Origin of the sequence: Pseudarthrobacter sp. B4EP4b (assembly GCF_006680095.1) — a bacterium.
Classification (GTDB): Bacteria; Actinomycetota; Actinomycetes; order Actinomycetales; family Micrococcaceae; genus Arthrobacter.
Window position 1 is genome coordinate 16,673 of record NZ_VHIJ01000001.1, and the last position, 53,732, is coordinate 70,404.

The following is a 53,732-nucleotide window of genomic DNA, read 5'->3' on the forward strand; positions in this document are numbered from 1 at the left end:
GAGCACTGACCCTCCCCGCAAGTACGACGGCGGCCCGCTTCCGGAAGGAGCGGGCCGCCGTCGTTGTCAGCACAGGAGGTGCGTCAGGTGCGGTTGAGTTCCAGCGAGATGGCCTCGGCGGCCTCGCGGAGGACGGGCACGGCTTTGTCAGCGAAGTGCTCGTCCACGCGGGAGACGGGACCGGAGACCGAGATGGCCGTGGGGGTGGGGGCATTGGGCACCGCCATGGCGAAGCAGCGCACGCCGAGTTCCTGCTCCTCCTCGTCAATGGAGTAGCCCCGCTCACGGGTGAGCTTCAGGTCGGCCAGGAGTTCCTCGACGTCGCCAATGCTCTTGGCAGTTGGCGTCGGCATCCCGGCGCGGGTCACGATGCCGCGGACCGTCTCGTCATCCAGCTGCGCGAGGATCGCCTTCCCGACGCCGGTGGCGTGGGTATGGGCGCGCCGGCCCACCTCCGTGAACATGCGCATCGAGTGCAGCGAGGGCACCTGTGCAACGTAGATCACCATGTCCGAGTCCAGCACGGCCATGTTCGAGGTCTCCCCCAGCCGGTCCACCAGCGTCTTGAGCTGCGGACGCGCCACGGCACCCAGCTGCTTGTTTGCTCCTTCACCCAAGCGGATGAGCCGCGGGCCCAGTGCATAGCGCCGGTTGGGCAGCTGGCGGATATAGCCCAGGGACACCAGCGTCCGCAGCAGGCGGTGGATGGTGGGCAGCGGAAGGTCGGTGGACGAGGACAGTTCACTGAGCGTCACGTCGCCGCCGGCATCCGTGATGAGCTCCAGCAGTTCGAAGACGCGCTCTACCGACTGCACACCGCCCGAGGCTTTTTCTGCCATTCCGTTGTCTCCTACGGCTCGGAATCTGACAACTCTTATCCGCATCGTGAAAAGAATTGCTTAGAACACCCAACATACAGCACCCCGGTTCACGGCGCGATGCACTCGCACCAGTCATACAAGGAGGGCTTGTATTTCCATCTTGTAGATAATAATATCCATAATACGAAAACATTGATTTCGCGAACATACACCGGACACGGCCGATCAGAAGGCCCAACAGGAGGACATTCAATGGCGAACCCCAGCCCCGGAAATTCGATCACCCTGCGCGTGGAAGCACCGTCGAGCTTCAGCGCCACCAGCGAGCTTGCCGCAGCCGTGGGAGCGGCGGGCGCAGCCATCACCGCACTGGACGTCAGCGAATCCCACCACGAGACCCTCGTTGTGGACGTCACCTGCAACACCACCGACGACGAACACGCCGCCCGCGTCAAGGACGCCCTCAACGCGCTCGACGGCGTCACGGTCCAGTACGTCTCGGACCGCACCTTCCTCATGCACCTGGGCGGCAAGCTGGAAGTCGTCCCCAAGGTAGCCCTGCGCAACCGCGACGATCTTTCCCGCGCCTACACTCCCGGCGTCGCCCGCGTCTGCCTGGCCATCGCCGAGGATCCCGCGGCAGCCCGCAACCTCACCGTCAAGCGCAACACCATCGCCGTCCTCACCGACGGTTCGGCCGTCCTGGGCCTGGGCAACATCGGCCCCGCCGCCGCCCTTCCGGTGATGGAAGGCAAGGCGGCGCTGTTCAAGCAGTTCGCCAACGTTGACGCCTGGCCCGTCTGCCTGGATACCCAGGACACCGAGGAGATCATCATGATCGCCAAGGCCATGGCCCCCGTGTACGGCGGCATCAACCTCGAGGACATCGCCGCCCCGCGCTGCTTCGAGATCGAGAACCGGCTCCGCGAGGAACTGGATATCCCGGTGTTCCACGACGACCAGCACGGTACGGCCATCGTCACCCTGGCAGCCCTGGTCAACGCACTGCGCGTGGTGGGCAAGAAGCTGGACGAGGTGAAGATTGTGGTGTCCGGCGTCGGAGCAGCCGGCTCTGCCATCATCCAGCTCCTGAAGGCCCAGGGGGCGCAGCACATCATCGCCGCCGGCCGCTCCGGTGCCATCCACTCCGGCGAGACCTACGGTGACGAGCACCGCAGCTGGATCGCGGCGAACACCAATGAGGAAGGCTTCGCCGGCACCCTGCACGAGGCCCTCGCCGGCGCGGATGTGTTCATCGGCGTCAGCGCCCCGCACGTGATCGGCGAGGAGCAGGTGGCCTCGATGGCAGAGAACGCCATTGTGTTCGCCATGGCCAACCCGACGCCGGAAATCGATCCGGTCATCGCCTCCCGGCACGCGGCCGTGGTGGCCACCGGCCGCAGCGACTTCCCCAACCAGATCAACAACGTGCTGGCTTTCCCGGGCTTCTTCCGCGGCCTGCTCGACGCCGGAGCCTCGGACATCACCCCGGAGATGCTGGTGGCCGCCGCGGAAGCGATCGCCAACCGGGTAGCTGACGATGAGCTCAATGCCAGCTACATTATCCCCAGCGTCTTCGATCCCCACGTGGCCGCCGATGTTGCCTCTGCCGTTGCCGCCGCCGCCCACGCTGCCAACGTGGCAACCGCGGCTGCAGCCAAGGAACTCGAAGAAGCCCTGGCCAGCGCCTGATTCACCGCCTGACTTCAGTACAAGGAAAGGACCAGAAATGGCCATCACTGTCACAGACCCCCGGCCCATCGAGCGCGCGGAGGAGATCCTCACCCCGAAGGCCCTGGCCTTCATCGAGGAGCTCCACACCCGCTTCGCCGGCACCCGCAACGAGCTCCTGGCAGCCCGCGCCGTGAAGCGGCAGCACGTGGCCGAGACCGGCAAGCTGGACTTCCTGCCGGAGACGCAGGACGTGCGCGACGGCGACTGGAAAGTTGCGCCGGCACCGGCGGCTTTGCAGGACCGCCGGGTGGAGATGACCGGACCCGCCTCACCGGCAAAGATGGCCATTAACGCACTGAACTCAGGCGCCAAGGTGTGGCTCGCGGACCTCGAGGATGCCAGCACCCCCACCTGGGGCAACGTCATCGACGCCATCCTGAACCTCCGCGACGCCGCCCAGGGCACCCTCAGCTACACCTCGGAGGAGGGCAAGGAATACCGGCTCCGCACGGACGCGCCGCTCGCCGTGGTGGTGGCCCGCCCCCGCGGCTGGCACATGCAGGAAAAGCACCTGCTGCTTAACGGCGAGCCTGCCGTTGGTGCGCTGGTGGACTTCGGCCTGCACTTCTTCCACGTCGCCAAGCAACTGGTGCTCAACGGGCAGGGACCGTACTACTACCTGCCCAAGATGGAGAGCCACCTCGAGGCGCGGCTGTGGAACGACGTCTTTGTCTTCGCCCAGGACTACCTGGGACTGGGCCAGGGCACCATCCGCGCCACCGTGCTGATCGAGACCATCCCGGCCGCATTAGAGATGGACGAGATCCTGTACGAACTGCGGGACCACGCCTCCGGCCTGAACGCCGGCCGCTGGGACTACCTGTTCAGCATCATCAAGTACTTCCGGGACGCCGGCGAGGAGTTCGTCCTCCCGGACCGCGCCTCGGTGGCCATGACCGCCCCCTTCATGCGCGCCTACACCGAACTGCTGGTCAAGACCTGCCACAAGCGCGGCGCCTTCGCCATGGGCGGCATGGCGGCCGTGATCCCCAACCGCCGGCACCCCGAGGTCACCGAGGCCGCCTTCGCCAAGGTCCGTGCCGACAAGACCCGTGAGGCAAATGACGGCTTCGACGGCTCCTGGGTGGCACACCCGGACCTCGTGCCCACCTGCCGCGAAGTGTTTGATGCAGTGCTCGGCGACAAGCCGAACCAGCTGGACAAGCAGCGCCCCGAGGTCAACGTGACCGCGGAACAGCTGCTGGACGTCACCTCCGCCGAGGGCCAGGTCACCGAAGCCGGGCTGCGCCTGAACCTGTACGTGGCCATCGCCTACACGGCCGTGTGGTTGTCCGGGAACGGTGCCGTGGCCATCCACAACCTGATGGAGGACGCCGCCACCGCGGAAATCTCCCGCTCCCAGGTGTGGCAGCAGATCCGCAACAAGTCGGTCCTCGCGGACACCGGCAACACGGCCACCCGCGAACTGGTGGAACGGATCCTGGGCGAGGAAACCGAGCGGCTCCGGACCGAGTTCGGCGACGAAGCCTTCCGCCGCTACTACCAGCCGGCCAGCGAACTGATCGCGGACATCTGCCTGTCCGAGGACTACACCGACTTCCTTACCACCCCGGCCTACGAACTGGTGGGCTGAGGCATGGCAGCATCACCCAAACCCTCACTGTCCGCCGGGGACCTGGCTGCCATCGACGGGCAGCTGGCCGCCACAGACCGCCTGCTGGAGCAGAACTACCCGGGCGACGACGGGTCGCGCCAGCCCGTCCATACGGTGTACGTCCCCGCGGACCGGTTCACGCCGTCGTTCGCTGCCGACTGGGGCGCCGAGGCCCTGGCTGCGGCCAACGCCCACGGCGGGCTGGAAAAGCTCGGTGCCCTGCTGGGCCAGGACGCCGCGCTGGCGGAGGCTGTTGCCCCGCGGGTGGAAGCGAAGCTGGCCAGCGAACCGATCGAGGACCTGCGGCTCGATTTTGAGGATGGGTTCGGGGACAGGGGCGACGACGCCGAGGACGCCGCCGCGGTTGCCGCGGCATCCGCTGTGGCCGCCGCAGCCGCAGCCGGGACCGCTCCCCCGTTCATCGGCATCCGCTTCAAGTGCTTCGAGGCGGCCACCCGCTCACGCGGGCTGCGGACGCTGGACCTGTTCGTTTCGGGCCTGGCCGCGACGGGCGAACTGCCGGAGGGCCTGGTCCTGACGCTGCCCAAGGTGACCACGGTGGCCCAGGTCAAGGCCATGGACTACGCCGTCTCCCGGCTGGAGGAAGTGCACTCGCTCCCGGCCGGACGGCTCCGCTTCGAGGTGCAGGTGGAAACCCCGCAGCTGATCCTGGGGCCGGAGGGAACATCGCCGGTGGCCCAGCTGCCGCACGCCGTCCCGGGCCGGATCAGCGGCCTGCACTACGGCACGTACGACTACTCCGCGTCGCTGCAGATCTCGGCTGAATACCAGTCCATGGAGCACCCGGTGGCGGACTTCGCCAAGGAAGTCATGCAGCTGGCCGTGGCCGGAACGGGCATCCGGCTCTCCGACGGCTCCACCAACATCATCCCCGTGGGCGACAACGTGGAGAACGCCTGGCAGCTGCACGGCCGCCTGGTCCGGCGGTCCCTGGAACGCGGCTACTACCAGGGCTGGGACCTGCACCCGGCCCAGCTGCCCAGCCGTTTCGCCGCCACCTACGCCTTTTACCGTCAGGGGCTTCCGGCAGCCGCCGCCCGCCTGCGGAACTACGTGGAGCAGACCGAAGGCGGCGTCATGGACGAACCCGCCACGGCCCGGGCCCTGGCCGCGTTTGTACTGCGCGGCGTCCAGTGCGGCGCCGTCGGTGCGGAGGAAGTCCAGGCGCTTGCCGGCGTCGGAATTCCGCAACTGACCGGACTGGCCCACCCACGGCTCGCTACCACTTCCAACTCCTAGGTAAGGATCCCTTATGGGCAAGTACTACTCCCCCACTGGCGGGCTGCCGCCGCAGACCCACCTGACCACCGAGCGGGCCATCGTCACCGAGGCGTACACGGTGATCCCGAAGGGCGTGATGACGGACATCGTCACGTCCAACCTGCCGGGCTTTTCGAACACCCGATCCTGGATCATCGCCCGCCCCATCTCAGGCTTCGCCACCACTTTCTCGCAGCTCATCGTTGAGATCGGACCGGGCGGCGGCGCCCCCAAAGCTGAGTTCGAGGCCGGGGTTGAAGGCGTCATCTTTGTGACCCGCGGAAAGGTCAACCTCACCCTCGACGGCGAACTCCACCAGCTGGAGGAAGGCGGCTACGCCTACCTGGCCGCAGGTTCGGAGTGGGGCCTGGAAAACGTCTCGGACGACGTCGTGTCCTTCCACTGGATCCGCAAGGCTTACGAACGCCTCGAGGGTTTCGAAGCCAAGTCCTTCGTCACCAACGAAAAGGACGTGGAACCCACGGCGATGCCGGACACCGACGGCGCCTGGAAAACCACCCGCTTCACGGACTCCAGCGACCTGGCCCACGACATGCAGGTGAACATCGTGACGTTCCAGCCCGGCGGCGTCATCCCGTTCCCGGAAACCCACGTGATGGAGCACGGCCTGTATGTCCTGGAGGGCAAGGCCATGTACCTGCTGAACAACGACTGGGTGGAAGTGGAGGCCGGCGACTTCATGTGGCTGCGCGCCTTCTGCCCGCAGGCCTGCTACGCCGGCGGCCCGGGCGAGTTCCGCTACCTGCTGTACAAGGACATGAACCGCCAGGTCCGCCTCACCTGAACCCCCTACCCCCAACTAAGTAGCGCCAAGTGTCGTTTTGGAGCCTCAAAACGGCACTTGGCGCTACTTAGTTGGGGGAAAATGGGCAGCATGGGCACAACCCCGGGCCGCGCGTGGAAGCGGGTCGCCGCTGTCCTGTGCACGGTACTGCTGGCGGCACCGTCAGCCGGCTGCACCGGGGAACCGCCTCCGCCAAAACCGGACAAGCCGGCAGCCTTCGCCCTTTTGGAATCCTTCAGCGCCCGGATGCTGGAGGAAGGCGCGCCCGCGGTTTTGATCGCCGTCCGGTCCAAGGACACCAGCTGGACGCACGCCTCGGGCGTACGGGACCTGGCAACACGTGAGCCTGCAGCAGTCTCCGATCCAGTCCGCATCGGCGGCATTACCGAATCCATGGTTGCTGTATCGGTCCTCAAGCTGGCTGAGGAGGGCAAACTCGACCTGGACAACCAGGTCAGCGACTACCTCCCGGAGTTCGGCCGCGTCCTCCATCCGCCCGGCCGGGTCACGGTCCGGCAGCTCTTGACCCATGAGTCCGGACTGCCCGACTTCTCAGTCCCCCTCCTGGCCTCCGGCGGGTGGGCGGAAACGATGAACCGGCCGCTCAGCCTTGAACAGCAGCTGGCCCTGGCCTCCACCATTCCCTGGGAACCGAGGCTGGCACGAATATTCAACTACTCGCGGTCCAATTACGCCGCCCTCGGGCTGCTGATCCAACGCCTGCGGGGGCAAAGCTTGAGCCGCGTCCTGGCCGCAGATGTTGCGCACCCGCTGGGCCTGACGGCAACCAGCCTTGGCGGCGTGCCCTCGCCCACCATGATCCACGGTTACATCACCGTGGAGGGCAAGCAGGTGGACGTGGCACATCCCGCCTGGCAGGCCGAGCTGCCCTCCGGCGGCGCCGTCTCCACGGTGGAGGACGTCAACCGGTTCTACGCCTCGCTGCTGCAGGGCACCCTGCTCCCGCCGGACAGGGTGACGGCCATGAAGGGCGGCTCCTCGACGTATTACGGCTTTGCCCTGCGGCGGTGGAACAACACCTGCAACAACCGTTTCTACTATGGCCTTCCCGGGGATACCGACGGCTACGGCATGATCGCCATGACCAGCGAGGACGGAAGCGCGCAACTGGCGATGTCAGTCGCCTACCCGCCCGCGCCTCCAACCCTCGACCTGAATCCGCTGATCTACGAGATGCAGGACGTGGCGCAGGAAGCCCTGAACAGCCTGTGCAGCGAAAACTAGGGGTTCAGGACCACCTTGATGCAGCCGTCCTCCTTCTTCTGGAACTTCTCGTACAGCGCCGGCGCCCCCTCCAGGCCGGAGCGGTGGGTGACCAGGTCCATCACACCCAGCGGATCGGCGTCGTCCTCCACCAAGGGAAGGATGTCATCGGTCCAGCGGCGCACGTTGCACTGCCCCATCCGGAGCTGGATCTGCTTGTCGAACATGGTCAGCATCGGCATGGGACTGGCCTGCCCGCCGTAGACCCCGCTCAGCGACACTGTTCCGCCCCTGCGCACAGCCTGGATGGACGTGTGCAGCGCGGCGAGCCTGTCCACGCCGGCTGTCTCCATCGCCTTTTGCGCCAGTTTGTCCGGCAGCAGGCCCAGCGCCTGGTGTGCGAACCCTGCCACCGGGGAGCCGTGCGCTTCCATGCCGACGGCGTCAACCACCGCGTCCGGGCCACGCCCCGCGGTCATCTCCCGCAGCTGGTCCGCCACATCCTTGGTGTAGTCGAGCGTTTCGACGCCGTGCCGCGCCGCCATCTCACGCCGCTCAGGGACGGGGTCGATGCCGATGACCCGCAGCCCGCGCTGGACCCCAATGCGTCCCGAGAACTGGCCCACCGGACCCAGCCCGAACACGGCCAACGTGCCGCCGGCCGGAGTGTCTGCGTACTCCACGGCCTGCCAGGCGGTGGGAAGGATGTCCGAGAGGAACAGGTACCGTTCGTCCGGCAATTCCGTGCCCACCTTGATGGGGCCGTAGTCTGCGTGCGGCACGCGGAGGTACTCGGCCTGCCCGCCGGGGACGGAACCGTACAGCTCCGAATAGCCAAAGAGGGCCGCCCCTGACCCCTTGTCCTTGACCTGGGTGGTCTCGCACTGGGACTGCAGGCCCTGGGCACACATGTAGCAGCGGCCGCAGGAAATGTTGAAGGGGACCACCACACGGTCGCCTTTGCGAAGGTTGGTGACGCCGCTGCCCACCTCCTCGACGATGCCCATGGGTTCGTGACCGATGACATCACCCTTGTGCATGTAGGGGCCGAGGACCTCGTACAGGTGGAGGTCGGAGCCGCAGATCGCCGTCGAGGTGATCCGGATGATGGCATCGGTAGGGTCCTGGATGACCGGATCAGGCACTTCTTCCACACTTACCGAACGTTTTCCTTGCCACGTCAGTGCTTTCACAGTCTCCCCTTCTCTCGGATCCGGGCGGGACGCCCTTTCCTCGACGCTATCGGCTCGCGGGCAAAAAAGTAAGCAGGCTGATGAAAGTCTTGTCGTCCCAGCCTGTGGCTCCTAGCGTAGGAAGGACCAGCCCACGCCAGATGCACAGTGAAAGAGGAACATGATGTCGCTCTACCAGCCGGAACCGGTCGAAATTTCCACGCGCATGCGCCCTGGCGAATGGACGGAGGAAACCCTGGAAGCGCTGGTAGCCAGCTACCAGCAGCGGATCGTGGAGATGGGCGCCGGCATCACCGACGTGGTCACCGATATAGATCGGAGCGACGACGGCTCAGTGCGGGTAGCGGTTTCCTGGGTCAAACCGGCGAATGCGGGTGACGAGGACTCGGTCGCCGGCGGGCAGACGCTTTAGCGCCACATCAGGTTAACAGGCGGCCTGCAGCGCTTGTTTTCAGGTTCTCCAGCAGGTCGCGCGGCCCTTCAAAGACTTCCACCGCGCCCGCGTCCCGGAGCTCAGCTGCACTGACCCCGCCGCAGGTGACTCCGATGGCAGGAATCCCCAGCGCGGCGGCGGCCTCCATGTCCCAGACCGCATCCCCGACAAACACGGCGTCGGCCGCATCCACGCCGATTGCTTCCAGCGCGGCGACGAGGATGTCCGGGGCTGGCTTGCTTTCCTCGGCGTCGTTGGCGCTGGTGGCGCCATCGATGTACGCGTCCGCGTCCAGGATCGACTTCATGACCTGGAGGTCCTGGTTGCGCGCAGAGGATGCGAGCGCGACGGCGAGTCCGGCCGCATGGCATTGGGCCAGCAGTTCCCTGGCGCCGTCGAACCTGCGCAATGCCGGCCAGTGGGAGGCGTAAAGTGCGGCATGGCTGGCCATGACCTCAGAGTCAAGGGACTTGTCCCGGTCATCCGGCAGCAGGCTGTCCACCAACCGGTCACCGCCCATGCCCACAAAATGGTGGATCGACGCCATCGGGATGTCGTAGCCGTGCTGGCGAAAGGCACCCCACCAGGAAATGGTGTGGATGTAGGAGGAATCGATCAGCGTGCCGTCAACGTCAAAGAGAATCCCCCGGCGGCGTCCGCCGTCAGGGGATTCGGGTTCCAGCGCCACCATCAGCTGACCGCAGCCCGCTTGGCCCCCGCGGTTTTCCTGGCCAGGGCAGCCTCCTCCTTGGGGCTGATCACCGGACGCACGCGCTCCCTGATGACCGTGCCGGCGCCGTCGTGGCTCTTATCCCTGATCAGTCCCGTGCCGGCGATTTCACGCGCCATCGCCACCCCGGCAACCGCTGCCCGTTTGGTAGGAAAGGTGACCGAGATGGCCATCAGATTCCCGGTGCCATCCATCATCCGGACCCTATAGCCGCCGTCGGGCGCGTCCACGAGCTCAAAATACCCGGCCATTGCAATCACTCCTCCATCAGTCATGGTGCTGTGCTCTTTGGGAGCACTCCATGAAGTGTTAGTAAGTATACTTATCTAATTAGCGAAGGAGAAGCCGGACGTCCCGAACGCGCCGCCTCAGCGCGTTTCCGCCGTTTCCGGGGGTATGGGAGTGTCACTTCGCCGAACGGTATCCTGATGCAGCTCCAAAGCGCTAGTCACAAGCGCGAAGTGGCTGAACGCCTGTGGCGTATTCCCGAGCTGCCGGCCGAGCCTGACTCCCCATTCCTCGCTCAACAGCCCCACGTCGTTGCGCAATTCCAGCAGCCGTTCGAACAATTTCCGGGATTCCTCTTGGCGGCCCGCACCCAACAGCGCTTCCACCAGCCAGAACGAACATGCCAGGAAGACGCCCTCATCGCCCGGCAGGCCGTCGTCGCTCTCGGCGGGCCGGTAACGCAGCACGAACCCGTCCTCGGTCAGTTCCCGCTGGATGGCCTCGATGGTTCCGATCACGCGCGGATCATCGGGCGGCAGGAAACCCACCCGGGGAATCAGGAGCAGGCTGGCGTCCAGTTCCGGCCGCCCGTAGGACTGCACAAAGGTGTTGCGTTTGGCGTCGAAGCCGTTGGCCATAATGTCCCGGCGGATGGTGTCCCGCAGTTTTTCCCAGCGTTCCGCCGGCCCGGGAAGCCCTGAGTCGCGGACTCCCTTGACCATCCGGTCCGCCGCCACCCAGGCCATCACCTTGGAGTGCGTGAAGTGCCGGCGGGGGCCGCGCATTTCCCAGAGCCCGTTATCCGGCTGGTCCCAGATGGTCTCCAGGTGCTCCATCAGCGCTACCTGCACGTCCCAGGCCTCATCGGTATGGGTCAACAGCGAGTTGCGGGTGAGCGCCAGGCAGTCCAGCACTTCGCCCCACACGTCCAGCTGCAGCTGCTCGGCGGCGCCGTTGCCGATCCGGACCGGGGAGGAGTTTTCGTAACCCTTCAGCCAGGGCAGCTCCATCTCCGGCAGCCGGCGTTCACCGTGGATTCCGTACATGATCTGGAGATCTGACGGGTCGCCGGCGACTGCCCGGAGCAGCCAGTCCCGCCAGGCGGCCGCCTCGGCGGTATAGCCGGCTGCCAGCAGCGCCTGGAGCGTCATGGTGGCGTCGCGGAGCCAGCAGTAGCGGTAGTCCCAGTTGCGGGGGCCGCCGGGTTGTTCGGGCAGCGAGGTGGTCACCGCTGCCACGATCCCGCCGGTGGGAGCATAGGTCAGGGCCTTCAGCGTCACCAGCGAGCGGATCACGGCTTCCTTGTACTTGCCCTCCACCGTGCATTGGGAGGCCCAGCCCCGCCAGAAGGCGTAGGTGGTGCCCAGTACTTCTTCGGCATCCACAGTGTGCGGCCGTCCCACGTGGCTCGGGGCCCAGGTGAGGACAAACGGAACCCGTTCGCCGGCATTGACCGTGAAGTCGCTGACGCTGTGCATGTTTTCCCCGCGCAACGGAGCAGGCGTTACAAAATAAACGGCGTCCGGCCCGGCAATGGCGTGCAGGCCATAGTCGTCCTTGCGCACCCAGGGGATGATGTGGCCGTAATCGAAGCGGAGGGTCAACTCCCCATGCATCTTCACGCTTCCGGTGACGCCTTCGACGATCCGGACGATGTCAGCCACCGAGTCACGCGGCGGCATAAAGTCGATGACCCGCACCGTCCCGTCAGCGGTGTCCCACTCTGTCTCCAGGATCAGGCTGCCGTCCCGGTAGCCGCGGCGCGTGCAGGGCCCGCCACTTTCCGGCGCCAAAAGCCACCGCCCCGCCTCGGGTGTGTCCAGCAGCGCGTTGAAGCAGGCAGGGGAATCGAACCGGGGAAGGCAGAGCCAGTCGATGGAGCCTTCAGTGTTCACCAGTGCCCCGGTATGGAGGTCACCGACAACCGCATAATCTTCAATTCGCGCCATGACCATACCCTGCCACAGCCAGCGCCGGAGTGGACCGTGTAGCCTCGAAAGACGGCAGCAGCGGTGACCGGAGGCAAACATGGCAATCCACATCGGAACCTCCGGATGGAGCTACGACCACTGGGAAAACGTCCTCTACCCGCCCAAGCTGCCCGCGAAGGACCGGTTGCAGCATTATGTGGCCCGGTTCCACACCGTTGAACTCAACGCCAGCTTCTACCGCTGGCCCCGCGACACCACCTTTGCCGGCTGGAACCAGCGGCTGCCCGCCGGGTTCAGCATGTCAGTCAAGGCTCCCCGTGGCCTGACCCATGCGAGGAAGCTGTACGAACCGGAGGTGTGGCTGGAGCGCATCACCCGGTGCTGGCACGAGTTGGGGGATAAGCGGGCAGTCCTTTTGGTCCAGTTGCCGCCGGGCATGGAACGGGACGATGCACGGCTGGACTACTTCCTCGCCGCGGTGCCGGACTGGATCCGCGTCACGGTGGAGTTCCGGCACCCGAGCTGGGAATGCTCCGAGGTGTTCGCCCTGCTGGAGCGGCACCAGGCCGCCTACTGCATCATGAGCGGTGCCAACCTTCCCTGCATCCTTCGAACCACTGCCCCTTTCGCCTATGTGCGGCTCCATGGACCGGACCACCAGCACCTTTACGCAGGCTCCTACTCGGATGCGGACCTGCAGTGGTGGGCGGACCGCATCCGGGAATGGGCAGGCAACGGCCTGGACGTCTACGCCTATTTCAATAACGACGGCGGCGGGAACGCGGTGCGGAACGCGGACACCCTGCGCGGGATCCTCGGCGAAGGGTAACGTCACGAAGCGTCAGCGGAGGCCTGGCTTCTCTGTGGCCCGCACCGCCCTGTGGCAGAGTGGAGCCATGGACTCGGCTCCGAAGAATTCTGCACACAGCACAACACCTGCCGCGGCTTTGGACGCGCTCTCCGGGAACCAGGTGTTCCGGCTGGCGCACCGGCTATCGGACGCCTTCAATGACGTCCGGATCCAGCTGGCCAAGCGCTGGAAGTTCGTTCCGCAGATCATCGCCTACCAGGGCTACGGCTCAACCACCCAAGTCAGGGTACTGGGGCGGGTGCTGATGACCCAGAAGCCGCTGCCCGGCAGCAAGGCCGAGCAGGAAGCCCAGAACGGCAACCAGAATGTGCGGGGCTGGCGCGCCTTCACCGGTGTACCGCTGCAGTTCACCGACGTCGAAATCACCATCGGCGACGTCGTCACCCATATCCGGGCGGACCGCGGCGGCCTGATCGACACGGAGGTGGACGTCCAGCTGTCTCCGGGCTGGCACACCGCTGTCCTGCGGGCGGAAGGAACGGACCCTGTTGAGGCAAAGGTCCGGGTAATCGCGCCCGACGTGAAATTCGGCATCGTCTCGGACATTGATGACACCGTGATGGTCACCGCCCTTCCCCGGCCGTTCCTGGCGTTATGGAACACCTTTGTGCTCAGCGAGCGCGCACGCATGGCCACGCCGGGCATGGCGGTGCTGCTGGACAGGCTCACCATCGAACACCCCGATGCCCCGGTCATCTACCTGTCCACGGGCCCCTGGAACGCCGCACCCACCCTGGCCCGGTTCCTGAACCGCAACATGTACCCGTCCGGAGCGCTGCTGCTGACGGACTGGGGCCTGACCCAGGACCGCTGGTTCCGCAGCGGCCAGGACCACAAGCACCGTAACCTGGAGCGGCTTAGCAAGGAGTTCCCGGACATGCAGTGGCTCCTGATCGGTGACAACGGCCAGCACGATGAAGCCATCTACTCCGGCTTCGCGGCGGAGAACCCGGACAAGGTTGCCGCTATCGCCATCCGCCAGCTGTCTGTGAGCGAGTCAGTCTTCGCCGGCGGCCACTCGGAGGACGGCGACCACACCACGTCCAAGGTGCCCTGGATCTACTCCCCTGACGGTGCGGGCATCGCCAAGCAGCTGGGCATGCTGGGCGTCCTCTAGCCCCGTGTCCTTGGCCGCAGCCCGAACACGGCAGCGGCTACCCTGCACCCCGGCCGCGGCTGCCCCGCGCCCCGGCGGCCTAAGCGCTGGCACCCAACGGGGTCACGCCGTCGTCGGGCGATTCCGCATCCAGGACCTCCGCCTCCAACCCCTCGGGTGCCGCGGCCGCTGCGATGGCCATGTCCGCAGCAGCAGCCACGTCCCGCTCCTCAATGAGCTCCTGGTACCAGAAGTAGGAGGCCTTGGGCGTCCGCTCCAGGGTCTCGTAGTCCACATGGAGCAGCCCGAACGGCTGGTTGTAGCCGGCGGACCATTCGAAGTTGTCCAGCAGGGACCAGACGTAGTAGCCGCGCAGGTCGATGGACTCGGCCTCACCGCCGGGAGCCGTGGCCCGCAGCGCAGCCTCGAGGTGGTCCGAGAGGTACTTGAGGCGGCGCTCGTCGGGGATGAACCGGGTGTTGGTGGACTTGTCCCGGACGATGATGTCCTCGAAGCTGGCCCCGCCCTCGGTGAGGATGACAGGCGGCAGGTTGGGGTACCGGTCGGCCATCTCCTTCAGGGCGACCCGCATGTATTCCGGTTTTACCGGCCAGCCGTAGGACGTGATGTCCGCTTCCGGCCAGGTTTCCACGTGGAAGGGGGTGCCGCCGCTGCCCGTTGCGCTGAGGTCGCTGCCCATGGCCTCCGCCATGCTCGCCGGCACCGCCCCGCCCCCGGGTCCCACAGCAACCTTGGTGGGCATGTAGTAGTTGAGCCCGTAGAAATCCAGCGGCTGCGAGATGAGCTCCATGTCCTCCTCCGGATGCTCGAACGAGCTAAAGAACTTGGCGGCCCGGATCAGGTCGGGATACTTCCCCGTCAGTACTGGGTCAGCGTAGAGCCGGTTCTGCGCCAGGTCCATCAGGCCCGCGCTGACGTAGTCCAGCGGGTTGATCGAATTCGGGACCATGGGCGAGTAGACGTTGGTCATGCCGATTTCGCCCGGCACCTTCGCGGCGCGCAGGGCCTGCACGGCCAGGCCGTGCCCCAGCAGCTGGTGGTGGACCGTGGGAAAGGCGCCCAGGAGGAGCTCCTTGCCCGGCGAATGGAGGCCAAGGGTGTAGCCGTTGGTGCTCACCGTGGCGGGTTCGTTGATGGTGACCCAGCGGGCCACCCGGTCACCGAAAGCCTCAGCCAGGATGCCGGCGTACTCCCCCAGCCGGTAGGCGGTGTCCCGGTTCATCCACCCGCCGTCCTCGTCCAGCGCCAGCGGGGTGTCCCAGTGGTAGATGGTGGCCATGGGCGAGATGCCGTTGGCCAGGAGTTCATCCAGGAGCCGGTCGTAAAAGGCCAGGCCAGCCTTGTTCGCGGGTCCGCGGCCGGTGGGCTGGATGCGCGGCCACGCGAACGAGAACCTGTACGAGTCCACGCCCAGCTGCTTCATGAGCGCCACGTCCTGCGGCATGCGGTGGTAGTGGTCGCAGGCCACCTTCGGGCTGTGGTCCTCCACGATGGAGCCTGGCTTTGCCGCAAATACATCCCAGCCGGCGGGTCCGCGGCCATCCTCGTCCAGCGCACCTTCGATCTGGAAGGCTGCGGTGGCCACTCCAAGCGTGAACCCCGCGGGGATGAGTGCGGCGAGGTCCTTGGCGGATATGTGCATCGAATCAAACCCTTTACTACGGACAGGACGGTACCCGCGCCAATCGTTGGACCCGCGCGAGGTCAGGACCATATCCTCGCACGATTCCCGGGCTCCTGGTGGGCGTCCTGCTAGGGTCTGGGAATGGATGAAAAACTGGGGAAGTTCATCGACGATTTTGCGCTTCTGGTGCAGTTGGCCCAGGCGGGCAGCCACCGCCGCCAGCCCGGAACGCAGCTGCTGGAAGCCTTGACCGGGCACCTGGGCGTGGCGGCCGAAAACCTTGCCGTGGTGGAGGAAGAAATTCCGCCTCATCGGTTCGTTGATGCGGACATCGTGATGGCGGACCTCGCTGCCCTCGACCCGGGAAGCCGCCTGGTGGGGATCGGTGGGGGCGGTCAGCGGCACCACCAGTCGCTGAGCGACATGGTCCAGCAGTCGCAGGTGTTCCCGCAGTTTCCCCTCGCCCAGCCGGACTACGTGAACCTCGCGGTGGGCCCGGAGGCGCAGCGGCAGGCGGTGGGCTTCGGGCTGAGGCTGTTGACGTACGACGGCGGCCGGCTGGGTGTGCTGCAGCGTGCGGCGGATCCGCGCTCGGGACGGCAGTCGGCTTCGCTTGAGGTGGTGGCCGAAAACATTGGCACCGGGACGGCGTTCCTGGCCGAGTACCGGCGGCGGATGGACAGCCAGAGCGTGTTGAAGGGCCAGGTGGTTTCCCTGACCATGGGTGAGTTCGGGCCGAGCAGCGGCGGAGTGACCTTCCATTCCCGGCCACGGCTTGAGGGGCATGAGGTGATCCTCCCGCCGGGGTTGCTGCAGAAGGTGTCGGACCACGCTGTGGGCATTGCCGCGCACCGCGAGTCGCTGAAGCGCCATGGCCAGCATCTCAAGCGGGGTGTCCTGCTGTACGGGCCGCCGGGAACCGGCAAAACACACACCGTCCGCTACCTGCTGGGACAGAGCACGGACGCTACGGCCATTCTCCTCAGCGGGGGTTCGCTGGCCAGGATTTCGGAAGCGGCCCGGATGGCCAGGGCTTTGCAGCCCTCGATCGTGGTGTTGGAGGATTGCGACCTCATAGCAGAAGACCGGAGTTTCGGCCACGGACCGCAGCCGCTGCTCTTTGAGGTCCTTGATGCCATGGACGGCCTGGACAACGATGCCGACGTCGCGTTTGTGCTCACCACGAACCGGCCGGACACGCTCGAGCGTGCGCTGGCACAGCGCCCCGGCCGGGTGGACCTGGCTGTGGAGATCCCGCTGCCCGCGCTTAATGAGCGGATTGCGCTCCTTCGGCTCTATGGCCGGCAGGCGAATTTCAGTGATGAGGCGGTGGCAGCCGCCGCCGCCCGTACTGCCGGAACTACCGCGTCCTTCGCCCGCGAACTGGTGCGCCGTGCCGTGGTGGCTGCAGCCCTGGAAGTTGCACCGGTGTCGGATGCGCACCTGGCAGCGGCCGCGGAGGAGCTGATGGACGACGCCGAGACCCTCACCCGGAGCCTGCTGGGCAGTGGTGCGGCGGGGAGCGCCTGACTACTGATCGCCGAACAGGAAATCCTTCGCATGCGCCACGGCCTTGCGGAAGGCATCGTTGCGGAGCGTCACGAGGTGCTCTGTTTCGCCGTCGGCCGGTTCAAGGTACCCCGTGTAGCCCGGCCGCAGGACCCAGATGTCCCCGGCCGGCGGCAGATAAAAGACGCCGAAGGAACGCTGCTGCTTTTCGTCGTTTGTCCAGACCGGCACCACGGCCAGGGCAGCGCCGGTTGCCGGGTTGATCCACTGTGCACGGGGCAAGGGCTCCTCATGTGCTTCGGGGTCCAGGAACGGGGCGGTGCCTTCGCCCCAGCGCTGTTCGAAGCGCTCGTGGAACGCCGGCATGAGGTGTGAGTCGTAACGGCGCCAATCGCTCATACAGTTTGCCTCCCTAAGGTAGAGCCGCCCCGGTGGGTCCGTCGGCGGCTGAAGGTAGCCGATGCGCCGCGTGGTCTCTGCAGCTAGGCCCAGGGGCCGCTCTCCCAGCGCACCGGGCTGATCCTGATGGTGTTCCCCGAAGGACGGCTCCGGGGCTGGACTTTGCGGACCGGAATGTCCCGCGCGGTTCCCGACGCCGGTGTTGCCCGGGCTGCAGGTGCCGCCTTCACCCCGCGGTCGTAGTCCGCCCGCCGGGCCGGATCGCGCAGGACGGCGAAGGCCTGCATAATCCGCAGCAGTTCGCCCTCCGACTGCGGCGGAGCCGTCACCGGGACGTTCTGTTGGCTGCCCATGGTGGCCCTGCCCGCATCGAGGTCCGGATGGTGGCTGCGCATGAGGGCCCGGTAGGCGCGCGAAATCTGCTGCTGGGTGGCGTCACGCGGGACGCGCAGCGTTGCGTAGTAGTCCGGGATGTCGCTCATATGGGGCCTTCCGGTTCCAGATGCGTCCGGATGCGGGGGCGGCGCAGGGCAACCGCCACGGCTGCCCTGCGCCGAGGGTCCGTCCTAGCTTCTGATCTGGTGCATCTCGCCCTGCTGGGTCTGGATTTCGATCTTGCGGGGCTTGGCCTGTTCCGCCACGGGGATCCGCAGCGTCAGGACACCTTGGTCGTAGCTGGCCTTGATGTTGTCCGTGTTCAAGGTGTCGCCCAGGATCAGCTGGCGGCTGAAAACGCCGCGGGGGCGCTCGGAAGCAACCAGCTCCACGTTGGGCTGGGTAGGATCCTTGCGTTCGGCGCGCACCGTGAGGACGTTGCGCTCAACGTTCAGGTCCAGCGAATCGAGCTTGACGCCCGGAAGATCAAAGGCCACAACAAACTCGCCATCCTCCTGCCAGGCATCCATGGGCATGGCAGCCGGGCGGGCGGCGGTTCCAAAGACCTGCTGCGTGAGCCGGTCCAGCTCACGGAACGGGTCCGTGCGCATCAACATCATTTCCCACTCCTTCAGCTTGTTAGATGTTGGTTCCTGCCATATCCACCGCTTCATGATCTATGGTGGTGGATATAGATTTTTTATAGCACCCGTGGGAAACTGAAGCAAGATCACCGCCAAAAATTCTGGAGAGGGCCGATGGCAGAGCAGGAATCAGGCCGGGCGGCCGCGCCCGCGAAGGGGCGCGCACTCTATGCCATTTCGGTGGCGGCGAAACTGGCGGGCACCGGCCAGCAGAACATCCGCCTTTACGAGACCCGGGGCCTGCTGACGCCGTCCCGCACCTCGGGCGGCACACGGCAGTACAGCGATGCGGACATAGCCGTGCTGCTCAGGATCGGCGAGCTCCTTGACCAGGGCCTGAACCTCGCCGGAGTCGCCAAGGTGCTGGAACTGGAGGAAGCCAACCTCAAGCTCCACCGTGCCTTAAAGCACGCCCGGTCGCGGCCGCCGGCGTGACGGTTTAGTCCCGCTGGGTTTCAGCCTTGGACAGTTCGCCAGTGATCCGCTCGCCGGGAATCCTTGCCGTCCGCCAGGTATCCAGGGCGATGACTCCCCCGAGGATCAGCAGTGACAGCGAGACTGAGGCCAGTGCATCACTGAGCCAGTGGTATCCCAGGTACAGCCGGCTGACCGAGGCCAGCACAATTCCGACTCCCGCTCCGATGAACCCCCAAACCGCGGCCTTCCTGTTCTTCCGCCGCGAATAGATCAAGAACGTGCCCACCAGCAGGAAGTCGCACGCCCCCAGGACGTGTCCGGAGGGAAACGAGAAAGTGTGGTCTATCCCGAAGAGCATCTGCTCCACCGGCGGACGCGACCGGCGCACAATCTGGAGGATGATCTGCGAAATGATGACCCCGCTGAGCATCGCGGATGCCAGCACCACGGGGCGCCAGGCGTGCTTCGCGGCGAAGCCCCACACGACCACCACCACCAGCACGATGATGGGGAGGGCAATGGGACCGAAGATCACGGCGAGGACAATCATCACCACCGTCAGGGCCTGGGACCTCAGCCCCAGCAGCCAGTCCCGGACGGGCACGTCGGCTGCCGAAAGTCCATCTGCCTGGACCACGCTGACCAGGGTGGCCAGGAAGAGTGTCAGCCCAACCGCCGCCAGGATGACGGCTGCCCGGTACAGGCTGCGCCGGTCCGCCGGATCTATATAGCGCTCCTCCACCACGAACTTGTCATGGAAGGCCCGCCATTTGCCGGTACTCTTCCGGGTGGTTCCTGAGCCTGCTGATTCCTGCTGTCCCACCGGCACATCCGTCCCTCGGTAGTGAAGTTTGCCTAGGGTGAAGATTATCCCTGTTGCGCGGCTGTGGTGCGGCGGGCAATGGCAGCGCGGTTTCCCACTGACGTTCGGGCCGGCCGTCGTAGCCGTGTCCCGGCGGTAGCCTGACTGCATGGGCGTGATGAACGAACTGATTGACCCGCCGGCCATAGCCACCCTCGTCGGCGTCCTTAAGGAGACCTCACCAGGAGTTCCATGGGAGCGGACCGCAGCCACGGGCGCTGAGCTGGGTGACCTCAATTTACGTGCCCGCACCGACCTGGTGGCCCGGGCACTGGAGGCTGACATCAGCGAGGCCGGCCGCGGCGAGGGATATACGACGGCGGCCCGCAGCTTCCGCGCCGCCCTTCAGTTTCCCGAATTTACCGGCTGGGTCCTGTGGCCGGTGTCCGAAGCGGCAGTCAGCCTCGCCCTGGATTCGGCTGCGTTGGAGGACTTTGACGACTGCCTGGCGCTGCTGGCCGAACTCACGCCGCGGCTCACCGGTGAATTCGCCATCCGGCGGCTCCTTGCCCGGAACCCGGACCGCGCCCTCGCAGCAATCCAGGAGTGGACAGCAAACCCGGACGAGCATGTGCGCCGACTGGCAAGCGAGGGCACCCGGCCATACCTGCCCTGGGCCGTGCGTGTACCCGCACTCGTCCAGCGCCCGGAAGCCACCCTGCCCATCCTGGATGCCCTGTACCGGGACTCCTCTGAGTACGTGCGGCGCTCGGTGGCAAACCACCTCAACGACCTTGCCCGGCACGCCCCGGACGCTGTTGTTGCCACTGCCGGGCGCTGGCTCGGAGCTGCGGACAAAAACACGGCGTGGGTGGTCCGCCATGGGCTCCGCACGCTGATCAAGAAAGGGCATCCCGGGGCCCTGGCACTGCTGGGCTTCACCCCTGCGTCCGTGGCCGTGAACGGCCCGCGCCTGGACCAGGAAACCCTCACCGTACCGGGTGAGCTGACGTTCGCTTTTGAGATTTCCAATTCCGGCACCGAAGAGGTGAAGCTCGCCGTGGATTACCTGGTGCACTACCAAAAGGCCAATGGCAGCCAGTCCGCCAAGGTTTTCAAGATCTCAACCCTGGCCCTCGCACCGGGTGAGCGCCGGAGCCTGTCCAAGCGCCACGCCTTCCGGCAGATGACAACCAGGGTGCACCATCCGGGATTGCATGCGCTGGAGCTGCAGATCAACGGGGCCGTGCACGGGCGCGCTGAGTTCCTGCTGGAGACGGTCCAGGCCGAAACCTAGAAGGAACCGGTGGTGAACTGCCAGCTCCGGCCGGCGAAGGGGTTGCCGGCCAGGTCCCTCACCGCAGCGCTGCCGCCGGTCACGGTCACGGTGTATTTGGTCTTGGCGGCCAGCGGCTGCTGGGGGTCCAGGATCCACTGGTTGGTGGTCCCGTTCCGGTACACGGAGGCCGGCGCCACGGCTCCGGTGGCGGCGTTCTTCACTGTGAAGGTGGTTCCGTTGACGGCCTGGACAGCCTCGTTGAAGGTGACGCTGATGTTGTTGGTCCGCCGCACCAGTAGTGCGTTGCTGCCGGGCGTGGTGCTGGTGACCACGGGTGCCGGCCCGGTCAGGAAGCCCCAGCTGGCGGAGGCGAGCGGCGTGCCTGTAGTGCCGCGGATGGCCGAGGTTCCGCCCACCAGTGTTGCGGTGTAGCGTGTGTCCGCAGCCAGGTTGGCAGCCGGGTCAAGGGTGGCTGTGCGCGTGGCGCCGTTGTAGGTGACGGTGGCGGGGATGGTGCTGCCGGCGGAGTTCTTGAGGACAAAAGTCCCGCTGGTCACGCCCTGGACCGCGGCGCTGAAGGTGGCCGTGACGTTGGAACCGGCCGCTACTGCGGTGGCATCAACCCCCGGCGTCATCGCCGTGACGGTCGGAGCAGGCGCGGGCGCCGGAGCAGGAGCCGGCGTGGGAGCAGGTGCAGGGGCAGGCGCGGGCGCCGGGGCAGGGGCAGGAGCCGGCGCAGCAGCATCGGCGCCCGTGAACAGCAGGCGGTTGGGCGTGCCGCTGGTGGTGCCGGTAACCACCCCGGCGGTGGCGTTGGACGTGAGCGCAGCAGCCACCTGGGCCGGAGTGAGGGCCGGGTTCTGGGACAACAACAGTGCCGCCGCCCCAGCCACGTGTGGCGAGGCCATTGAGGTTCCGGACATGGACGCTGTGGCAGTGGCAGAGGTGTAGTAGGTGGAGGTGATGCCGACGCCGGGCGCGTAGAGGTCCACACATGGGCCGAAGTTGGAGAAGGACGCCTGCCGGTCTGCAGAATCGCTGGCCGCTACTGTGACGGCGGCCGGAACGCGGGCGGGGGAACTGTTGCAGGCGTCCACGGCAGAGTTGCCGGCGGCAACCACTGCAGTGACGCCGTCGTTGATCACTGCCTGGATGGCGGCGTCCACGGTGGTGCTCACGCCTCCGCCCAGGCTCAGGTTGACCACGGCCGGTGTTCCGGCAGCGTGGTTGGCGGCAACCCAGTCGAGCCCGGCCACCACGTCGGAGTTGTAGCCGGAACCGTTGCAGTCGAGCACGCGCACAGGCACCACGGTGGCGCTCTTTGCCACGCCATAAGTGGAACCCGCTACCGAGCCGGCCACATGCGTGCCGTGGCCGTTGCAGTCACCCGAGCCCAGTCCGTCGGCGACAGCTGACCAGCCTGCGGCCACCCTGCCACCAAAATCGGCGTGCGAGGCCAGAACGCCGGTGTCCACGACGTAGGCGCTCACCCCGGCGCCGGAGGAGATCCAGGAGTAAGACCCGGACAGGGGCAAGGACTTCTGGTCGAGGCGGTCCAGGCCCCACGGGGCCGGCTGCTCTGTGGCGGAGACGCTGACGCGGGCATCCGGCTCCACCGAAACAACGCGGCCCGAACGTGCCAACGCGGCCGCCTGGGCAGGATTGGCCGTCACTACTGCAGCGCGGACGGCATGCGAGAGGGTACGGCCGACGGCGAGGCCCTGTCCCCGCAGTCCGGCCACCTCTGCTGCCAGGTCGGCGCCGGCTGCGTACTGGACGATGTAGCGGCCAGCTCCGGTATCGGCAGGTGGGGCTGCCGAGGCAGGCACGGCAGTAGCAAGAAGTGGGGCGGCGAAAACCAACACTGCTGCGGCGGGCAGAACAAAGGCGGGAGTACGAATTTTGGGGTCCTTGTTTTGGCGTTGCGGGCTGCACGGGCAGACCATCCATCCGCCCTTACCAAAAGATTAGGACCCAACAACGGCCAGGATCCGGGTCCTTGCGGGATCCTGTGCCAACACTTGGCGATTCCTGCGCGGGACCGCAATTCCCTAGTCTGGCGCGCCTCCTGCGGTATCCGCCACGTGGTCCCGCCAGGAGTGTTCGGGCTCGAAGCCAAGCAGTCGCCGGGCCTTGTCGATGGACAGCATGGTCTCGTGCTCGCCCAACTCCTTGGTGACTTTGACGGCGGGGAATACCTCGGCAGCGAGGCTGGCACTTGACCGGCTCATGACCGTATCCGCATTGGCAATGATGTATGCCTCGAAGCCGGGCCGGCCGTTCTCCAGCGCGCGGACTACGACCTGCGCCCCGTCACGGCCGTCGATATAGCCCCAGAGATTCCACTTCCGCAGCGTTGCGTCGGCGTCGAAGCTCGGGAATTTGGCATAGTCGCCGGGGTCCATGACGTTGGAGAAACGCAGCCCGGAGATGCTCAGCTCCGGGTCCCAGCGGGTCAGCTCCACCGCCATCTGCTCCTCGAGGTGCTTCACCAGCGAGTAGGTGCTCTCCGGCCGCGCCGGGTACTCCTCGTCCACGGGGATGTAGGGCGGGTCGACGTCGAACGGCAGTCCCAGCACCGTCTCGCTGGAAGCGTAGACCACCTTCTTGATCCCAGCCCGGCGGGCCGCCTGGAACACGTTATAGGTGGAGAGCATGTTGTTCTCGAAGGTGGCCGCGTCAGGGATGATGCCCGGCGCCGGTATGGCTCCGAGGTGCACCACAGCATCAAACCCGTTATGCCGGTCATCCACGCCCAGCAGGACATCCAGGACCTGCCCGTAGTTGCGCAGGTCCACCACCACCAGCCCGGGGCTCCGCTCACCAGCCCGGTCCAGGTTCAGCACCTGGTGTCCGTCATCCAGCAGCCGCCGGACCACGTGCCGTCCAAGCTTTCCGCTTCCCCCGGTTACTGCCACTCTCATGCGCGTTTTTCCTTTCCGTTGATGAAGCGTTCGACGGCGTCAATCGCCTGTGCAGTGATCTCACCCGGGTCGCCGCTGCCGTTGACCGACACCAGGAGTCCCCGGCCCGCATAGACGGACACCACTTCGTGGGTCTCCCGGTGATACAGATCAAGCCTGCGCCGGAACACGTCCACCGTATCGTCCCGGCGGCCTTCCTTCCGGGCACGCTCCAGCATCCGCTGTTCCAGTTCCGAGTCCGGGGCGCGGAGTTCGATGACGGCGTCGAGGAAGCCGCCCTGGGAGGCCAGGAAGTTGTCCAGCTCCACCACCTGGGGGGCGGTGCGCGGGTACCCGTCCAGCAGGAAGCCCGCCCGGACATCAGTGTCCCGGAGGCGGTCCTTGACCAGGGCGTTGGTCAGGTGGTCGGGCACAAAATCCCCGCCGTCGAGATATTTGGCGGCTTCGTTGCCCAGTTCCGTTTGCCGGCTGACATTGCTGCGGAAGATTTCACCCGTGGAGACGGCGGGGATCCCGAAGTGGCGCGCCAGCTTTTCAGCCTGGGTTCCCTTGCCGGAGCCGGGCGGACCGATGATGAGCAGTCTGGTCATGTTCGTTGTCCCTCCGCGGCGCAGCTACCGCTGGTTTCCGGGTCCGCCGCCGGCAGCCCCGGCGCTGCCCTATTCTGCCCATAACGGGCAACACAATGCCAGCCTCCGGGAGGCGATCCGGAGGCTGGCAGTGCGGTGGAAGGATTAGAACCTCGAGTTGGTCCCCGGGACGGGTCCGCCGGGAAGGAGGTTTCCGGCGCCGTCAGTCAGCCCGGAAGCCGGAATGTAGGTTGGCAGCAGGTTTCCTTGTTTTGTTGTCGGCGTGCCACTAGCCAGGTTCACGAGGTTGATGGTGAGTTGGAGCGTGCCGGGGTTCCATGCCAGTGACGAACTGAAGCTAAGGTCGCCGCCCGCTGAGTAGTTCCCGTTGAGCGTCACAGTCCCGAACCTGATTGAAGGGCATCCTGGGTCAGTGCTGGTGAACTTCAAGGAGTTCCCGCCGGCGATGGTGAGCGTACCATTTGCGGATTTGATACCGGAAGGGTCCGTCCAGCCGCTGCAAATACTGGAAGGAAGCAGGGGCTCCGAGAACGTCACCACAACCTTGTCTCCAGCGTCAGCGATGAACTGGCTTCCCCCGTTGCCAAGCACTACGGCCGAGACAGCCGGCGCCGTCGCATCCTTGGCCGAAGTGGCCGTCCCGGGAGCACTGGCATTGCCCGCGGCGTCAGTGGCCACCGCCGAGTAGGTGATGGTTCCGTCCCTGAGCGCCGAGAGGTTGAAGGTCACCGTCTGATTTGAGCCAGTCGCCGTCAGCACTTGGAAGACGCTCTGCGCGCTGCCGCCGACCGGTGCGGTCTCGGTAGCGGTAATCCTCACGGATGAGCCTTGTTCAGCCGAAAGCGTTACAGGCACGCTGCCCACGTTGGCGCTGTTTATTGCTGCAGGAGCGCTGTTGACCAGCGCCGGCGCCGTGATGGTTGGAGCAACGGGCGGCGTGGTGTCCGCGGCGGTCACTCCCACGCTCCGGGCAGATTCAACTCCCGCCCACGCGCCGAGCACCGGCGTGACGGTGTAGTACCAGGTGCCGGCCGGCAGTGAGGTTTCGCTGCACGTCAGGACGGTGATAGTTCCGGCGCAGCCGCCCGTGCCGGAAACCTTGGTGCCGCCGCTCGCGGACGAGTACCGCGCCACGGTGTAGCCGCCAACCGGACGGCCTTCCGCCGTCGTGCCCTGCTTCCAGCTGATGGATGCAGCACCTCCGGACACCACTGCGGACGGAGCCGCCACCGCGGGGATGGCGTCCGCCCTGGCCGCTCCGGCGTTGCTGCCCAGGGTCTGCCAGAAAGCGTTGGCTGCCGGACCACCCCATGAAATGACGACGGCGGCCGCCAGCACCCCCGCGATGCGGGTGAGCTTGCGGCGGCGGGGCTGGTTGCGGTGCCCGGGCTCAATCGGCTGCGGGGCCTGGTTGGGACGGATCATTTCCGGGCCTCCAAGGTGACGGGAAGGCTGAAGGTTGCACCTTGGCAGCCCGACGATGATGCAAGCGACATCCCGGCCGCGCCGGGCAGGGTAATGAGCACGGATGTGTTCGCGGGTATGGTGACCGCCAGCGGGTCGGCCGGGTCCATGAAGGTCACCCCGGTGGTGGTGCAGCCGGGGTGGTTGGCGTCTGCAGTCGCGGCCCCATTGCCCCGGATGGCCTGCACCTTGACCGGGAAGCTGTTGGGGTTGAACGCCCGGACGGCAACATCGGCGGTGCCGCCCGGGACGAGACTGTTTTGCGTGCCGTCGCCGGCCACGAGGGCTTCGACGGCGACCATCCGCATGGTGCCGTTGACGGCGGCTCCTGAGCCCGCTCCCACGGCTGTCCAGTAGGCGTAGGCCGCGCCTGCTCCAGTCGCGAGGCAAAGAGCGACGGCTGCTGCCGCTGACTTGGCAGCCAGCCGCCGGGACGTTTTCTTCAGTGTGGACGTCATGTCAGTTCCCCTCCCCTGTTCCGGAATATGCGAGCTGGAGCGTGGCGCCCTTGCAGCCGTCCTGGTTCACATTGGTGTCCAGCATGCCGATCCTTGGCCACAGATCCGGCGACAGCTTGAGTGACTGAAGCGTTGAGGTCCCCACGGGAACGGTCAGCGGGTACTGGCCGCTGTAGTTGGTCACTGCATAGTCCGCAGGGGTGCAGGAAAGCCCCGCGGCGACCGCAGCCTGGGTCCTTGTCACACTGGCCACCGAGACGGACAGGCTGGACAGTGCCAGGCTCTTGTTGTTGGGGTTCGTGATGTAAAGATTCAGCGGGACCGTGGCTCCGGGAGACAGCGGGGCGCCCAGGTTCCCTGAGATGGTGAACATTTTTTTGGAGGCTTGGACAACCAATTGGACTACGACGCCGCTGGCCTGGCTGGTGCCGGCTGCGGTGGCGATGGTCAGGTCGGCCTTGCCGTCCGGGGTGGTTGCCTGCGTCACCACCGTCAGGGTGACTGTGGCGCTTTTCCCGGAGGTGAGGGTTACGGACGCTGGTGTGAAGGCCGCCGTCGTATTGGCTGGAAGGCCGGACACGGTGGGTGTGACGTTTCCGCTGAACCCGTTGGCGGACGTGAGCGAGGCAGCATAGCTGGCGGTGCCGCCCTGATCTACTGTCCTGGTGGCGGGATTCACCTGGATGGTGACGCCCGTCTTGTTGCCCTGGTTCCCTCCCTGGCTGGCGGCGAAGATGGAGCCCGCCGAAACGAACATCACCAACAGCCCCACCAGCAGCACCTTCACTGCTGTGCGGAAGTACCCGGATGTGTTCTGCACGAAAAAGCCCTTCTGGCTGACTGGAATGGGAGGACGTGGAATTCGCCGGCGGGGAGGTGCTGCCCCTCCCCGCCGGCGAAGCTCTTAGAGGCTGCTGACGTTGATGGTCACAGTGGCACCCTTGCAGGCGCTCTGATCCACAGTTGCGCTGTCATTGAACGTCAGGGTGCCGCTGCCCACGGAGGTACCCGTTGAGTTCTTCGGGACAGTGGTGTTGCTGGTGTTGGCGGTGACGCTGAACCACTCGGGCAGGCAGCCGCCGATGTCTGTGGCCACGGTGGCAGTCAGGGCGCCCACCTTGGTGCTGGTGTTCGCGTCTGAATTGTCCGCCGTGTAGCCAACGCTGCGGCTGTCGCCGGGGGTGAGGCCCGCGTCGAAGTTCGCGTGCAGGGTGACGGTGCCGCCGCCTGTCGAGTTGGCGGCACCGCCGCTGCCGGAACCGGTGGTGGTCCAGTAGGCGTAGGCAGCTCCACCGCCGCCTGCCACCAGGGCCAGTGCTCCGGCTGCTGCCAGGACCTTGTTTTTCTTCGTCATTTTGCGCATGGTGGAGACTCCTTTGGCTGGGGGATAACGACTGTTTCTGAGACGCACAGCCATCGGGAACCACTACGGGAACTTGCTTCCGGCTGATCGATGACGCCCATATTTCCCGGCGCCGGGAGCGCAAACAACGCGTAGTTGTACTGGTCTTTTCACAGCATTGCCGGAACCGGCTTCTTGGTTTGGGGGCGGAGTACTCAGTTTTCGAAGCAGTGCGCAACGTGCCGCGCCAGCCCCAAAAGCGGCGTTGCCACAGGCCGGAGCTGTATATACTTCTGGATATCGGTTTAGCAGCAGGCCGTTGGAAAAGTTCGTCGAATCCAGCGACTTCAGCCGCCGGCCGCCCTATGAGGTGGAAGGTGCGTGTCGCCGGCTCGTTTTGACCTGAGCGAATGGCACCAAGAAACCGTGGCCAGCGAGTCAACTGCAAAAACCGATAACTCCATAACCGAGCACCTGCATGAACTCGTCCTCAACAGCTCTGACGTTGAGGACTTCCTTAACGAACTGGCGCAGGTGTCCGCCCGTAAACTCTCCGAGCCCGGCGACGAGATGCTGTGCGCCATCACCCTGCTGCGCGAACGGAAAGCTGCCACAGTAGCCAGCAGCAGTCCGGCCGCCGAGGCCGTGGCCAGGCTCGAGTACGAGTTCAACCAGACGCCCAGCATGGAAGCGTCCACCACCCAGGCAACCGTCTCGGTGCCGGACGTCCGGGAGGACGGCCGCTGGCCCGAGTACTCGGCAGCCCTGCTGGACCAGGGCGTCCGCTCCGTCCTTGCCGTGCCGTTCCAACTGGAGGGCGGGACGAAAGCGGCACTGCTGCTGTATTCGAGCCGCCCCAACCGTTTCGAGGCCCAGGTTCTTGAGTTTGCCGAGGACTTCGTCAGCCAGACGTCCCTCGCGCTGCGGCTCGCGGTGCGCTTTGCGCACTACAGCGAGACCGCCGCCAACCTGCGGGCCACGCTGGAATCCCGGACCGTCATCGACATGGCAGTGGGCATCATCATGGCCCAGAACAGGTGCAGCCAGCACGACGCCTTCGAGATCCTGAAGACAGCCTCCAGCACCCGCAATTCCAAGCTGCATGACGTGGCTGCCTCAGTGGTCAACTCCCTTGGCCAGGGCCCCGCCCGCACGCACTACGACGGATAGCAGCCGCATTCCCGCATTTGTTACCTGCCACCCACCTGCCTTACAGCAGGCCGCCGGCCTGCGGCGGTAGACTAATGCCAACTTTTGCCGGGGGGCTCCAATGGAAAATAAACGCGTCTGCCTGGTCGTTGAAGATAACGACGATATCCGCGGACTGATTACTGTCGTCCTGAAACGCGCCGGATTCGAGGTCAGGGCCGTGGCCACGGGTGCCGAGGGAATCGCCGCTGCAGCTGACCCCGCCGTCTCGCTGGTCACCCTGGACCTGGGGCTGCCGGACATGGACGGGCACGTGGTGGCCCGCGCCGTCCGCGCCCTGAGCAAGGCTCCCCTGCTGTTCCTCACGGCCAGGTCGGAGAACGACGACGTCCTGGCTGGCATGGCATCAGGCGCCGCCGCGTACCTCACCAAGCCCTTCCACCCGAAAGAACTGAAGGACCTGGCCGTACAGCTTTGCCCTGCCCCTGTGCCGGCCGCTCCCGCTTCACAGGTTCCACACATACCCGGCAAATCCCTCTGCTAGTTTGCCTGCCTGGAAATGAGGCATGACTCCTCAGCAGAACAAACTCCGTAAAGGCCCTGGTATTTGTGGTGGTGGACGGCCGCAGCCCCCGCTACAGCGCCGGCGTCACTATGACCGGACCGCCGAAATCATGCAGCGCCTCGGTGCCACCACTGCCCACAACATCGACGGCGGTGGCTCCTGCACCAGTGCAGGGCTCGGGGAAGGCTCACTGGACGGCGCCGCCGAGCAGGGCACTGTCACCGCCGCCGAGTACACGGCAGCCCAGGGCCCGGGCGGAAGCGGCGGCGGCGGCCCGCGCTGGTAATCCCCAACGCTCGCTCACTTAACGTCGCCTTTCACCCAACGCTCCATCACTTAACGTCGCCTTTCCCTCAACGCTCCATCATCTAACGTTGCCTTTCCCCCAACGCGCGCTCACTTCCAGCGACGGCGGCCTCCCGCCGTCGCTGGAAGTTCCGGCGCTAAGCGGTGCTACTTGGCGAGGAAGCGCAGCAGCGCTTCGTTGACCTCCGCAGCATGGGTCAGGAGCAGCCCGTGCGGAGCGCCCTCGATCTCCACGTACTCGGCGCCCGGCAGGGCCTTCGCGAACAGCCGTCCGGTGGAGTCGATGGGAAGGATGTTGTCCGCGGTGCCATGGAGGATCAGTGCCGGGACGTCGATTTTCTGGATGTCCCCGCGGAAGTCCGTGATCCAGGTGGCCTGGGCTGCGACGGATGCAGTGGCCCCGGCATTGGAGGCGGTGTTCCAGCTGGCGTTGACGGCCTCCTGGCTGAGGCGGGGCGTACCAAGGAACGTGTCGCTGTTGTAGAAGTTCTTGAAGAACTCGGTGAAGAAGGCGTAGCGGTCTGCCGAGACAGCTTCCTTGAGTCCGTCAAAGACTTCCTGGGGAACACCGTCGGGGTTGTCATCGGTCTTCAGCAGGAATGGTTCCAGGGAACCCAGGAAGGCTGCCTTCGCTACCCGGGCGGATCCGTAATTGCCGATGTAGCGGGCCACTTCGCCGGTGCCCATGGAGAAGCCCACCAGCACGGCGTCGTTCAGGTCCAGAGAAGTCAGTAGGGTGTTGAGGTCCGCGGCGAAGGTGTCGTAGTCGTATCCCTCGGTGGTCTTGCTTGACTTGCCGAAGCCCCGGCGGTCATAGGTGATCACGCGGTAGCCGGCCTCCAGCAGGGCGGTGGCCTGCTTCTCCCAGGAGGCGCCGTCAAGGGGGTAGCCGTGGATCAGCACAACGGGCTGGCCCGAGCCGTGGTCCTCGTAGTAAAGCTCGATGTCAGTGCTGTTTTCGGTTCCAACGGTGATGAAAGCCATCGCGGCGGTCCTTTCGAGACTGTGGGATCGGAGCGGGCGGCAAAGCTCGCTTGCCCCCGCAGTTCCCACTCTAGGGGCACAGCTCCTGCTCCAAGGTTGTCCGCCGTGCGCGCTACTTGGAAGGTTGCGGCAACTCGCACGAAATCTGGGGGTTGGCACCCATGTAGTTCAGCGGGCCCGCCACAATAGTGATGGCAATGGTGCCCGCCTGGGCGCAGTTCCCCGGCGCTGCCCCGAAGTAACCGCGCTGCCAGGCAGCAACGCCGCCGATGATCAGCCAGATGACGATGAGTGCTCCGAGAATCCGCATGATTCCTCCAAAGGCCGCGGCGGCTGGTGGGATCAATTATGCGCGGTGCACAGCGGAAAGTGAGAGAGCGTTCGTGGAAAAGGGGCGTTAAGTGAGAGAGCGTCTGATTCGGCGGGGAAATGACTGCACCTCCGGTCCCGGGTTTACCGGATCCGGAGGTGCAGTCAGTGCTTTACGTGAGTGCTAAGCCCGGGCAGCCTTGCCCGGGAGGGCCAGTTTGAAGATTTTGCCCCATGTGGACCCGACCTGCTTCAGCAGCGGTCCGGTGGTGTACTTCAAGCCGTAGCGCTGGCAGATTTCACGGACCTTGGGCGCCACCTCTGCGTACCGGTTGGACGGCAGGTCCGGGAACAGGTGGTGCTCGATCTGGTGCGACAGGTTGCCCGTCATGATGTGCATGAATTTCGACCCGGAGATGTTGGCTGAGCCGATCATCTGGCGGATGTACCAGTCGCCGCGGGTTTCGCCTTCCGCCATTTCCTCCGTGAAGGTGTCAGTGCCTTCGGGGAAGTGGCCGCAGAAGATGACAGCGTGGGCCCACACGTTCCGCACAGCGTTGGCGGTCAAGGTTCCGTAGAGCGCCTGCTTACCGGAGCCTGTCAGCATGGCCACTGCCGGGGTTGCGGCGTAGTCCTTGGTGAACTGGGTGACAACCTTCTTGCCGAGGGCCTTGAGGTCCTTCAGCAACGCTTCCTTGGACTTAGTGCCTTCCTTGAACTCCGTGAGCTCGAGGTCGTAGATGGCGATTCCCCACTCGAACAGGGGAGCGAGAATGGCGTTGTACAGCGGGTTGCCGAGGTTCATCGGCTTCCACGGCTGGTTCTCGTCCATGCGCAGGAGGTTGTATCCGACGTCGTTGTCCTTGCCCACCACGTTGGTCCAGCGGTGGTGGAGGTCGTTGTGGGTGTGCTGCCAGGAGCGCGACGGGGTGACAAAGTCCCACTCCCAGGTGGTGGAGTGGATGTCCGGGTCCCGCATCCAGTCCCACTGGCCGTGCAGGACGTTGTGCCCGATCTCCATGTTTTCGAGAATCTTGGCCAGGCTCAGCAAGGTGGTTCCGGTGACCCACGCGGCCTTGTTCTTGCTGACCAGCAGGGCGGCCCGGCCGGAAATTTCCAGGCCCCGCTGGATTTTGATCACGCGGCGGATGTAGGCGGCGTCTTCCGCGCCACGCTTGGCGAGGATTTCGTCACGGATCGCATCAAGTTCGCGCCCGAGTTCGGCCACCTGCTCGTCACTGAGGTGGGCAGCCGCGGGCGGGCGCACCGTGGGGCTGCCGGATTCGGCAAGCTTTCCCGGGCGCGTGCGTGAGTTCCCGGCGGAGCCGCCGGTGGATGTGGCCTTGCTGGGTGAAATTACAGACATACCGTGGTGCTCCTCAGATTTCGAGGTTGACGGGTCCGGCGGCTGCCGAGACACACGTTTGGATCAGTTGGCCGGGTTCGCCGTGGACTTCCCCGGTGCGGAGGTCGCGCACCTGCCCGGACAGGAGTGGGGTGAGGCAGCTGTGGCAGATACCCATGCGGCAGCCGCTGGGCATCAGCACTCCGGCGTCCTCGCCGATGTCCAGGATGGGGGTGTCGCCGTCGGCCTGCACTTCCCGGTCCGAGGCTTCAAAGGTGACCAGGCCGCCGTCGTACCCCACACCCCCGGCGAAGGTGGTGTTGAAGCGTTCGATCATCAGGTTACCGGCGCTGCCGGCCACTGCCACGTCCGAGCCGGGCGCCGCCGTGGTCAGCGCTGCCCGGTTCCACAGGGCTTCGGCGTCGTCCAGGAAGCTGTCCGGACCGCAGGCATACGCCGCCCGTTCCTTCCAGTCCGGGCAGATCTCGTCCAGCTGGTCCGTGTTGCTCAGGTCCATGCGACCCTGTTCGCCGGTGTACCAGTGAGCCAGGCGGAAGTTGGGAAACTGGTCGGCGAGCTCGGCGAGTTCCTCGCGGAAGAGGCTGTCACCGGGGGTGCGCGCCGAGTGGACCAGGACGACGTCGGCATCCGGACGCCGCGGAACGAGCGTGCGGATCATGGACATCACCGGAGTGATGCCGCTGCCGGCCGTGACCATCAGCAGGGGCCGGGGGTGCTCAGGGAGCACGAAGTCGCCCTGCGGCGGGGCCAGGAAGAGGACGTCCCCGGGCCGCGTGGTGCGGACCAGCGTGCCAGAGACAGCACCGACGTCGGTGACCGTGATGGCGGGGTCCTTGCCTGCGGGGGCGCTGAGCGAGTAGGACCGCCAGTGGCGGACGCCGTCGAGCTCGACACCGATGCGCGCCCATTGGCCTGCAAGGTGCGAGTGCCAGCCGCGGCCGGGCCGGAAGAAGATAGTGGCTGACTGCGCGGTCTCCTGGACCACCCGGGTGACCACGCCGCGAAGCTGCCGCGCGGAGTAGACCGGGTTGAACAGCGCGAGGATGTCCTCCGGCGCCAAAGGGGTGGTAAGCACGGAGGCCGCCTGGGCCAGCTGACGTAGCCGGATCATGGGATAAAGCCTAAAACGGCGCGGGCCATATTTCTCTCTTTCCGTCATATGACCGTTCCGCAGTCACGCTGTAATGAGGGCGCTAAGCCCCCAAAGCCGCACTATAAGCGTAACGGCTGCGATGTGCAGAAGGTTCCCCAACTTCAGTAAGCATGCTTAGCATACCCGGGATTCGGGTGCGCTGACTGCTTTCTCAAGGGGTGGACGGCGGTGGAGCGGCCGTCGCCTAACGGATCAGGATCGGGCCGCCTTCCAGCCCAGGTTCTTATGGGGAGCACGGCGTTAATCGAGTACTCCTTACGCTGGCCGGTGTGCCCGTGGTGCTGCAGAATCGCAGGGACAAGCGGTCCCTTGGCGGCCGGCGGACTTTGGCAGACGGGCGGACCTGTGGACCAAGCGGACTACTGCATTATTGGCGGCGGAATTGTGGGCCTGGCAACGGCCTACCAGTTGCTGATCAAGGAGCCCGGAGCGTCGCTGATCCTGCTGGAGGCGGCGGACACGCTCGCCGCACACCAGACCGGCCACAACAGCGGGGTCATCCATTCAGGCATCTACTACGCCCCGGACAGCCTCAAAGCCCGCTTCAGCAAAGCCGGCGCGCAACAGACAAAGGAGTTCTGCCGGGAACACGGCATTCCGTTCCGGACGCCGGGCAAGCTGCTCGTCGCCACCACGGCACTGGAAGAGGCACGGCTGGGCCAGCTGGAAGAGCGGGCCGGCATCCACGGCCTGGACTGCGAGCGCGTGGACCAGGCGGAGCTGCGCCGAAGGGAGCCGAACGTGTCCGGGCTCGCGGCATTGTTCATACCCAGTACGGCGATCGTTGACTACAAAGAGGTGGCCCGGAAGCTGGCCGGACTCATCACCGCGGCAGGCGGACAGGTCATCACCGGCGCCAGGGTCTCCGCCATCACCGAGCATGCGGACAAGGTTGAGGTGGCCACCCGTGCGAACCGCTACAGCTGCGGCAAGCTTGTGGTGTGCGCCGGGCTGCAGTCGGACCGGCTCGCGGAGCTGGCGGGCATGGACATCGACGTTCAGATCATCCCCTTCCGGGGCGAGTACTTTGAGCTTCCGGCAGATAAATCCAGCTACGTCCGGCACCTGATCTATCCGGTCCCGGATCCCGCCCTGCCCTTCCTCGGCGTGCACCTCACGCCCACAGTGGCCGGCACCATCACCGTAGGACCAAACGCGGTGCTGGGTCTGTCCCGGGAGGGATACCCCAAATTTTCCGTGAACTTCAGGGACGTGGGCCGGTACCTGACGTTTCCCGGCCTCTGGCACGTGGCCCGCGCCAATGCCGCTACGGCGGTCCGGGAGGTCCGGAACTCCTTGTTCAAGGGCAGCTACCTGCAGGAATGCCGGAAATATGCGCCCGGCCTCACCAAGGCCGACCTGCTGCCGTACGAAGCAGGAATCCGGGCGCAGGCGGTCCGCCGCGACGGCACCCTCATCCACGACTTCCTCCTGGCCGAGACGCCCCGGATGATCCACGTCCTGAATGCACCCTCACCCGCGGCCACCGCGGCACTGCCCATCGGCGAGCACCTGGCGTCGAAGGCGGTGCAGCTGCGCACCGCGTGGCCTGCAGGTCGGTGGCTAGACTGGCACCGTGACCAACAGCGACCAGCCCGCCAACGCCGGGACCCCGCCGTCGCGCGGGAAAATCGCTGAGCGGCTCCTGCCCGGCGGTGAGGAACCGGACCCGCGGTTCACCCTTGCCAACGAGAGGACGTTCCTGGCGTGGATCCGGACGTCATTGGCGCTGCTGGCCGGCGGCATCGCCATCGAGGCGTTCACGTCCGATCTTTTCCTGGAGCCCGTCCGGAAAGGTCTGGCGGTGGTGCTGCTCCTGCTGGGCATGCTGTTGAGCGCAGGCTCTGCGGTGCGGTGGCTGCGGGTGGAGCGCAGCATGCGCAACAAGGCCCCACTGCCCTTGCCGCTCATTGTGCCGCTGCTGGCCGGGGCAGGGGCGGTGGCAGCCGCCGTCGTCCTCATCTTTATCCTCTGGCGCTGAACCTGTGGACTCTTCGCACCCAGCCGGCAGCCACGGCGACCCCGGCCTGCAACCGGAGCGGACCACACTGGCGTGGGGCAGGACAGTACTGGCACTGGTGACGGTCAGCGCCATCTTCCTGCGCTGGCTCCCCCGGCACGGCCTGCCCATCCTTCTGCTGTTCGCCGTCTCGGCAGCCGCGGCGCTGGCCATCTACGCCACGCAGCGCCGCCGGTACAGCACAAGGTCCCGCGGCCTTTCAAAGGAAAAGCTCGACGCCGACATCACCGCAGTGCTGTGGACCGCTTTTGCCGGGGTTGCCCTGGGCGGCCTGGGCATCGCTGTAGTCCTCGCCGGATAGAGGCCCGGAACCCTAAAACATGGGCAGGACGAAACCTGCAAGCAGCGCCACGGCACCGATCGCGGTCAGGCAGCGGCCCAGCACTGAGGCTGTTTTGCCAGCCTCTTCCGGCTCCGTGGTCTGCCACTGAGTGGGCCGCTTGGGGTGGTAGTAGATGGGGAGCGTGTCCCCCACCGCCATGTCCCTGATGTCGTGCGGCGACATCGGCGCGTGGTGCACCTGGTATTTGCGGTCGAACCAGCGGAAGCCCACGCCGGTGTTGTCCGAATAGACCACGGCTTCGGCCACATCCCAGGGGTGCACGAAACGGCGCAGGAAGCCCGTGTAGAAGAGAAGACCCAGCCCGACGGGCAGGCACAACCAGGTGAGCATTTCCAGGATCGGACCTGCCATATCAAGCACAGTGGGCATGGATTTGATGGTACAGGCGTACGCTGGGGGAAACGTTCCTGCGGAAGGGGTAGACATGAACGACGAGGATCTTTTGGCCCGCATCCAGGCCCTGGTGGAGGAGGAACACACCCTCCGCGAGGGATCCGGCGACGGCCATGCACCGGACCAGGCGAGGCTCAGGCAGGTTGAGGAAAGGCTGGACCAGTGCTGGGATCTCCTCCGCCAGCGCCGGGCCAAAGCCGAGTCCGGGGAAAACCCCAACGATGCCGAAGCGCGGCCCGTCAGCGAAGTCGAGGGCTACAAGCAGTAAAGGCCGGATCTGTTTCACTGCACCTCTGGCGGTATCGTTTCGCCAGAGGTGCAGCCATGCGACCTGAAGAACGGAGCCATCCATGCGGCTAGCAGTCGCGCAGATCATCAGCAGTGGGGACCTTGAGGCCAACCTGGAGCTGATCCGCGAGAACGCCACGCAGGCCAAGGCCGCCGGCGCGGAGCTGGTGGTGTTCCCCGAGGCCGCCATGCGGGCATTTGGCCATTCCTTGCGGGACGTCGCGGAACCGCTGGATGGGCCCTGGGCCGAGAAGGTGCGGGCCCTGGCCAACGAACTGGGTATTGCCATTGTCGCGGGAATGTTCACTCCCGGTAAGGACGGCCGCGTCCGCAACACCCTGCTGGTCACCGGCCCCGGCCTGGACACCTCCTACGACAAAGTGCACCTCTTCGACGCGTTCGGCTTCACCGAGTCGAAGACCGTGGACGCGGGAACGGAGCCTGTGACTTTTGAAGTCGGCGGCACGGTGTTCGGCCTGGCCACCTGTTACGACGTCCGGTTCCCTGCCTTGTTCACGGCCAATGCGCGTGCGGGGGCACAGGTGAACATCGTCTGCGCCTCCTGGGGAGCGGGCGAAGGCAAGGCCGAACAATGGGACCTCCTGGTGCGGGCACGCGCGCTGGACAGTACCACGTTCGTGGTGGCCTGCGGCCAGGGTGACCCCGAAACCGTTGGAGCCGGGCCGGCGGGTGCAGCTCCGACCGGCATTGGCCACAGTGCCGTCATCACTCCCCTGGGCTCGGCGGTGGCTGCGCTGGGCGGGAAGCCGGAGCTCGCCGTCGTCGACATCGACCCCACGATTGTGGACGACGTCCGTACTAAACTTCCGGTGCTGGCCAACGCCCGCCAGTTCTGATCTTTTTAGCCCACCTGTCCGGCTAAGTCTCCACGGCTGAGTCTGGATCACGACGGCGCGCCGCAGATCCCCCTGCGGCACGCCGTCGTCGTGCTTAAGGATGGGAATTGCCGCCTTTGAGCGGTGAAGTTCCGTTCATGGCCGCGTAATCTTGCTGAATTTTACGTACGACGACGGGATCTCACCTTCCGCCCCCGGCCCACCATGGCCCGCATGGAGTTCCGGCCCGTAAGGTTCCACCGCACGGGTTGGCTGATGGCCCCTGTTTACATTGCCGAAACATTCCCGACACGGGGACTTCACACCGGAGCCATTTCTGTAACGCGCGCGCAACTTTCAAGCGCATTTCCTGAAACACGAAACGCGAAAGATGGACTGCGGGGGAAATGCGAGGGCCTGCAAGAGCGCCCCGTTTCGAGGCGCTAACGCGAAGGGACCTTCAGGTGGAGATTTCTGCCCAACATGTCTGGCTGATGATTTCGGCCGCGATGGTACTGCTGATGACGCCCGGGCTTGGCCTCTTTTACGGTGGCATGACGCGGGCCAAGGCGGCCCTGAACATGATCATGATGAGCTTCATTTCAGCCGGTATCGTCGGCGTGATTTGGGTTCTGTGGGGCTACTCGATGACCACAGGCGACGGCGTGCTCGGCATCTTTGGCAATCCCTTCGCCAACTTCGGACTCCAGAACCTGATGGGTTCCCCGGACCTGATCAAGGCCGGCTACAGCGCCACCTTCGCGATCATCACCGTGGCTCTGATCAGCGGTGCCATTGCCGACCGTGCCAAGTTCGGCGCGTGGGCCCTGTTTGTACCCATCTGGATCACGGCGGTGTACTGCCCCCTCGCCTATATGATCTGGGGCGGCGGCCTGATGAGCGCCGGCGGAGCTGTCACCGCTGTTTTTGGCCAGGTCATCGACTTCGCCGGCGGCGCAGTGGTGGAAATCAGCTCGGGCACGGCAGCCCTAGTCCTTGCGGTGATCGTTGGGCAGCGCCACGGCTTTGCGAAAGACCCCAACCACCGCCCGCACAACATCCCCTTCATCATGCTCGGAGCCGCCATCCTCTGGTTCGGCTGGTTCGGCTTCAACGGCGGCGCCGCAACTTCAGCGGAACAGGCCGGGCTGATCTGGATCAACACCCTGGTGACGCCCGCTGCGGCCATGCTCAGCTGGCTGGTCACCGAAAAGATCCGTCACGGGCACCCCACCTCGCTGGGTGCAGCGTCCGGCGTGGTGGCCGGCCTGGTTGCCATCACCCCCTCCTGCGCCAACATCAGCCCGGTGGCCGCTATCGGCCTGGGCCTGGTGGCCGGAGCCGCCTGCGCTGTCTTCGTGGACCTCAAGTACCGGTTTGGCCTGGATGATTCCCTCGACGTGGTGGGCGTCCACCTGGGCGCCGGCCTCATCGGCACCCTGGCACTTGGCTTCATCGCCCTCCCGGTAGACGGCCAGGGCGCCGGGCTCTTCTACGGCGGCGGCGTCCAGCAGCTCATTGCCCAGACCGTGGCAGTGGTCATCACGCTGCTGCTCTCAGGCATCGGCACCTTGGTGATTGGCCGCGCCATCAACAAGACCATCGGGTTCAGGGTCAGCCGTGAAGCAGAGACTGCAGGAGTGGACCTGGCCGAGCACGCTGAGAGCGCCTATGCCTTCGGGGAAATCGGTGGCGGCTTCCGTCCGCTGAGCCACGGCCTTCCGCACGCCGCGGCCGCAACGCACTCCCCGAATGAGTCTTCTTCTGTAGCCGGCGAAAGCCTGCCACCGCGGCCGGCCAAGGAAGATTCCTTCGCCTGAGCCCTGCTTATCTCTTCGGCCTGCTAGTCAGCCAGGATCTTGTAGAGCGCGCGCCGGGTCTCGTCCAACTTCTCGATCGCGGCCGTCCGCTGTTCCTGGGTGACACCGCTGCGGAACTGATGGATGGCGGCCATCAGCTTCCCGATGCTCTGGTGGAAGTCCCGGTCGGGACTCTCAGGTCCGGTGTTCCACGCGTTCTGCAATTCCTCAGCATGCTCCTCCACCCAGGCCCTTCCGGCATCCGTGAGTGAGAACTCAGTCCCGCGGCCTTCACTGAGGGGCGTGATGAGCTCCTCATCCACCAGTTGCTGCAAAGTGGGGTAGATGGATCCGGGACTTGGCCGCCAGGCACCGTCCGTCTTTTCGGCAATGGCCTTGATCAGCCCGTAACCATTCGAGGGCGCTTCGGCCAGGAGCGAGAGGATGGCTGAGCGGACATCGCCCCTGCTTGCCCTGCGCGGGCCGCGGCCGAACCCGGGCCCGAAGCCGGGGCCAAAACCTGGTCCGGGGCCACCGCCAAAGCCGGGGCCGAATCCCGGACCGAAGCCGGGGCCGAAACCTCCGCCCCTGTGCCCGTGCGGTCCGCGCCTTCCACGCCCGCGTTCAAACCTGCCCCTGCCGTGCTGCTGGCCGGGAAAATTCTCTTCTGAGGTGCCTTTCATAGTGGCATCTTCCTTTCATTCCACGTTGTCTTCTTGGTTGTCGCCGATCCTTCGGCGATAGTTAACGATATGTCGTTAACTATCGCCGAGTCAATAGAAGAATTCACCAAATCATGACCTGTCATCCTCTGGATTGCCCGCTGGAGGCGACGTAGTCTTGTGGCACTCTTCAAGCTCGAGGGCTGGAAAATGGCGAAGAAAAAGAAGCGCAGGCGTCGCAGCGGTTCTACCCTGGGAAGGATCCTGGGATTTTTCGCCGCGAGCATTATGTGCGGCGTGCTGGCGGCCAGCCTGGTGGTCCCCGCAGTGGCAGCGGCCGGCTTCGGAGTGAGCACCTCGATCGGGTTTTTCGACAGCCTGCCAGAGGAACTCACGGTCCAGCCGCCGTCGCAATCCACAAGGGTCCTCACATCCGATGGCCAGCCGATTGCAACCTTTTATGCGGAGAACCGCGTCCGAATCCCGCTGGACCAGATGTCGCCCTACATCAAGAACGCCGTCATTGCCATCGAAGACAGCCGCTTCTACGACCACGCCGGCATTGACCCGCAAGGGGTCCTTCGTGCGGTGGTGGCCAATCTGACCAAAGGAGACCAACAGGGCGCGTCCACCATCACGCAGCAGTACGTCACGAACGTGGTCAACGAAGCGCGGCTGTCCCAGGACAGGCCCGACGAGGTGATCCTCAGCGGCCAGAAGGACATCGGCGACAAACTGCGGGAAATGAAACTGGCCATAGCGCTGGAGAAGAAGTACACCAAGGACCAGATCCTTGAGGGCTACCTGAACATCGTGTTTTTCAACAGCGACGCCTACGGCGTGGAAGCTGCGGCCCGGTACTTCTTCAGCACTACGGCAAAGGACCTGGACCTTCCGCAGTCTGCGCTGCTGGCCGGGCTTGTGAACAGCCCCACGTTCTACAATCCAACCATCAACCCCGAGAACTCGCTGACCCGCCGCAACCAGGTGCTCGGCGAAATGCTCCGGCTGGGGAAAATCAATCAGCAAGAGCATGATGACGCTGTTGCCGCACCCATCGAGCTCAAGGTCAGCCCGCAACGGCAGGGTTGTGCCAATGCGTCCATGGCGCCGTATTTCTGCGATTACATCTCGCACCTGATCCTGAACAACCCGGCGTTCGGGCCCAACCAGACTGAGCGTGAGCGGAAGCTCTACCGGGGCGGCTTGACCATCACCACTACCCTTGACAGCAGACTGCAGGCCGCCGCCCAGGCGCAGGTGGATGGAACAGCGGGACCCAACCCCGACCGCTGGGGAGCAGCTCTGGTAACCATCCAGCCAGGGACCGGCAAGATCCTGGCGATGGCACAAAACACGGTTTTCCTGCCCGAACCGGGAAAGTTCGACACCCAGTTGAATTTCAATGTGGACGCAAAGGACCCCCAAGGCAACGACTTGAACGGTGCCGGAGGGTTCCAGACCGGGTCCACCATGAAGCCGTTCACGTTCGCTGAATGGTTGAACGAGGGCAAGACCATCACGGCCGAGGTGGACGCCTCCCGCCGGGTCTATCCCCTGGGATTCCCGTGGCGGTCCTCCTGCGGAAAGGTGCTCGGTGCCTACAGTACGGCGCAGAACAATCCTGAACTCGGCGCCGCCGATGACCTGCAAAATGCGGAAGAAGGCTTCTACCGGAAGATGCCCGTGAACTACGGCCTGTACAACTCCATCAACACGGCTACTTTTGCCTCGGCTACGCAGCTGGACTTCTGCGGGATCCAGAAGATGGTGGACGCAGTGGGACTCCACAGCGGCCTGGACGGCTCGCCCATCAACATGCATCAGCTTGGCAACCTGCTGGGCGCCACCGGAGTTGCTCCCCTGCATATGGCTAATGCCTTTGCCACCTTTGCCAACGACGGCCGGTACTGCAACCCCATCGCCCTGCTGGAAATTACCGACGCCAACGGCGGCAAGTTGCCGGCCCAGTCCACGGAGTGCCGGAACGCGGTAAAGCCGGAGGTGGCACGCGGCGTCAACAACGTCCTGCAGGACGTGCTGAAGAAGGGTTCGGGCGTCTGGATCAACCCCAAGGTGCACGACAAGGTTCCTACGGCTGCCAAGACGGGAACGTCGAACAACAATGGGTCCACCTGGGTGGTGGGTTACACCTCGGGGCTCGCAACCGCTTCCTTCTTCGGGGACGCACTGGAAGGACAGAAACGGTCCGGCCAGAACGTCACCATCAACGGGACCTTCTACCCCCGGCTTGACGGTTTCATGATCGCAGGGCCGCAATGGGCCAACTACATGGTGAACGTGGCTCCGCTCTACCCGGCCGCACCATTCCCGCCGCCTCCTCCGGCCATGATCGGATCAAATCCTCCGCCGCCCACTCCGGGCCGCTGACGACCGCCCGCAGGCAAGGGAATCCGGCAAAGAACAGGCAAGGCGAAGCCCGTCGATCAGGGGCTGTGGGCTGCGACCCGCTTTTCAGGAGTGGAGTGCCTGTTCATGCCTCGTTCAAGTAACTGGGCAGAGGGCTTCGCCGACCCTGGGGGCTTCACCTGAACGAGGGGTTTCACCGACGGGAGGGGCTCCTCCCGAACAATGGGCTTCACTGGAGCGGAAGCCTTCACTGCCATCGCCAGGGCGCTACCCGTTAGGGGTGGCGCTGTTGACCTGTAGGTGTGGCCGGTGGGAGTCCGGGTTTCCACTGCGTGCCGCCGCCCTGGCCGGGTGACGGTCTTTGCGTCCCAGCCTGGTGTTTCTTTGGTGTGGTTGCAGGCTTCGCAGAGGCCTTAGCCGTTGGTGCTGGTGGTTGGCCCGTCGTTGTGCCAGGGAATGATGTGGTCAAGGTGGCGAATGGGCGCGCCGCAGTAGGGGGTTCGGCAGGTGTCGTCCCGTACCTGGATGAATCGGCGGAGTCCGGGCGGGAAGAGCCGGGCTTTGGAGTCCATCGCGACCAGCTCACCGCTGGTGGGCGTGGTGTAGAGCCGGCGGAGCCACACCTTGAGTGTGGAGCTTTCCGGTTCCGCGTTTAGAGAACCATCTGGTCCCAGGCCCGCTGCTTGGCCAGTGGCTTCACCACCGGTGGGCTCCGCATCTGCCAGAAGCTCACCCCGGATGGTTTTTCTGGCCCATTCGCCGGGGACGATGCCGTAGCCGGTGAGTCGTGCGGGTTCGCTGTCGTCTTGGAAGAGGGTGCGGTCGGTCATCACGAGCTGGATCTCGACACCGCTGATCCCGCCGGGTGCCGGTCACGCATTCCACGAGTTGGTCAGCCATGATGTTGCCCTTTGAACGCTCATCACCGGAAGATTTCAGGGTGTCAGAATGGCGGGTCAGTGCCGCGTACGCGGCCAGGCCTTGGGCCACCGGAAGCAGGGCGGTCAGGCGGGTCATCGTGTCCGGCGCCGGACGCAACGTCACGGTCCGCTCATTCACAGCGTGGCTCGCGCGCCGGGCGACCGACTGCGGGTCCCGCCGGTACGCCGCAGCCCGGACTGCGGCGATGACGGCCCGGTCCCCGGCGCCGGCCAAGGTCCCGGTGTGGGCGGCGATCTCCTCATCCACGGCGGTCCGGTCCTCGACCGACAGGCAGGCTGTTTCCTTCACCACCAGGGTGGCCCGCCACTCGTTCAACTGGCCCGATTCAAGCGCCGCGAACGTGTGGGGCATCTCAACCAAGGCTTTCCCCAAACCCAGCAACCGGGCGCCGCGAGATGGCGACTCGCGCCGGGCCAGGGCAATTTCCGCTCCCACCCCGGCGCCGAGTTCATCCGCCGGCACACCGGCCGCCGCCTGTTCCTGACGGGTTGCGAGGTGGTAGGCCACGGCGATCCGTGCCTGCTTGGCCGCAGCCGCGGACTTCACGTCCTCCAGCTCCCGCATCTGGTCGATCATTCTTTGCCTGTCAGCAGCGGGACGGACCAAAGACAAGGTGCGCAGGACATCCGCAACAACAGGCCCAGGGCGGCTTGCCGCTTCCTGCTGCCCCGCCGTCGTGATCGCGTCCATAAACAAAGTCTTCCAGCAGCCCGAGCCAACCGCGCGGAACCACCAGCCCTATGTAAATAACCCAACCCCTCCGCAAGAGCCCGGCAAAGTGGCAGGATGGGCGGGGTGAAAAGCCTCGAAACCAAGCGGCTGATCCTGCGCCCGTGGGAGCCGGAGGATGCCGGGTTCGTGCTGGACCTCTACTCCCGCTGGGAGGTGCAGCGCTTCATCGGCAACCATCCACAGGTGATGCGGGAATTCGCCGAGGCCGAGGAGCGGATCCGCGTGTGGCGGACCATGGACTATCCGCTCCACGGTGCCTGGGCTGTTCAGTTGAAAGAGGCAGTTCAGCTAAAAAAGGCCGCCCAGCTGAAAGAGCCACTCCAATCCAAAAGCACCCCACCCCTGGCCGGAACCCTGCTCCTGAAGTCCATCCCGGCGTCGGGCGAAACACTGCCGCTTCAGCCCTCCGGCGATACGGAGATCGGCTGGCACTTCCACCCCGACTGCTGGGCTCACGGTTACGCGACGGAAGCTGCTGCCGCAGTCCTCGCCTACGCCCTGGAAGGGGGACTGGACAGGGTGGTGGCAGTGACGGCCCCCGCCAACGCGGCATCGCAGAGGGTCTGCCGGCGCATCGGGATGACTCACCTGGGCCAGACCAACAGGTACTACAACGCACTCTGCGAGCTCTTCGAGGCCAGGGCACCCCGGACCACACTGCCCTAGCCGGCCGCGCCCTTCCAAAGCCGCTGCCACCACGAACGCGCAGCTTCCGGTTCCGGCGGCGGAGCATCAGCAATCCGGGCGGCACGGCGCTCCCGCCACCGGGAAACCTCCTCCTCCACATCCCGGGTCCTGGTGACCACCGGCGGGCCGCCCTGTAGCTGGCGCCGGGCGTCAATGACGCGGCGGTTGAAGTCGGCCAGGATATCCCGCACCTGCTGCTCGGTGTGCTGCGCGTCGAGCTTGGCGTCCAGCTCCGCATCCTCGGTGCGGAGCAGGATGGCAGCCGGGCCGAGGCCACTGATGTTTTCCCGCTGGATAAGGCCCTTGACCCACCAGTCGGGGTCGTACCGCTCCCCCAGCCCCGGAATCGGCTTGCCCGCATACTTGAGGTTGTCGAACTTGCCCTGCGCCATCGCGTCCCGCACCAGATACTCAGCCCGGGCGGCGTCGCTGACTTTCTTGCGCTTCTCCCGCTCCTGCGCATCAAGGGCGTCAAGCGCGGCTTCCTCCTCGGCGCTGATGCCGGCACCACGGTAGGACCGGACTTCAGCGGCGCGCTCCAGGCGCTTCCGGAAATCCCCCGCACCGCCGCTCATTGCTGCCACCGCCTCACGTCGAAATGATGCTTCCTTCCAGTATTCAGAAGGTTTCCGCCCGCTTCAATGCAAGGCGCCGCAATTGAAAGCAAGGGGAGGCTTAAGCTGTTCAGGCGTGGCCAGTCGAGGAGGAGTTGCCCATGGATGCCAAGGAATCCGCGGAGCGGACGGAAACGTTCAGTTGGGTGGATCCCCGCGTGGGGCTTGAACATCTGCCCCGCCTTTCCGGGTTCGACTACCTCTGCGGAATGCGGGACGGGAGCATCCCCCGGCCGCCCATGGCATCGCTGATGAACCTGGCCCTTATCAGGGTGGAACCGGGCCGGGTGGAGTTTGAGTGCCGGCCGGGCGAGGCCCACTACAACCCACTCGGGGTGGTGCATGGCGGCCTGGCGTGCACGCTCCTCGATACTGTGGTGGGGTGCGCCGCCCACAGCACCTTGCCCCTGGGTCTCGGCTATACGTCCATTGATCTCTCGGTAAGCTATCTCCGCCCCATCACGCTCAGGCACAGAGTCCTGAGGGCCGAGGGCACCGTGGTGAAGCAGGGGCAGCGCGTCATCTTTGCGGAGGGCCGGATTGCCCGGCCTGACGGAGAGCTTCTGGCCACGGCCACCAGTTCGCTGCTGGTTTTTGCCGCCGGCCACGAGATTAAGTAAGCGTACGACGGCGGGAGGTCCCGCCGTCGTACGCTTTCCTTGGGTGCCGGGAGGCTCAGCCGGTCACGCGTTCGCGTGTTCGGCGAGGATGGCGTCGATCTGGCCGACGGCTTCCCGCATGCCTTCCTCCATGCCCATCTGGACCATCTGTTCCATCTGCTCCTCCGACTCGAAGGTGGAAACGATGGTCATCCTGGTCCGTCCGCCCGTATCCTCGAGCGTGACCGTGGCGTGGGTGGTGCCCATGGACTCCACCGGAGCCCCGTTTTCGTCCGCGAAACCGTCGTCAAACTCCAGCTTGCGGGGAGCCTCGATGGCAGTGAACCGCCACCAGCCGCCGGCCTTTTCCCCTTCCGGCCCGGTCATGTAGTAGCCGGCCTTGCCGCCGGATTCGAAATTGAACTGCTCAAAGGTGGCCGGCCAGGTGGGCGGGCCCCACCAGCGCTCCAGCTGGCGCGGGTCTTCCCAGAGCTGCCAGACGCGTTCGACTCCGGCGTCGAACTCGGCAACGAGAATGAAGCTGAGCGCCTCAAGATTCTTGGTGGAACTGATAACCGACATTGCAGAACCCTTTCCCTATCCTTCAGCCAGAATGTCGGCGATCCGGCTTACGCGCTGCCGCCAGATCGCCTCATAGTCATCGAGCAGCCGGCGGGCCTTCTGCAGCCCTTCGTGGTTTCCCCGCACGATCTGCTCCCTTCCGCGCTTCTCCTTGGTGACCAGGGAGGCGCGCTCCAACACCGCCACGTGCTTCTGGACGGCAGCGAAGCTCATGGCGTAAAGGCCCGCGAGGCCGGAGACCGAGTATTCGCCGGCAGTCACCCGGCGAACAATGTCGCGGCGGGTGGAGTCGGCGAACGCCTGGAAGAGGCGGTCAAGTTCGGTTTCGCGGAGCTGATCTACAACCATTTGGTTGTACGATAAGTCGCGGACATAGCACCTGTCAACGATTTTTGTTTCGCGCCTGCTCGGACGCCATCGCCGGGAGGGCGGCCGACGGCGTGCCGCGCCTTGGTTTCTCCGCCGGCGCCTGAGAGGGAGCTAAGCGTCGAAGTGAGTCTGGACGCTGGTGCCCTGCAGCTGCTCAACCAGTTCTGTAGCCACGTCCCGCAACTTGCGGTTGCGGTTGCTGGAGACCTTGGTCAGGATTTCCATTGCTTCTGATTGTGAACACCTGTTCTGGGCCATGATGACCCCGCAGGCCAAGTTGATGGCCGTCCTGTGTTCCATGGCCGCCTCAAGATCTTCCGCCCGGTTTTCGGCAGTTTTGATGCGGACGGACAGATGCAGGGTGCTGTGCGCAGCGGCGCCAAAGCCCACGGCCTTGTCGTAAACATTCGGAGTGAAGACGCCCGGCCTGGTTGCGAAAAAGTTCAGTGCAGCGCTGGCTTCGCTGCTGATTTCCAAAGGCACGCCGAGTGAACTGTAAATGCCCGCCTCCGCAAACCTTCTGGTGAGCTCGGGCCAGCGGGAGTCCGAGGCGACGTCGTCGATAATCACCGGTGACATTTCCCTCAGGGCCCTCATGCAGGGGCCATCGCCGACGGCCTGCTCAATATGGTCGAGCCCAACGGCACGGTCACTGCTGCCTGCAACGGTAGTGGGCCTCCGCCTCAGCTTGACGGTGACTGCGCATTCGATGGCATCGCCTGCTGCTTCGGAAACCGCCGCTGCCGCCAGCCCTGAAAGCCCCGACAGGAACTCCACCCCGTCTTCGGCTCCCACCAGGATGCCTTGCAGCTGTGCGATCGATTCGTTGTCCGGTGAATTCGACATGCGCCTATCCTATGTCCCGCCCCTAAAACATGGGCGGTGTTGCTGTGTATGAACCAGGCGGAACGGCTGCCACCCCGCACTGCAGCCGTTCCGCCTCCTCCAGGACGCCTATTCGGGCACCTCCATCTGGAAACCGCACTGGCAGTGCAGTACCTGCGTTGTCAGGTAGACGTCCAAGGCGTCCTCGAATGGCTTGTCAGTGAAGGCCGGCGCAATGAGCCTGCGCAACTCGGAGCCCGTCTTCTGCATGGGCTGGCCACAGTGGACAAACTGCCCGCCAAAGGCCAGGACGCCGTCAATGCGGTTCTTGGGACCCTCCGGATTGATGGACATCGTCAGGCCGCGGCCGGGTAGCTGGACAGGATGTAATCGGCCGCGGCAGGGCCCACCATGCGGAGCCGGGTGTCGTGGAGGTCGATGCCTTCCCGGTGCATGGCTGCCCGGAAGGTGACGTCCGGCTTGGCTTCCAAACCCTTGAGCAGGCACCAACTGACGTAGAGCCCATACAGGCAATCGGCAGACATGGGGCAGTCAGTATCGAATTCCGGAACGGTAGCTTCAGCAAGGAACTGTGAGAAATGCGAGGCAGCCATGATGGCTCTCTTTCGCTGGTGTGCATTTATCCGCCGTCGTGCTACAGCGGTCACTCCCGGAGGCCCTGCACTAGGCCCGGAGGGGCAGGTCGCCAAATGTGACGCCTACCACTCAAAAATTTACGCACTCTCCGCGCTTCTGTCCAATGGGACTTTTCTCTTGCCGACAGCCGAGTCCTTTCCCAACAAAGACCGGATCCAGAAAAGTTCAACGGCGGCATCAAGCAGGTAGGCCCTGCTGATGCGCCCACTCAAGGAGTAATACAAGTCAATTGCAGCAAGCGTTAAGGCAGCACCGATGCCGAGTCGCCTTGCAACGGCGGCGCTTTCCCTGCCGGGGGTAGCACGCACTTGCTCCAGGCCGATGGCGATAAGGAGGCCCGATACCGTGCGCACCAGCCATTTGTCTGCCTTTGGTCCGCTCACGGCCTCGAAGCTGCGCATATGGACGAGCGGCCACAAGCCGTTGATGATGTAGAAGGCTCCTTGCAGTTTTGCTGTTTTGGAAGACTGCATCGTCCTCGCTCCCTCAGTAAGGTCCTGTCATGATCCCCTGCCACCGGTTAACGCCAGGGCTCGTTCGTCGACAGCCGCGCAGCTCACTCGTCGAAATGCGTACGCAGGGCGGAATCGGGCGAAACTGATTCGATGATGCCTGCTGCCACGTCCCGCAGCTTGACGTTGCGGCTGTTGGACGCCTTCCGCAGGATGGCCATCGCTGATTCCTGGCTGCAGCGGCTTTGTGCCATTATCACGCCGACAGCAATATCGATGGCGGTCCGCGATTTCATCGCGGCCTCCAGATCCTCCTTGGCATCCCGCAACTGGGCGAGGCGCAGTTCGAGCCGCAGAGTCTTGGCGGACTGCTCGCCGAACAGCTCCGCACGTGCAATGTCCTCCGGGGAGAATCCATGCACTGCCGAGGAGTAGATGTTCAAAGCGGCTGAGGAATCGCCCTCAAGCTGCAGGGGCACGCCCAGTATTGAACCGATGCCGTGGGCTGCGACTGCCTGCGCATACTGCGGCCAGCGCTGCTCCATTGCAACATCGGCAACGTACACGGTCTTGCCTGTACGCATGGCCGTAAGGCAGGGGCCGTCGCCGTAGGCGTACTGGAGGTCGTCCATCACGCGTGCTGTGGGCGTACTGGAGGCGACAGAGACGGGCCGCTTCCGGCGCACCACCGTCACGTTGCAATGTACCTCTCCTCCTGGCGGGGCGAGGAGAGAAGCCGAGAAAACGGCGAGTTCCTTGAAAAAGTCCTGGGCGTCGCCGGCCTGCAGGACGAGGTCCTGGAGGCGGGAAACGATGCCGTCCTGAATTGCGGTGGCCGGCAGGGAGGCTGTATCGGGCAGGGCGTCCATTCCAGATCCATGAAGTCGGGATTCAACCGCGCCAGTTTCCAACGCGGCCTTTAGACGCCCACTTCCAAACGCTGCCACCAGCCTACATCGATTTGACGGGCTTCCGGAAAGCCGTAGCGCCGGAACCCCGCGCGACTGCGTCGTCAGGGTCTATTCTTGTCTTGGAGGGAAAATTACTTTCCGCTCCCGGCCCAGCAGGGGGCACCCCACGAAGACAGCAATGTCCTTCGCAGAAGGTCCGCTCCCATGCCACAACAACTCCCCTTGGATGAACTCACCCTCGCGCTTGCGCGCATCAGGGGCCTCCTCCTGACCGAGGAGAAAGTAGACCGGGCCGTCCAACGGCTTGCCGAGGGCATCCGCGACGCTTTCCCGGCAAGCTCGGGGGCGGGCGCATCACTCATGGACGAACACGGCAAGCGGACCAGCACGGGAGCCACTGACCCGGTAGTCCTTGAAGCGGACGCCGCACAGTATGAGCTCGGCGAGGGTCCGTGCATTACGGCGTGGGCCACCGAACGCAGTGTGGTGATTCACGACGTCGCTACTGACGACCGCTGGCCCTTGTGGTCGCAGGCGGTCCGGGAACTCTCCATCCGCTCCGTCATCAGCTCGCCGTTGATGGCAGGCACACGATGCCTGGGGGCTCTGAAAATCTATTCAACCCAGCCGGGCGTCTATGACGCCGCCAGCGCGAGGCCCCTGGAAAAGCTTGCCGTGCCTGCAGCCACTCTCCTGGACAATATCCAGAGCTCCGAGGCTCCGCAGCGATTCACCGAAGTCCTCGCTTCTGCCCTGGACAGCCGGGACACAATCAACCGCGCCCAGGGCTTCCTGATGCACCTGCACGGCCTTGACCAGGCCACAGCCCTTCAGCAACTCGTGGAGCTCTCCAAGTCCAGCAGGCAGTCACTCTTTAGCATCAGCACCGGGATCCTCGCCGGAACCAAGAGAACCTCTGATGACGGACCATGAATTAAGCCGCCCCGACTCCTCGATGGGCCTTGAACAGGAGCAGAGCCGGCTCCTGCGCAAAGCCCTGCAGCGCTCCGGCGTCAGGCATGGAGATCTGTGGCTCCGCTACTTCAGCATCGGAGGGACCGTGGGTGAATACGAAGTTGACGCCTACATCCAGTCGCTGTTCTCCCTGCCGGCGGGCCAGCGCGACCTGCTGGCGCACGCAGCAAATGAACTCATCGACGAGCTGCCGCCGCTGCCCCGGGCGCCGTACCTGCAGGACCTCGCCTGAACGGGCGCACCCCGGGTGCCCTCCCGCCGTCGTAATGCACATACCCGCAGGCGAGCCCAAGGGACGGCGGGAAGGCCTTGGCCCTATGCTGGAATTATGGCGCAGCAACTTCCCCTCGACGAGCTCAGCACTGTGATCGCTCGCATCCAGGGGCTGCTGCTCACTGAGGAGAAGGTGAATTCGGCTGTCCGGCTATTGGCCCAGGCGGCCAAGGAATCGGTACCGGGCACCATTGGAGCGGGGGTGTCCCTCATGGATGCCCGCGGACGCCGGACCAGCAGCGGTTACACCGACAGGATTGTGGCCGAGGCCGACGCCACGCAGTACGAGCGCGGGGAGGGTCCGTGCCTGACCGCCTGGGCAACGGAAAAGCCGGTGCTGCTCCAGGACATCCGGGTGGAAACCCGCTGGCCGGATTGGCGCAGGGCCGTGGCGGGGCTGCCCGTGCGTTCGGTTGTCAGCGCTCCCCTCATCGCAGGCAAGGAGACCATCGGCGCCCTGAAGTTGTATGCCGCGCTGCCCAATACATATGACGAGTCCAGCACCACCCTGCTGCAACTTTTTGCAGCGCCGGCCGCCACGCTGCTCTCGCACATCCAGGCCAGCGAGGCACCCCACAAGATGACCGAGGGCCTCCAGGCCTCCCTGTACACCCGCGACCTGGTGAACCGTGCCTGCGGCGTGCTGATGGAACGTATGGGCCTGACCCACGAAGCAGCCCTGCAGTGGCTCATCAGGCATGCCCGCGACGAAAACACAGCATTGCAGGACGTCAGCGCACGAGTCCTGGCCGGGACGCCGGCATCCGGATCGTAGGCCGTCCACATGGGTTTCGATCCTAATGAACCGGAACAACGGCGCAGGCTCCGTTCGGCCATGAGGGCCGCCGGCATCTCCATATCCGAGCTGTGGCTGAAGTATTTTGGCATGTCCGGAGACGCCGGCGAATACGAGGTGGAGGCCTACCTGCAGGGGCTGCTGTCGCTGCCGCCCGTGCAACGCGACCTGCTGGCGCTGGCGGCCAATGAGCTGATCGACGATCTCCCCCGGCCTCATGCGCCGTACACTGACGATTTCGACGGCGGTCCGGGCCCTGCCCCCACCACATCGGAGATCCGGGAAGATGGCACCGGCCGCCAGGCGGAACCGGACGAGTAGGTCAAGGACCGGGCATATCAATAGGTCCGGTACCGGCGTAGTGTCGGTAGTAGGAGATTTCGGGATACCCATCAGATCCAGAGGTTGAATGATCGGGTCCGCCGCGCAGAGAGCGGAGGCCGCCAGCCAGGGGCAACTGCCCAGGGCACACCTATGGATCGAGGGCCCATGGCCCAGGACAGCAGACTTACCACGTTGGACCGAATGCAGGATTTGCTCCTGGAAAGTCCCGGGTTCCCCGAGTTCCTCCTTGGCCTGGCCACGATCTCCGCCTCGCTGCTGGGGTCCGATGGCACGGTCACCTGTACCATCACCGTGGAACGCGACGGAGGAGCGGCAACGGTTGCCAGAGGGCCGCCGCTTGGATGAAACGCAGTACTCGTTCGGCGACGGACCATGCCTCACTGCCGCCCGGCAGCAGCGCCTGGTGTTGATTGCGGACCTGGAAAACGACGAACGCTGGAGCGACTACCTGGAGGCAGCCCTCCAGGAGGGCGTGCGCTCCGTGCTGGCCGTCCCCATCCCCACTGACGCCTTCTCGCATGCCGGATTGAACTGCTATGCAGGCACCGTGGGCGCCTTCACCGCGGAGACGGTGGGGCTTCTCGAACAGCACGCGGCTGCCATGTCCCGCGTGCTGAGGATCGCACTGCGGCTGCACGGAACGGACATCCATCCCGAGCACCTTCGCGCCGCCCTGAAGTCGCGGGCAGTGGTGGACGCGGCCGTCTCCCTGATCATGCTCCAGCAGCATGGCGGCCGTGAAGACGCCCTGCAGATCCTCCAACTGGCGGCCAAGTCAAGCAACCGCCGAATGCACGACATTGCCACTGACATTGTCCGCGGAGCCGGACTTCCCGGAGCGGAGCAAGACGAGAGGTAGGAATGTATCCCTACGGAGCCGATGGTCCCGAAGGATCGGATTTTGCCGCCGAAGTACGGCGGGGCACAGCGGAGCGTTTCCGGAAGACAGACCTTCCGCTGGCCAAATTGTGGACGTATTACTACGGCCTGGGCGGTGGGATCGATGAGATGTCACTGGATGCCTACCTTCACGAGGCACTTGATATCCCGTCGGGGCAGGTTGCCTTGATCGCCATGGCCATGACGGAGCTGATAGAAGGCGAAACACTATGACAAACCAGGAGTCCGGTGCCGGAAACTTCAGCATCGTGCCGCAGGCGGACCCGGTTCCCGCCCCGGATGTGGAGACGCGGCTGAAGGAACTGGTCCTGGACAGCAAGGATGTGGCCGGCTTCCTTACCGATCTGGCGCTGATTGCCGCCGCCCGGCTGTCCTCCCCGGGTAACCGGATCCATTGCGGCGTCACCGTTATGCGGCGCAAGAGGCCCGAAGCTGTAGCCAGCAACGATGCGGCAGCCCGCGCCCTGGACGAGTTGCAAAACGGGTACAAGGACGGCCCCTGCCTCACCGCCCTCAGGAACAGAACCACGCTCCTGGTTCCCGACCTGGCCGCCGAGCGGCGGTGGGCACACTACACGAAGGCCGCCCAGGAGAATGGTGTCTCATCCATCCTCGCCGTGCCACTGGACCTGGCCGGTGAGGCAGAAGCCGTGATGAACCTGTATTCCGGCTGCAGCAACGGATTCACGGACGAGGACATTTCCACTGCCGAGGCGTTCG

The 53,732-nt window shown here is 65.2% G+C and carries 62 protein-coding genes and 1 pseudogene (1 of these 63 cut by a window edge); 31 read left to right on the top strand and 32 right to left on the bottom strand.

Annotated features, from left to right (window positions below; all coding sequences use genetic code 11):
* Nucleotides 1-83 precede the first annotated feature (83 nt).
* Complete coding sequence (locus tag FNL14_RS00075) at nt 84-839, bottom strand: IclR family transcriptional regulator (RefSeq protein WP_142056576.1); 756 nt, start codon at nt 837-839, stop codon at nt 84-86.
* Nucleotides 840-1,073: 234 nt separating this feature from the next.
* Between FNL14_RS00075 and FNL14_RS00080 the strand changes: the two genes are divergently transcribed.
* The 5 genes from FNL14_RS00080 (at nt 1,074) to FNL14_RS00100 (ending at nt 7,501) form a co-directional block, all read left to right on the top strand.
* Nucleotides 1,074-2,513 carry an NAD-dependent malic enzyme gene (locus FNL14_RS00080; RefSeq protein ID WP_142056578.1) on the top strand — a complete coding sequence of 480 codons (1,440 nt, stop codon included), beginning with the start codon at nt 1,074-1,076 and terminating at the stop codon, nt 2,511-2,513.
* Nucleotides 2,514-2,550: 37 nt separating this feature from the next.
* Nucleotides 2,551-4,149 carry a malate synthase A gene (aceB, locus tag FNL14_RS00085; protein ID WP_142056580.1) on the top strand — a complete coding sequence of 533 codons (1,599 nt, stop codon included), beginning with the start codon at nt 2,551-2,553 and terminating at the stop codon, nt 4,147-4,149.
* 3 nt (nt 4,150-4,152) lie between these two features.
* Nucleotides 4,153-5,430 carry an aldolase gene (locus FNL14_RS00090; protein ID WP_142056582.1) on the top strand — a complete coding sequence of 426 codons (1,278 nt, stop codon included), beginning with the start codon at nt 4,153-4,155 and terminating at the stop codon, nt 5,428-5,430.
* Nucleotides 5,431-5,443: 13 nt separating this feature from the next.
* Nucleotides 5,444-6,256 (top strand): bifunctional allantoicase/(S)-ureidoglycine aminohydrolase, encoded by an 813-nt coding sequence (locus FNL14_RS00095; RefSeq protein ID WP_142056584.1) that lies wholly within the window; start codon nt 5,444-5,446, stop codon nt 6,254-6,256.
* Between the two features lie 90 nt (nt 6,257-6,346).
* Entirely contained in the window at nt 6,347-7,501 is a 1,155-nt protein-coding gene (locus tag FNL14_RS00100) for a serine hydrolase (protein WP_142056586.1), read from the top strand.
* On the opposite strand, the gene FNL14_RS00105 is transcribed toward FNL14_RS00100, so the two are convergent.
* A complete protein-coding gene (locus FNL14_RS00105) occupies nt 7,498-8,673 on the bottom strand; it encodes a zinc-dependent alcohol dehydrogenase (protein ID WP_142056588.1) in 1,176 nt (391 codons plus the stop codon). The two genes, FNL14_RS00100 and FNL14_RS00105, sit on opposite strands and share 4 nt — an antisense overlap.
* 160 nt (nt 8,674-8,833) lie before the next feature.
* On the opposite strand from FNL14_RS00105, the gene FNL14_RS00110 reads away from it, so the two are divergent.
* Nucleotides 8,834-9,085, top strand: coding sequence for a hypothetical protein (locus tag FNL14_RS00110; RefSeq protein WP_255470640.1), 252 nt, complete (start codon nt 8,834-8,836; stop codon nt 9,083-9,085).
* A 7-nt stretch (nt 9,086-9,092) separates the two neighbouring features.
* On the opposite strand, the gene FNL14_RS00115 is transcribed toward FNL14_RS00110, so the two are convergent.
* The 3 genes from FNL14_RS00115 to FNL14_RS00125 form a co-directional block, all read right to left on the bottom strand.
* Complete coding sequence (locus FNL14_RS00115) at nt 9,093-9,797, bottom strand: HAD family hydrolase (protein WP_142056590.1); 705 nt, start codon at nt 9,795-9,797, stop codon at nt 9,093-9,095.
* Nucleotides 9,797-10,087 carry a hypothetical protein gene (locus tag FNL14_RS00120; protein ID WP_142056850.1) on the bottom strand — a complete coding sequence of 97 codons (291 nt, stop codon included), beginning with the start codon at nt 10,085-10,087 and terminating at the stop codon, nt 9,797-9,799. The genes FNL14_RS00115 and FNL14_RS00120 overlap by 1 nt, the downstream gene beginning before the upstream one ends.
* Before the next feature lie 117 nt (nt 10,088-10,204).
* The gene (locus FNL14_RS00125) at nt 10,205-12,013 is read right to left on the bottom strand and encodes a glycoside hydrolase family 15 protein (RefSeq protein ID WP_142056592.1); all 1,809 of its coding nucleotides are present in this window, start codon (nt 12,011-12,013) and stop codon (nt 10,205-10,207) included.
* A gap of 79 nt (nt 12,014-12,092) precedes the next feature.
* Here FNL14_RS00125 and FNL14_RS00130 point away from each other — a divergent pair, with 79 nt between their 5' ends.
* Nucleotides 12,093-12,824 (top strand): DUF72 domain-containing protein, encoded by a 732-nt coding sequence (locus tag FNL14_RS00130; protein WP_142056594.1) that lies wholly within the window; start codon nt 12,093-12,095, stop codon nt 12,822-12,824.
* Nucleotides 12,825-12,891: 67 nt separating this feature from the next.
* The gene (locus FNL14_RS00135; protein WP_142056596.1) at nt 12,892-13,983 is read left to right on the top strand and encodes an App1 family protein; all 1,092 of its coding nucleotides are present in this window, start codon (nt 12,892-12,894) and stop codon (nt 13,981-13,983) included.
* A 79-nt stretch (nt 13,984-14,062) separates the two neighbouring features.
* Here the strand turns inward: FNL14_RS00135 and FNL14_RS00140 are convergent, their stop codons facing one another.
* The gene (locus FNL14_RS00140) at nt 14,063-15,625 is read right to left on the bottom strand and encodes a GH1 family beta-glucosidase (RefSeq protein WP_142056598.1); all 1,563 of its coding nucleotides are present in this window, start codon (nt 15,623-15,625) and stop codon (nt 14,063-14,065) included.
* A gap of 123 nt (nt 15,626-15,748) precedes the next feature.
* On the opposite strand from FNL14_RS00140, the gene FNL14_RS00145 reads away from it, so the two are divergent.
* The gene (locus FNL14_RS00145; RefSeq protein WP_142056600.1) at nt 15,749-17,137 is read left to right on the top strand and encodes an ATP-binding protein; all 1,389 of its coding nucleotides are present in this window, start codon (nt 15,749-15,751) and stop codon (nt 17,135-17,137) included.
* Here the strand turns inward: FNL14_RS00145 and FNL14_RS00150 are convergent, their stop codons facing one another.
* The 3 genes from FNL14_RS00150 to FNL14_RS00160 all read right to left on the bottom strand — a co-directional run bounded on the left by FNL14_RS00150 (nt 17,138) and on the right by FNL14_RS00160 (nt 18,507).
* The gene (locus FNL14_RS00150; RefSeq protein ID WP_142056602.1) at nt 17,138-17,515 is read right to left on the bottom strand and encodes a hypothetical protein; all 378 of its coding nucleotides are present in this window, start codon (nt 17,513-17,515) and stop codon (nt 17,138-17,140) included.
* An 83-nt stretch (nt 17,516-17,598) separates the two neighbouring features.
* Nucleotides 17,599-17,997, bottom strand: a complete 399-nt coding sequence (locus FNL14_RS00155) for a J domain-containing protein (RefSeq protein WP_142056605.1) — start codon at nt 17,995-17,997, stop codon at nt 17,599-17,601.
* A gap of 84 nt (nt 17,998-18,081) precedes the next feature.
* Nucleotides 18,082-18,507 (bottom strand): Hsp20/alpha crystallin family protein, encoded by a 426-nt coding sequence (locus tag FNL14_RS00160; protein WP_142056852.1) that lies wholly within the window; start codon nt 18,505-18,507, stop codon nt 18,082-18,084.
* A gap of 141 nt (nt 18,508-18,648) precedes the next feature.
* Between FNL14_RS00160 and FNL14_RS00165 the strand changes: the two genes are divergently transcribed.
* Nucleotides 18,649-18,969 (top strand): MerR family transcriptional regulator, encoded by a 321-nt coding sequence (locus FNL14_RS00165; protein WP_142056607.1) that lies wholly within the window; start codon nt 18,649-18,651, stop codon nt 18,967-18,969.
* A 4-nt stretch (nt 18,970-18,973) separates the two neighbouring features.
* Here FNL14_RS00165 and FNL14_RS00170 read toward each other — a convergent pair whose 3' ends face one another.
* The gene (locus FNL14_RS00170) at nt 18,974-19,774 is read right to left on the bottom strand and encodes a phosphatase PAP2 family protein (RefSeq protein ID WP_255470643.1); all 801 of its coding nucleotides are present in this window, start codon (nt 19,772-19,774) and stop codon (nt 18,974-18,976) included.
* A 148-nt stretch (nt 19,775-19,922) separates the two neighbouring features.
* Between FNL14_RS00170 and FNL14_RS00175 the strand changes: the two genes are divergently transcribed.
* The gene (locus FNL14_RS00175; protein WP_142056613.1) at nt 19,923-21,050 is read left to right on the top strand and encodes a DNA alkylation repair protein; all 1,128 of its coding nucleotides are present in this window, start codon (nt 19,923-19,925) and stop codon (nt 21,048-21,050) included.
* On the opposite strand, the gene FNL14_RS00180 is transcribed toward FNL14_RS00175, so the two are convergent.
* From FNL14_RS00180 to FNL14_RS00210, 7 genes are all read right to left on the bottom strand, one after another.
* Nucleotides 21,047-22,861, bottom strand: coding sequence for a S8 family serine peptidase (locus tag FNL14_RS00180; protein WP_255470644.1), 1,815 nt, complete (start codon nt 22,859-22,861; stop codon nt 21,047-21,049). The two genes, FNL14_RS00175 and FNL14_RS00180, sit on opposite strands and share 4 nt — an antisense overlap.
* Before the next feature lie 222 nt (nt 22,862-23,083).
* Complete coding sequence (locus FNL14_RS00185; RefSeq protein ID WP_142056617.1) at nt 23,084-23,956, bottom strand: NAD(P)-dependent oxidoreductase; 873 nt, start codon at nt 23,954-23,956, stop codon at nt 23,084-23,086.
* Nucleotides 23,953-24,546, bottom strand: a complete 594-nt coding sequence (locus FNL14_RS00190) for an adenylate kinase (protein ID WP_142056619.1) — start codon at nt 24,544-24,546, stop codon at nt 23,953-23,955. Before FNL14_RS00190 ends, FNL14_RS00185 begins: the two co-directional genes overlap by 4 nt.
* Nucleotides 24,547-24,690: 144 nt before the next feature.
* Complete coding sequence (locus FNL14_RS00195) at nt 24,691-25,971, bottom strand: hypothetical protein (protein WP_142056621.1); 1,281 nt, start codon at nt 25,969-25,971, stop codon at nt 24,691-24,693.
* Nucleotides 25,968-26,468 (bottom strand): hypothetical protein, encoded by a 501-nt coding sequence (locus tag FNL14_RS00200; protein ID WP_142056623.1) that lies wholly within the window; start codon nt 26,466-26,468, stop codon nt 25,968-25,970. Before FNL14_RS00200 ends, FNL14_RS00195 begins: the two co-directional genes overlap by 4 nt.
* A 1-nt stretch (nt 26,469) precedes the next feature.
* On the bottom strand, nt 26,470-27,288 hold the full coding sequence (locus FNL14_RS00205) for a hypothetical protein (RefSeq protein WP_142056625.1): 819 nt from the start codon (nt 27,286-27,288) through the stop codon (nt 26,470-26,472).
* Nucleotides 27,289-27,372: 84 nt separating this feature from the next.
* Complete coding sequence (locus FNL14_RS00210) at nt 27,373-27,831, bottom strand: hypothetical protein (RefSeq protein WP_142056627.1); 459 nt, start codon at nt 27,829-27,831, stop codon at nt 27,373-27,375.
* Nucleotides 27,832-28,236: 405 nt separating this feature from the next.
* Between FNL14_RS00210 and FNL14_RS00215 the strand changes: the two genes are divergently transcribed.
* The 3 genes from FNL14_RS00215 to FNL14_RS23545 all read left to right on the top strand — a co-directional run bounded on the left by FNL14_RS00215 (nt 28,237) and on the right by FNL14_RS23545 (nt 29,810).
* Nucleotides 28,237-28,980, top strand: coding sequence for a GAF and ANTAR domain-containing protein (locus FNL14_RS00215; RefSeq protein ID WP_091421657.1), 744 nt, complete (start codon nt 28,237-28,239; stop codon nt 28,978-28,980).
* 100 nt (nt 28,981-29,080) lie between these two features.
* Nucleotides 29,081-29,503, top strand: a complete 423-nt coding sequence (locus FNL14_RS00220) for a response regulator transcription factor (protein WP_142056629.1) — start codon at nt 29,081-29,083, stop codon at nt 29,501-29,503.
* Between the two features lie 22 nt (nt 29,504-29,525).
* Complete coding sequence (locus tag FNL14_RS23545) at nt 29,526-29,810, top strand: phosphodiester glycosidase family protein (protein WP_255470645.1); 285 nt, start codon at nt 29,526-29,528, stop codon at nt 29,808-29,810.
* 167 nt (nt 29,811-29,977) lie between these two features.
* On the opposite strand, the gene FNL14_RS00230 is transcribed toward FNL14_RS23545, so the two are convergent.
* The 4 genes from FNL14_RS00230 to FNL14_RS00245 form a co-directional block, all read right to left on the bottom strand.
* Complete coding sequence (locus tag FNL14_RS00230; protein ID WP_142056631.1) at nt 29,978-30,814, bottom strand: alpha/beta fold hydrolase; 837 nt, start codon at nt 30,812-30,814, stop codon at nt 29,978-29,980.
* 112 nt (nt 30,815-30,926) lie between these two features.
* Entirely contained in the window at nt 30,927-31,124 is a 198-nt protein-coding gene (locus FNL14_RS00235; protein ID WP_091421438.1) for a hypothetical protein, read from the bottom strand.
* A 183-nt stretch (nt 31,125-31,307) separates the two neighbouring features.
* Nucleotides 31,308-32,489, bottom strand: a complete 1,182-nt coding sequence (locus tag FNL14_RS00240; RefSeq protein ID WP_091421441.1) for an acyl-CoA desaturase — start codon at nt 32,487-32,489, stop codon at nt 31,308-31,310.
* A gap of 13 nt (nt 32,490-32,502) precedes the next feature.
* Complete coding sequence (locus FNL14_RS00245; protein WP_091421454.1) at nt 32,503-33,600, bottom strand: ferredoxin reductase; 1,098 nt, start codon at nt 33,598-33,600, stop codon at nt 32,503-32,505.
* A gap of 387 nt (nt 33,601-33,987) precedes the next feature.
* Between FNL14_RS00245 and lhgO the strand changes: the two genes are divergently transcribed.
* Genes lhgO through FNL14_RS00260 form a run of 3 tightly spaced genes read left to right on the top strand, consistent with a single transcriptional unit; the run spans nt 33,988 to nt 35,963 of the window.
* Nucleotides 33,988-35,280, top strand: coding sequence for an L-2-hydroxyglutarate oxidase (gene lhgO, locus FNL14_RS00250; RefSeq protein ID WP_220126139.1), 1,293 nt, complete (start codon nt 33,988-33,990; stop codon nt 35,278-35,280).
* Complete coding sequence (locus FNL14_RS00255) at nt 35,219-35,623, top strand: YidH family protein (RefSeq protein ID WP_091421459.1); 405 nt, start codon at nt 35,219-35,221, stop codon at nt 35,621-35,623. Before lhgO ends, FNL14_RS00255 begins: the two co-directional genes overlap by 62 nt.
* A gap of 4 nt (nt 35,624-35,627) precedes the next feature.
* Nucleotides 35,628-35,963 carry a DUF202 domain-containing protein gene (locus FNL14_RS00260; protein WP_142056635.1) on the top strand — a complete coding sequence of 112 codons (336 nt, stop codon included), beginning with the start codon at nt 35,628-35,630 and terminating at the stop codon, nt 35,961-35,963.
* Nucleotides 35,964-35,975: 12 nt separating this feature from the next.
* Here the strand turns inward: FNL14_RS00260 and FNL14_RS00265 are convergent, their stop codons facing one another.
* A complete protein-coding gene (locus FNL14_RS00265; RefSeq protein WP_091421660.1) occupies nt 35,976-36,374 on the bottom strand; it encodes a hypothetical protein in 399 nt (132 codons plus the stop codon).
* A 55-nt stretch (nt 36,375-36,429) separates the two neighbouring features.
* Between FNL14_RS00265 and FNL14_RS00270 the strand changes: the two genes are divergently transcribed.
* The 3 genes from FNL14_RS00270 (at nt 36,430) to FNL14_RS00280 (ending at nt 39,342) form a co-directional block, all read left to right on the top strand.
* Complete coding sequence (locus FNL14_RS00270; protein WP_091421465.1) at nt 36,430-36,666, top strand: DUF2630 family protein; 237 nt, start codon at nt 36,430-36,432, stop codon at nt 36,664-36,666.
* Nucleotides 36,667-36,748: 82 nt separating this feature from the next.
* Nucleotides 36,749-37,543 (top strand): carbon-nitrogen hydrolase family protein, encoded by a 795-nt coding sequence (locus FNL14_RS00275; protein ID WP_142056637.1) that lies wholly within the window; start codon nt 36,749-36,751, stop codon nt 37,541-37,543.
* Between the two features lie 443 nt (nt 37,544-37,986).
* The gene (locus FNL14_RS00280; protein ID WP_255470646.1) at nt 37,987-39,342 is read left to right on the top strand and encodes an ammonium transporter; all 1,356 of its coding nucleotides are present in this window, start codon (nt 37,987-37,989) and stop codon (nt 39,340-39,342) included.
* 23 nt (nt 39,343-39,365) lie between these two features.
* Here the strand turns inward: FNL14_RS00280 and FNL14_RS00285 are convergent, their stop codons facing one another.
* Nucleotides 39,366-40,004 carry a PadR family transcriptional regulator gene (locus FNL14_RS00285; protein ID WP_142056639.1) on the bottom strand — a complete coding sequence of 213 codons (639 nt, stop codon included), beginning with the start codon at nt 40,002-40,004 and terminating at the stop codon, nt 39,366-39,368.
* 189 nt (nt 40,005-40,193) lie between these two features.
* Between FNL14_RS00285 and FNL14_RS00290 the strand changes: the two genes are divergently transcribed.
* Complete coding sequence (locus tag FNL14_RS00290; protein WP_142056854.1) at nt 40,194-42,374, top strand: transglycosylase domain-containing protein; 2,181 nt, start codon at nt 40,194-40,196, stop codon at nt 42,372-42,374.
* Between the two features lie 56 nt (nt 42,375-42,430).
* Here the strand turns inward: FNL14_RS00290 and FNL14_RS00295 are convergent.
* Nucleotides 42,431-43,985, bottom strand: a pseudogene (locus tag FNL14_RS00295) (DUF222 domain-containing protein).
* 96 nt (nt 43,986-44,081) lie between these two features.
* Between FNL14_RS00295 and FNL14_RS00300 the strand changes: the two are divergent.
* Nucleotides 44,082-44,693, top strand: a complete 612-nt coding sequence (locus FNL14_RS00300; protein ID WP_181762494.1) for a GNAT family N-acetyltransferase — start codon at nt 44,082-44,084, stop codon at nt 44,691-44,693.
* Here the strand turns inward: FNL14_RS00300 and FNL14_RS00305 are convergent.
* On the bottom strand, nt 44,690-45,289 hold the full coding sequence (locus FNL14_RS00305; protein ID WP_142056643.1) for a DUF1992 domain-containing protein: 600 nt from the start codon (nt 45,287-45,289) through the stop codon (nt 44,690-44,692). The genes FNL14_RS00300 and FNL14_RS00305 overlap by 4 nt on opposite strands.
* Before the next feature lie 140 nt (nt 45,290-45,429).
* Between FNL14_RS00305 and FNL14_RS00310 the strand changes: the two genes are divergently transcribed.
* Nucleotides 45,430-45,948, top strand: a complete 519-nt coding sequence (locus FNL14_RS00310; protein WP_142056645.1) for a PaaI family thioesterase — start codon at nt 45,430-45,432, stop codon at nt 45,946-45,948.
* 63 nt (nt 45,949-46,011) lie between these two features.
* Here FNL14_RS00310 and FNL14_RS00315 read toward each other — a convergent pair whose 3' ends face one another.
* The 7 genes from FNL14_RS00315 to FNL14_RS00345 all read right to left on the bottom strand — a co-directional run bounded on the left by FNL14_RS00315 (nt 46,012) and on the right by FNL14_RS00345 (nt 49,681).
* A complete protein-coding gene (locus tag FNL14_RS00315) occupies nt 46,012-46,509 on the bottom strand; it encodes an SRPBCC domain-containing protein (protein WP_142056647.1) in 498 nt (165 codons plus the stop codon).
* Between the two features lie 15 nt (nt 46,510-46,524).
* Nucleotides 46,525-46,857, bottom strand: a complete 333-nt coding sequence (locus tag FNL14_RS00320; protein WP_142056649.1) for a helix-turn-helix transcriptional regulator — start codon at nt 46,855-46,857, stop codon at nt 46,525-46,527.
* A 132-nt stretch (nt 46,858-46,989) separates the two neighbouring features.
* Nucleotides 46,990-47,724, bottom strand: a complete 735-nt coding sequence (locus FNL14_RS00325; RefSeq protein WP_091421492.1) for a GAF and ANTAR domain-containing protein — start codon at nt 47,722-47,724, stop codon at nt 46,990-46,992.
* A gap of 108 nt (nt 47,725-47,832) precedes the next feature.
* On the bottom strand, nt 47,833-48,057 hold the full coding sequence (locus FNL14_RS00330) for a hypothetical protein (protein ID WP_091421495.1): 225 nt from the start codon (nt 48,055-48,057) through the stop codon (nt 47,833-47,835).
* Nucleotides 48,058-48,059: 2 nt separating this feature from the next.
* Nucleotides 48,060-48,317: a hypothetical protein gene (locus tag FNL14_RS00335; RefSeq protein ID WP_091421497.1), complete on the bottom strand. Its 258-nt coding sequence runs from the start codon at nt 48,315-48,317 to the stop codon at nt 48,060-48,062.
* Nucleotides 48,318-48,437: 120 nt separating this feature from the next.
* Nucleotides 48,438-48,833: a hypothetical protein gene (locus FNL14_RS00340; protein ID WP_142056651.1), complete on the bottom strand. Its 396-nt coding sequence runs from the start codon at nt 48,831-48,833 to the stop codon at nt 48,438-48,440.
* Nucleotides 48,834-48,916: 83 nt separating this feature from the next.
* Nucleotides 48,917-49,681, bottom strand: a complete 765-nt coding sequence (locus FNL14_RS00345; protein ID WP_142056654.1) for a GAF and ANTAR domain-containing protein — start codon at nt 49,679-49,681, stop codon at nt 48,917-48,919.
* 246 nt (nt 49,682-49,927) lie between these two features.
* On the opposite strand from FNL14_RS00345, the gene FNL14_RS00350 reads away from it, so the two are divergent.
* The 8 genes from FNL14_RS00350 to FNL14_RS00380 all read left to right on the top strand — a co-directional run.
* On the top strand, nt 49,928-50,656 hold the full coding sequence (locus FNL14_RS00350; RefSeq protein WP_091421504.1) for a GAF and ANTAR domain-containing protein: 729 nt from the start codon (nt 49,928-49,930) through the stop codon (nt 50,654-50,656).
* Nucleotides 50,643-50,930 (top strand): hypothetical protein, encoded by a 288-nt coding sequence (locus FNL14_RS00355; protein WP_255470647.1) that lies wholly within the window; start codon nt 50,643-50,645, stop codon nt 50,928-50,930. The genes FNL14_RS00350 and FNL14_RS00355 overlap by 14 nt, the downstream gene beginning before the upstream one ends.
* A gap of 96 nt (nt 50,931-51,026) precedes the next feature.
* On the top strand, nt 51,027-51,746 hold the full coding sequence (locus FNL14_RS00360; RefSeq protein ID WP_170850845.1) for a GAF and ANTAR domain-containing protein: 720 nt from the start codon (nt 51,027-51,029) through the stop codon (nt 51,744-51,746).
* Nucleotides 51,747-51,755: 9 nt separating this feature from the next.
* Complete coding sequence (locus FNL14_RS00365) at nt 51,756-52,088, top strand: hypothetical protein (RefSeq protein ID WP_091421508.1); 333 nt, start codon at nt 51,756-51,758, stop codon at nt 52,086-52,088.
* Between the two features lie 204 nt (nt 52,089-52,292).
* Nucleotides 52,293-52,457: a hypothetical protein gene (locus tag FNL14_RS23550; RefSeq protein WP_255470648.1), complete on the top strand. Its 165-nt coding sequence runs from the start codon at nt 52,293-52,295 to the stop codon at nt 52,455-52,457.
* A complete protein-coding gene (locus FNL14_RS00370) occupies nt 52,450-52,971 on the top strand; it encodes a GAF and ANTAR domain-containing protein (RefSeq protein WP_255470649.1) in 522 nt (173 codons plus the stop codon). The genes FNL14_RS23550 and FNL14_RS00370 overlap by 8 nt, the downstream gene beginning before the upstream one ends.
* Nucleotides 52,972-52,973: 2 nt before the next feature.
* Nucleotides 52,974-53,225 (top strand): hypothetical protein, encoded by a 252-nt coding sequence (locus FNL14_RS00375; protein ID WP_091421513.1) that lies wholly within the window; start codon nt 52,974-52,976, stop codon nt 53,223-53,225.
* Nucleotides 53,222-53,732, top strand: the 5' portion of a protein-coding gene (locus tag FNL14_RS00380) for a GAF and ANTAR domain-containing protein (RefSeq protein ID WP_091421517.1). 272 nt of this gene lie beyond the right edge of the window; 511 of the gene's 783 nt are visible here — the first part of the coding sequence; it begins with the start codon at nt 53,222-53,224; its stop codon lies off the right edge, out of view. Before FNL14_RS00375 ends, FNL14_RS00380 begins: the two co-directional genes overlap by 4 nt.

Bases quoted from the DNA above. Each gene is read 5' to 3' on its own strand.
- FNL14_RS00075 (WP_142056576.1), bottom strand. From the start codon at position 839: ATGGCAGAAAAAGCCTCGGGCGGTGTGCAGTCGGTAGAGCGCGTCTTC.
- FNL14_RS00080 (WP_142056578.1), top strand. From the start codon at position 1,074: ATGGCGAACCCCAGCCCCGGAAATTCGATCACCCTGCGCGTGGAAGCA.
- aceB (WP_142056580.1), top strand. From the start codon at position 2,551: ATGGCCATCACTGTCACAGACCCCCGGCCCATCGAGCGCGCGGAGGAG.
- FNL14_RS00090 (WP_142056582.1), top strand. From the start codon at position 4,153: ATGGCAGCATCACCCAAACCCTCACTGTCCGCCGGGGACCTGGCTGCC.
- FNL14_RS00095 (WP_142056584.1), top strand. From the start codon at position 5,444: ATGGGCAAGTACTACTCCCCCACTGGCGGGCTGCCGCCGCAGACCCAC.
- FNL14_RS00100 (WP_142056586.1), top strand. From the start codon at position 6,347: ATGGGCACAACCCCGGGCCGCGCGTGGAAGCGGGTCGCCGCTGTCCTG.
- FNL14_RS00110 (WP_255470640.1), top strand. From the start codon at position 8,834: ATGATGTCGCTCTACCAGCCGGAACCGGTCGAAATTTCCACGCGCATG.
- FNL14_RS00115 (WP_142056590.1), bottom strand. From the start codon at position 9,797: ATGGTGGCGCTGGAACCCGAATCCCCTGACGGCGGACGCCGCCGGGGG.
- FNL14_RS00120 (WP_142056850.1), bottom strand. From the start codon at position 10,087: ATGGCCGGGTATTTTGAGCTCGTGGACGCGCCCGACGGCGGCTATAGG.
- FNL14_RS00125 (WP_142056592.1), bottom strand. From the start codon at position 12,013: ATGGCGCGAATTGAAGATTATGCGGTTGTCGGTGACCTCCATACCGGG.
- FNL14_RS00130 (WP_142056594.1), top strand. From the start codon at position 12,093: ATGGCAATCCACATCGGAACCTCCGGATGGAGCTACGACCACTGGGAA.
- FNL14_RS00135 (WP_142056596.1), top strand. From the start codon at position 12,892: ATGGACTCGGCTCCGAAGAATTCTGCACACAGCACAACACCTGCCGCG.
- FNL14_RS00140 (WP_142056598.1), bottom strand. From the start codon at position 15,625: ATGCACATATCCGCCAAGGACCTCGCCGCACTCATCCCCGCGGGGTTC.
- FNL14_RS00145 (WP_142056600.1), top strand. From the start codon at position 15,749: ATGGATGAAAAACTGGGGAAGTTCATCGACGATTTTGCGCTTCTGGTG.
- FNL14_RS00150 (WP_142056602.1), bottom strand. From the start codon at position 17,515: ATGAGCGATTGGCGCCGTTACGACTCACACCTCATGCCGGCGTTCCAC.
- FNL14_RS00155 (WP_142056605.1), bottom strand. From the start codon at position 17,997: ATGAGCGACATCCCGGACTACTACGCAACGCTGCGCGTCCCGCGTGAC.
- FNL14_RS00160 (WP_142056852.1), bottom strand. From the start codon at position 18,507: ATGTTGATGCGCACGGACCCGTTCCGTGAGCTGGACCGGCTCACGCAG.
- FNL14_RS00165 (WP_142056607.1), top strand. From the start codon at position 18,649: ATGGCAGAGCAGGAATCAGGCCGGGCGGCCGCGCCCGCGAAGGGGCGC.
- FNL14_RS00175 (WP_142056613.1), top strand. From the start codon at position 19,923: ATGGGCGTGATGAACGAACTGATTGACCCGCCGGCCATAGCCACCCTC.
- FNL14_RS00185 (WP_142056617.1), bottom strand. From the start codon at position 23,956: ATGAGAGTGGCAGTAACCGGGGGAAGCGGAAAGCTTGGACGGCACGTG.
- FNL14_RS00190 (WP_142056619.1), bottom strand. From the start codon at position 24,546: ATGACCAGACTGCTCATCATCGGTCCGCCCGGCTCCGGCAAGGGAACC.
- FNL14_RS00195 (WP_142056621.1), bottom strand. From the start codon at position 25,971: ATGATCCGTCCCAACCAGGCCCCGCAGCCGATTGAGCCCGGGCACCGC.
- FNL14_RS00200 (WP_142056623.1), bottom strand. From the start codon at position 26,468: ATGACGTCCACACTGAAGAAAACGTCCCGGCGGCTGGCTGCCAAGTCA.
- FNL14_RS00210 (WP_142056627.1), bottom strand. From the start codon at position 27,831: ATGCGCAAAATGACGAAGAAAAACAAGGTCCTGGCAGCAGCCGGAGCA.
- FNL14_RS00220 (WP_142056629.1), top strand. From the start codon at position 29,081: ATGGAAAATAAACGCGTCTGCCTGGTCGTTGAAGATAACGACGATATC.
- FNL14_RS23545 (WP_255470645.1), top strand. From the start codon at position 29,526: ATGACTCCTCAGCAGAACAAACTCCGTAAAGGCCCTGGTATTTGTGGT.
- FNL14_RS00230 (WP_142056631.1), bottom strand. From the start codon at position 30,814: ATGGCTTTCATCACCGTTGGAACCGAAAACAGCACTGACATCGAGCTT.
- FNL14_RS00235 (WP_091421438.1), bottom strand. From the start codon at position 31,124: ATGCGGATTCTCGGAGCACTCATCGTCATCTGGCTGATCATCGGCGGC.
- FNL14_RS00240 (WP_091421441.1), bottom strand. From the start codon at position 32,489: ATGTCTGTAATTTCACCCAGCAAGGCCACATCCACCGGCGGCTCCGCC.
- FNL14_RS00245 (WP_091421454.1), bottom strand. From the start codon at position 33,600: ATGATCCGGCTACGTCAGCTGGCCCAGGCGGCCTCCGTGCTTACCACC.
- FNL14_RS00265 (WP_091421660.1), bottom strand. From the start codon at position 36,374: ATGCCCACTGTGCTTGATATGGCAGGTCCGATCCTGGAAATGCTCACC.
- FNL14_RS00270 (WP_091421465.1), top strand. From the start codon at position 36,430: ATGAACGACGAGGATCTTTTGGCCCGCATCCAGGCCCTGGTGGAGGAG.
- FNL14_RS00275 (WP_142056637.1), top strand. From the start codon at position 36,749: ATGCGGCTAGCAGTCGCGCAGATCATCAGCAGTGGGGACCTTGAGGCC.
- FNL14_RS00285 (WP_142056639.1), bottom strand. From the start codon at position 40,004: ATGAAAGGCACCTCAGAAGAGAATTTTCCCGGCCAGCAGCACGGCAGG.
- FNL14_RS00290 (WP_142056854.1), top strand. From the start codon at position 40,194: ATGGCGAAGAAAAAGAAGCGCAGGCGTCGCAGCGGTTCTACCCTGGGA.
- FNL14_RS00300 (WP_181762494.1), top strand. From the start codon at position 44,082: ATGGGCGGGGTGAAAAGCCTCGAAACCAAGCGGCTGATCCTGCGCCCG.
- FNL14_RS00305 (WP_142056643.1), bottom strand. From the start codon at position 45,289: ATGAGCGGCGGTGCGGGGGATTTCCGGAAGCGCCTGGAGCGCGCCGCT.
- FNL14_RS00310 (WP_142056645.1), top strand. From the start codon at position 45,430: ATGGATGCCAAGGAATCCGCGGAGCGGACGGAAACGTTCAGTTGGGTG.
- FNL14_RS00315 (WP_142056647.1), bottom strand. From the start codon at position 46,509: ATGTCGGTTATCAGTTCCACCAAGAATCTTGAGGCGCTCAGCTTCATT.
- FNL14_RS00320 (WP_142056649.1), bottom strand. From the start codon at position 46,857: ATGGTTGTAGATCAGCTCCGCGAAACCGAACTTGACCGCCTCTTCCAG.
- FNL14_RS00325 (WP_091421492.1), bottom strand. From the start codon at position 47,724: ATGTCGAATTCACCGGACAACGAATCGATCGCACAGCTGCAAGGCATC.
- FNL14_RS00330 (WP_091421495.1), bottom strand. From the start codon at position 48,057: ATGTCCATCAATCCGGAGGGTCCCAAGAACCGCATTGACGGCGTCCTG.
- FNL14_RS00335 (WP_091421497.1), bottom strand. From the start codon at position 48,317: ATGGCTGCCTCGCATTTCTCACAGTTCCTTGCTGAAGCTACCGTTCCG.
- FNL14_RS00340 (WP_142056651.1), bottom strand. From the start codon at position 48,833: ATGCAGTCTTCCAAAACAGCAAAACTGCAAGGAGCCTTCTACATCATC.
- FNL14_RS00345 (WP_142056654.1), bottom strand. From the start codon at position 49,681: ATGGACGCCCTGCCCGATACAGCCTCCCTGCCGGCCACCGCAATTCAG.
- FNL14_RS00350 (WP_091421504.1), top strand. From the start codon at position 49,928: ATGCCACAACAACTCCCCTTGGATGAACTCACCCTCGCGCTTGCGCGC.
- FNL14_RS00355 (WP_255470647.1), top strand. From the start codon at position 50,643: ATGACGGACCATGAATTAAGCCGCCCCGACTCCTCGATGGGCCTTGAA.
- FNL14_RS00360 (WP_170850845.1), top strand. From the start codon at position 51,027: ATGGCGCAGCAACTTCCCCTCGACGAGCTCAGCACTGTGATCGCTCGC.
- FNL14_RS00365 (WP_091421508.1), top strand. From the start codon at position 51,756: ATGGGTTTCGATCCTAATGAACCGGAACAACGGCGCAGGCTCCGTTCG.
- FNL14_RS23550 (WP_255470648.1), top strand. From the start codon at position 52,293: ATGCAGGATTTGCTCCTGGAAAGTCCCGGGTTCCCCGAGTTCCTCCTT.
- FNL14_RS00375 (WP_091421513.1), top strand. From the start codon at position 52,974: ATGTATCCCTACGGAGCCGATGGTCCCGAAGGATCGGATTTTGCCGCC.